54 protein-coding genes, 1 tRNA gene and 1 other RNA gene are annotated in these 57,671 nt (G+C 57.1%); 30 read left to right on the top strand and 26 right to left on the bottom strand.

The features are described 5' to 3' along the window. The first annotated feature begins 186 nt into the window (after nt 1-186). From Q0650_RS12580 to Q0650_RS12565, 4 genes are all read left to right on the top strand, one after another. The gene (locus Q0650_RS12580; RefSeq protein WP_298819463.1) at nt 187-744 is read left to right on the top strand and encodes a hypothetical protein; all 558 of its coding nucleotides are present in this window, start codon (nt 187-189) and stop codon (nt 742-744) included. A gap of 295 nt (nt 745-1,039) precedes the next feature. Further along, a complete protein-coding gene (locus Q0650_RS18850) occupies nt 1,040-2,620 on the top strand; it encodes an ATP-binding protein (RefSeq protein WP_333691783.1) in 1,581 nt (526 codons plus the stop codon). Then, nucleotides 2,617-3,315 carry a response regulator transcription factor gene (locus tag Q0650_RS12570; RefSeq protein WP_298819462.1) on the top strand — a complete coding sequence of 233 codons (699 nt, stop codon included), beginning with the start codon at nt 2,617-2,619 and terminating at the stop codon, nt 3,313-3,315. The genes Q0650_RS18850 and Q0650_RS12570 overlap by 4 nt, the downstream gene beginning before the upstream one ends. Nucleotides 3,316-3,801: 486 nt before the next feature. Further along, a complete protein-coding gene (locus tag Q0650_RS12565) occupies nt 3,802-4,374 on the top strand; it encodes a hypothetical protein (RefSeq protein WP_298819460.1) in 573 nt (190 codons plus the stop codon). A 236-nt stretch (nt 4,375-4,610) separates the two neighbouring features. Here the strand turns inward: Q0650_RS12565 and Q0650_RS12560 are convergent, their stop codons facing one another. From Q0650_RS12560 to Q0650_RS12545, 4 genes are all read right to left on the bottom strand, one after another. After that, nucleotides 4,611-5,690 carry a DICT sensory domain-containing protein gene (locus tag Q0650_RS12560; RefSeq protein ID WP_298819459.1) on the bottom strand — a complete coding sequence of 360 codons (1,080 nt, stop codon included), beginning with the start codon at nt 5,688-5,690 and terminating at the stop codon, nt 4,611-4,613. A gap of 176 nt (nt 5,691-5,866) precedes the next feature. Then, nucleotides 5,867-7,135 (bottom strand): glycosyltransferase family 4 protein, encoded by a 1,269-nt coding sequence (locus Q0650_RS12555; protein ID WP_298819458.1) that lies wholly within the window; start codon nt 7,133-7,135, stop codon nt 5,867-5,869. A 254-nt stretch (nt 7,136-7,389) separates the two neighbouring features. Further along, the gene (locus tag Q0650_RS12550; protein ID WP_298819457.1) at nt 7,390-8,742 is read right to left on the bottom strand and encodes a tetratricopeptide repeat protein; all 1,353 of its coding nucleotides are present in this window, start codon (nt 8,740-8,742) and stop codon (nt 7,390-7,392) included. 54 nt (nt 8,743-8,796) lie between these two features. Further along, nucleotides 8,797-9,819 carry a molybdopterin-binding protein gene (locus Q0650_RS12545; RefSeq protein ID WP_298819456.1) on the bottom strand — a complete coding sequence of 341 codons (1,023 nt, stop codon included), beginning with the start codon at nt 9,817-9,819 and terminating at the stop codon, nt 8,797-8,799. 111 nt (nt 9,820-9,930) lie between these two features. On the opposite strand from Q0650_RS12545, the gene Q0650_RS12540 reads away from it, so the two are divergent. After that, a complete protein-coding gene (locus tag Q0650_RS12540) occupies nt 9,931-10,716 on the top strand; it encodes a hypothetical protein (RefSeq protein ID WP_298819455.1) in 786 nt (261 codons plus the stop codon). 44 nt (nt 10,717-10,760) lie between these two features. On the opposite strand, the gene Q0650_RS12535 is transcribed toward Q0650_RS12540, so the two are convergent. Beyond that, a complete protein-coding gene (locus Q0650_RS12535) occupies nt 10,761-11,153 on the bottom strand; it encodes a hypothetical protein (protein WP_298819454.1) in 393 nt (130 codons plus the stop codon). 132 nt (nt 11,154-11,285) lie between these two features. Here Q0650_RS12535 and Q0650_RS12530 point away from each other — a divergent pair, with 132 nt between their 5' ends. Next, entirely contained in the window at nt 11,286-12,476 is a 1,191-nt protein-coding gene (locus Q0650_RS12530) for a methionine aminotransferase (RefSeq protein WP_298819453.1), read from the top strand. Between the two features lie 131 nt (nt 12,477-12,607). After that, entirely contained in the window at nt 12,608-14,119 is a 1,512-nt protein-coding gene (locus tag Q0650_RS12525) for a carboxypeptidase M32 (protein ID WP_298819452.1), read from the top strand. 118 nt (nt 14,120-14,237) lie between these two features. Here the strand turns inward: Q0650_RS12525 and Q0650_RS12520 are convergent, their stop codons facing one another. The 3 genes from Q0650_RS12520 to Q0650_RS12510 form a co-directional block, all read right to left on the bottom strand. Beyond that, the gene (locus Q0650_RS12520; protein ID WP_298819451.1) at nt 14,238-15,302 is read right to left on the bottom strand and encodes a hypothetical protein; all 1,065 of its coding nucleotides are present in this window, start codon (nt 15,300-15,302) and stop codon (nt 14,238-14,240) included. A 64-nt stretch (nt 15,303-15,366) separates the two neighbouring features. Continuing rightward, nucleotides 15,367-16,614, bottom strand: coding sequence for a glycosyl hydrolase family 18 protein (locus Q0650_RS12515; RefSeq protein WP_298819450.1), 1,248 nt, complete (start codon nt 16,612-16,614; stop codon nt 15,367-15,369). Between the two features lie 37 nt (nt 16,615-16,651). After that, nucleotides 16,652-17,017, bottom strand: a complete 366-nt coding sequence (locus Q0650_RS12510) for a metallopeptidase family protein (RefSeq protein WP_298819449.1) — start codon at nt 17,015-17,017, stop codon at nt 16,652-16,654. Between the two features lie 216 nt (nt 17,018-17,233). Between Q0650_RS12510 and Q0650_RS12505 the strand changes: the two genes are divergently transcribed. The 7 genes from Q0650_RS12505 (at nt 17,234) to Q0650_RS12475 (ending at nt 22,929) form a co-directional block, all read left to right on the top strand. Continuing rightward, a complete protein-coding gene (locus Q0650_RS12505; RefSeq protein WP_298819448.1) occupies nt 17,234-18,298 on the top strand; it encodes a M42 family metallopeptidase in 1,065 nt (354 codons plus the stop codon). A 120-nt stretch (nt 18,299-18,418) separates the two neighbouring features. Continuing rightward, complete coding sequence (locus tag Q0650_RS12500) at nt 18,419-19,702, top strand: Glu/Leu/Phe/Val dehydrogenase (RefSeq protein ID WP_333691772.1); 1,284 nt, start codon at nt 18,419-18,421, stop codon at nt 19,700-19,702. Nucleotides 19,703-19,744: 42 nt separating this feature from the next. Then, nucleotides 19,745-19,963 carry a YtxH domain-containing protein gene (locus Q0650_RS12495; RefSeq protein ID WP_298819444.1) on the top strand — a complete coding sequence of 73 codons (219 nt, stop codon included), beginning with the start codon at nt 19,745-19,747 and terminating at the stop codon, nt 19,961-19,963. Between the two features lie 165 nt (nt 19,964-20,128). After that, entirely contained in the window at nt 20,129-20,836 is a 708-nt protein-coding gene (locus Q0650_RS12490; RefSeq protein ID WP_298819443.1) for a zinc metallopeptidase, read from the top strand. Between the two features lie 3 nt (nt 20,837-20,839). Continuing rightward, the gene (locus Q0650_RS12485; protein WP_298819441.1) at nt 20,840-20,980 is read left to right on the top strand and encodes a hypothetical protein; all 141 of its coding nucleotides are present in this window, start codon (nt 20,840-20,842) and stop codon (nt 20,978-20,980) included. 214 nt (nt 20,981-21,194) lie between these two features. Further along, complete coding sequence (gene udk / locus Q0650_RS12480) at nt 21,195-21,821, top strand: uridine kinase (protein ID WP_298819508.1); 627 nt, start codon at nt 21,195-21,197, stop codon at nt 21,819-21,821. 196 nt (nt 21,822-22,017) lie between these two features. Then, the gene (locus tag Q0650_RS12475; RefSeq protein ID WP_298819439.1) at nt 22,018-22,929 is read left to right on the top strand and encodes a DUF2156 domain-containing protein; all 912 of its coding nucleotides are present in this window, start codon (nt 22,018-22,020) and stop codon (nt 22,927-22,929) included. Here Q0650_RS12475 and Q0650_RS12470 read toward each other — a convergent pair. Next, nucleotides 22,868-23,434 carry a dual specificity protein phosphatase gene (locus tag Q0650_RS12470; protein WP_298819438.1) on the bottom strand — a complete coding sequence of 189 codons (567 nt, stop codon included), beginning with the start codon at nt 23,432-23,434 and terminating at the stop codon, nt 22,868-22,870. The genes Q0650_RS12475 and Q0650_RS12470 overlap by 62 nt on opposite strands. A 54-nt stretch (nt 23,435-23,488) precedes the next feature. Here Q0650_RS12470 and Q0650_RS12465 point away from each other — a divergent pair, with 54 nt between their 5' ends. Continuing rightward, the gene (locus Q0650_RS12465; RefSeq protein WP_298819436.1) at nt 23,489-24,373 is read left to right on the top strand and encodes a GNAT family N-acetyltransferase; all 885 of its coding nucleotides are present in this window, start codon (nt 23,489-23,491) and stop codon (nt 24,371-24,373) included. 12 nt (nt 24,374-24,385) lie between these two features. After that, entirely contained in the window at nt 24,386-24,949 is a 564-nt protein-coding gene (locus Q0650_RS12460; RefSeq protein ID WP_298819434.1) for an SH3 domain-containing protein, read from the top strand. 114 nt (nt 24,950-25,063) lie between these two features. On the opposite strand, the gene Q0650_RS12455 is transcribed toward Q0650_RS12460, so the two are convergent. Together Q0650_RS12455 and Q0650_RS12450 are read right to left on the bottom strand one after the other, a co-directional pair. Next, nucleotides 25,064-26,185 (bottom strand): glycosyltransferase family 1 protein, encoded by a 1,122-nt coding sequence (locus tag Q0650_RS12455; protein ID WP_298819432.1) that lies wholly within the window; start codon nt 26,183-26,185, stop codon nt 25,064-25,066. Between the two features lie 92 nt (nt 26,186-26,277). Beyond that, the gene (locus tag Q0650_RS12450) at nt 26,278-26,847 is read right to left on the bottom strand and encodes a helix-turn-helix transcriptional regulator (protein ID WP_298819430.1); all 570 of its coding nucleotides are present in this window, start codon (nt 26,845-26,847) and stop codon (nt 26,278-26,280) included. 375 nt (nt 26,848-27,222) lie between these two features. On the opposite strand from Q0650_RS12450, the gene Q0650_RS12445 reads away from it, so the two are divergent. The 4 genes from Q0650_RS12445 (at nt 27,223) to Q0650_RS12430 (ending at nt 33,826) form a co-directional block, all read left to right on the top strand. Then, on the top strand, nt 27,223-29,259 hold the full coding sequence (locus tag Q0650_RS12445; RefSeq protein ID WP_298819428.1) for a S9 family peptidase: 2,037 nt from the start codon (nt 27,223-27,225) through the stop codon (nt 29,257-29,259). A 272-nt stretch (nt 29,260-29,531) separates the two neighbouring features. Continuing rightward, the gene (locus Q0650_RS12440; RefSeq protein ID WP_298819426.1) at nt 29,532-29,963 is read left to right on the top strand and encodes a MarR family winged helix-turn-helix transcriptional regulator; all 432 of its coding nucleotides are present in this window, start codon (nt 29,532-29,534) and stop codon (nt 29,961-29,963) included. Between the two features lie 63 nt (nt 29,964-30,026). Beyond that, nucleotides 30,027-31,952: an ABC transporter ATP-binding protein gene (locus tag Q0650_RS12435; protein ID WP_298819424.1), complete on the top strand. Its 1,926-nt coding sequence runs from the start codon at nt 30,027-30,029 to the stop codon at nt 31,950-31,952. Next, on the top strand, nt 31,949-33,826 hold the full coding sequence (locus tag Q0650_RS12430) for an ABC transporter ATP-binding protein (protein ID WP_298819422.1): 1,878 nt from the start codon (nt 31,949-31,951) through the stop codon (nt 33,824-33,826). The genes Q0650_RS12435 and Q0650_RS12430 overlap by 4 nt, the downstream gene beginning before the upstream one ends. A gap of 56 nt (nt 33,827-33,882) precedes the next feature. On the opposite strand, the gene Q0650_RS12425 is transcribed toward Q0650_RS12430, so the two are convergent. Then, the gene (locus tag Q0650_RS12425) at nt 33,883-36,621 is read right to left on the bottom strand and encodes a clostripain-related cysteine peptidase (RefSeq protein WP_298819420.1); all 2,739 of its coding nucleotides are present in this window, start codon (nt 36,619-36,621) and stop codon (nt 33,883-33,885) included. A 25-nt stretch (nt 36,622-36,646) separates the two neighbouring features. Between Q0650_RS12425 and gatA the strand changes: the two genes are divergently transcribed. From gatA to Q0650_RS12410, 3 genes are all read left to right on the top strand, one after another. Beyond that, the gene (gatA, locus tag Q0650_RS12420) at nt 36,647-38,110 is read left to right on the top strand and encodes an Asp-tRNA(Asn)/Glu-tRNA(Gln) amidotransferase subunit GatA (RefSeq protein WP_298819419.1); all 1,464 of its coding nucleotides are present in this window, start codon (nt 36,647-36,649) and stop codon (nt 38,108-38,110) included. A gap of 120 nt (nt 38,111-38,230) precedes the next feature. Next, nucleotides 38,231-38,476 (top strand): 30S ribosomal protein S18, encoded by a 246-nt coding sequence (rpsR, locus tag Q0650_RS12415; protein ID WP_298819417.1) that lies wholly within the window; start codon nt 38,231-38,233, stop codon nt 38,474-38,476. Between the two features lie 99 nt (nt 38,477-38,575). Continuing rightward, on the top strand, nt 38,576-39,052 hold the full coding sequence (locus Q0650_RS12410) for a Fur family transcriptional regulator (RefSeq protein WP_298819415.1): 477 nt from the start codon (nt 38,576-38,578) through the stop codon (nt 39,050-39,052). 5 nt (nt 39,053-39,057) lie between these two features. Here Q0650_RS12410 and Q0650_RS12405 read toward each other — a convergent pair whose 3' ends face one another. From Q0650_RS12405 to ettA, 5 genes are all read right to left on the bottom strand, one after another. Beyond that, the gene (locus tag Q0650_RS12405) at nt 39,058-39,624 is read right to left on the bottom strand and encodes a hypothetical protein (RefSeq protein WP_298819413.1); all 567 of its coding nucleotides are present in this window, start codon (nt 39,622-39,624) and stop codon (nt 39,058-39,060) included. A gap of 10 nt (nt 39,625-39,634) precedes the next feature. After that, nucleotides 39,635-40,252, bottom strand: a complete 618-nt coding sequence (locus tag Q0650_RS12400) for a GNAT family N-acetyltransferase (protein WP_298819411.1) — start codon at nt 40,250-40,252, stop codon at nt 39,635-39,637. A gap of 10 nt (nt 40,253-40,262) precedes the next feature. Then, a complete protein-coding gene (locus tag Q0650_RS12395; RefSeq protein ID WP_298819409.1) occupies nt 40,263-41,702 on the bottom strand; it encodes a serine/threonine protein kinase in 1,440 nt (479 codons plus the stop codon). Nucleotides 41,703-41,890: 188 nt separating this feature from the next. Then, entirely contained in the window at nt 41,891-43,234 is a 1,344-nt protein-coding gene (locus Q0650_RS12390) for an acetyl ornithine aminotransferase family protein (RefSeq protein ID WP_298819407.1), read from the bottom strand. A gap of 498 nt (nt 43,235-43,732) precedes the next feature. Next, entirely contained in the window at nt 43,733-45,412 is a 1,680-nt protein-coding gene (ettA, locus tag Q0650_RS12385; protein WP_298819405.1) for an energy-dependent translational throttle protein EttA, read from the bottom strand. Between the two features lie 107 nt (nt 45,413-45,519). On the opposite strand from ettA, the gene Q0650_RS12380 reads away from it, so the two are divergent. From Q0650_RS12380 to Q0650_RS12360, 5 genes are all read left to right on the top strand, one after another. Further along, a tRNA-Gln gene (locus Q0650_RS12380) sits at nt 45,520-45,593 on the top strand. Between the two features lie 150 nt (nt 45,594-45,743). Beyond that, a complete protein-coding gene (locus tag Q0650_RS12375) occupies nt 45,744-46,682 on the top strand; it encodes a ribose-phosphate pyrophosphokinase (protein WP_298819404.1) in 939 nt (312 codons plus the stop codon). Between the two features lie 81 nt (nt 46,683-46,763). Beyond that, nucleotides 46,764-48,116: a hemolysin family protein gene (locus Q0650_RS12370; RefSeq protein WP_298819403.1), complete on the top strand. Its 1,353-nt coding sequence runs from the start codon at nt 46,764-46,766 to the stop codon at nt 48,114-48,116. After that, nucleotides 48,097-48,513 carry a cytidine deaminase gene (cdd, locus tag Q0650_RS12365; protein ID WP_298819401.1) on the top strand — a complete coding sequence of 139 codons (417 nt, stop codon included), beginning with the start codon at nt 48,097-48,099 and terminating at the stop codon, nt 48,511-48,513. The genes Q0650_RS12370 and cdd overlap by 20 nt, the downstream gene beginning before the upstream one ends. After that, entirely contained in the window at nt 48,510-48,713 is a 204-nt protein-coding gene (locus Q0650_RS12360; protein WP_298819399.1) for a hypothetical protein, read from the top strand. Before cdd ends, Q0650_RS12360 begins: the two co-directional genes overlap by 4 nt. A 145-nt stretch (nt 48,714-48,858) precedes the next feature. Here Q0650_RS12360 and Q0650_RS12355 read toward each other — a convergent pair whose 3' ends face one another. Continuing rightward, the gene (locus Q0650_RS12355) at nt 48,859-49,506 is read right to left on the bottom strand and encodes a hypothetical protein (protein WP_298819397.1); all 648 of its coding nucleotides are present in this window, start codon (nt 49,504-49,506) and stop codon (nt 48,859-48,861) included. A gap of 91 nt (nt 49,507-49,597) precedes the next feature. Between Q0650_RS12355 and ffs the strand changes: the two genes are divergently transcribed. Then, nucleotides 49,598-49,694: signal recognition particle sRNA small type (ffs, locus tag Q0650_RS12350), an RNA gene on the top strand. A 46-nt stretch (nt 49,695-49,740) separates the two neighbouring features. Here ffs and Q0650_RS12345 read toward each other — a convergent pair. Continuing rightward, the gene (locus tag Q0650_RS12345) at nt 49,741-52,698 is read right to left on the bottom strand and encodes a hypothetical protein (protein WP_298819395.1); all 2,958 of its coding nucleotides are present in this window, start codon (nt 52,696-52,698) and stop codon (nt 49,741-49,743) included. 180 nt (nt 52,699-52,878) lie between these two features. Here Q0650_RS12345 and Q0650_RS12340 point away from each other — a divergent pair, with 180 nt between their 5' ends. Beyond that, nucleotides 52,879-54,033, top strand: coding sequence for a Yip1 family protein (locus Q0650_RS12340; RefSeq protein WP_298819393.1), 1,155 nt, complete (start codon nt 52,879-52,881; stop codon nt 54,031-54,033). A 142-nt stretch (nt 54,034-54,175) separates the two neighbouring features. On the opposite strand, the gene rplL is transcribed toward Q0650_RS12340, so the two are convergent. The 7 genes from rplL to Q0650_RS12305 form a co-directional block, all read right to left on the bottom strand. Continuing rightward, nucleotides 54,176-54,574, bottom strand: a complete 399-nt coding sequence (rplL, locus tag Q0650_RS12335; protein ID WP_298819391.1) for a 50S ribosomal protein L7/L12 — start codon at nt 54,572-54,574, stop codon at nt 54,176-54,178. 78 nt (nt 54,575-54,652) lie between these two features. Then, on the bottom strand, nt 54,653-55,201 hold the full coding sequence (gene rplJ, locus Q0650_RS12330; RefSeq protein ID WP_298819389.1) for a 50S ribosomal protein L10: 549 nt from the start codon (nt 55,199-55,201) through the stop codon (nt 54,653-54,655). Between the two features lie 229 nt (nt 55,202-55,430). Further along, nucleotides 55,431-56,144 (bottom strand): 50S ribosomal protein L1, encoded by a 714-nt coding sequence (gene rplA / locus Q0650_RS12325; protein WP_298819387.1) that lies wholly within the window; start codon nt 56,142-56,144, stop codon nt 55,431-55,433. 59 nt (nt 56,145-56,203) lie between these two features. Next, nucleotides 56,204-56,629, bottom strand: a complete 426-nt coding sequence (gene rplK / locus Q0650_RS12320) for a 50S ribosomal protein L11 (protein WP_298819385.1) — start codon at nt 56,627-56,629, stop codon at nt 56,204-56,206. Between the two features lie 85 nt (nt 56,630-56,714). After that, nucleotides 56,715-57,272, bottom strand: a complete 558-nt coding sequence (gene nusG, locus Q0650_RS12315) for a transcription termination/antitermination protein NusG (RefSeq protein WP_298819383.1) — start codon at nt 57,270-57,272, stop codon at nt 56,715-56,717. Nucleotides 57,273-57,296: 24 nt separating this feature from the next. Then, nucleotides 57,297-57,524: a preprotein translocase subunit SecE gene (gene secE / locus Q0650_RS12310; RefSeq protein ID WP_298819381.1), complete on the bottom strand. Its 228-nt coding sequence runs from the start codon at nt 57,522-57,524 to the stop codon at nt 57,297-57,299. Between the two features lie 69 nt (nt 57,525-57,593). Then, nucleotides 57,594-57,671 (bottom strand): hypothetical protein (locus Q0650_RS12305; RefSeq protein WP_156525324.1); only part of this gene is annotated, 78 nt, incomplete at its 5' end.

Raw genomic sequence — 57,671 nt, 5'->3', positions numbered from 1 at the left:
TGATAACCGACGCCGGTTGTATTGATCGCAGATGGGGTTGCCAGCATCGTAGCAGAAACTCACCCGATCGAGCGGTGAAAAACCGGTGAAAAATTGCCAGCAGCAGTAGACGCTACCGGTTAAGGTGTGGTATAACCTGATCATCCACCCAAAAACCTGAATAGATCGCTTGCGCAGGGAGGCGCTATGAGCGAGACGGTGCAACGCGCGATGACCACGACTGATCTGGATACGCTGGTCTGGCAGGTCGCCGCTTTGCGGGAAGCATTTCTCAGTTGCAATGCGGTCGATCTCTCGCCGGTACGATCGATCATTCGTGAATCGTGGCGACGTTGCCGTGAGCTGGCCGTCAATGCCGATTTGAATCTGGCCCAATTTGCGGCGCCTGATGACCATCAATTACGCGAATTGCGCGAGCTGAATGCGCCCTTCCTGCGCGCGGCGCATCCGGTGTTGTTACGCTTGCGCGCCACGCTGGGCAGTGTCGGATATGTGATTGCAGTCAGTGATGCGGAAGGAACGCTGCTTGACGTTGATGGCGACCTGACCTGTCGCCGCCGTCTGGCGCGCAAAGGATTGCTGCCGGGCAGCAACTGGAGCGAAGCGGTTGCCGGCACCAATGCGATTTGCGATTGGCGTGGCATTGACAACCAGGCAGGTCGTGCAACTGGTCGGCGCCGAGCACTATTGCAATGGCTGGCAAGATGTTACCTGCACGGCTGCGCCGGTAATTCATCCCGCTGATGGACGTTTGATCGGCGTGCTGGACATCACCGGCGACTACCGGCTGGCGCGTCCGTTTCTGGCCGGTGTGCTGGCTGCGGCTGCCGCCGAAGTGCAACGGCGCTACCGGCTGGAATGGGTCAAACAACCCGTTCGGCCCCGTATCTTCAACGGATGGACACCGCCATTCCCGGTTGAAGCGGCGCCGCCACAACCGGCGCCGCGACCGGATCGGTTCACGCGCCTCACCGCCGCCACGCGCGCGATCAGCAATATCTTCGATCCAGATCACGCGCCGCAGGTAATTGTAGAACACATGGGTCATTTGCTCGACGCCACCGCCGTCGCGCTGGTTGAAGGAACGCCGGTTGAGCGCCCATATACCCACTTCTGGGCAGTAGCAGACGCTAACGGTCAACGGGCGCTGAGCATCTTGCGCGCGGCTATCACCGAACCGGCCATCTTAGCCTGGCGATCGTGCCAGAGTCCGTTCATCACTACATCATTTCATCAGACAACCCTGGTAGGGTTTCCTCTGACCGACATCGGCAGCGTCATTCTGATGGTTCGCCTCCCGGAAACTCCCTGGACATCAATCGACCAGCAGTGTGGCGCAACCCTGGCGGCCCACAGCGCGGCAATGTTGCGGCATGCCCGCATGTACACCGATTTGCAGGCCTACGCCGCTCAGACCGAGGTGCTCAACACCCTGGCGCTCTTCCTGGGTGGATTGCTCGATCCGGCGCGACAACTCGATATGGTGTTGCAACGCATTCTTGCCCTCACCCACCTCGACGCTGGTCTCATCATGCTGAAAGACGAACCACAGGATACCGTTATCAGTGTGCCGGCACTGGCCATCGAACCGGCGCAAGTGACGGCAATGGTCGAAATGGTCATTGCCACCGGCCAACCGGTCTGGCTTTGCCGTCAACACGCCACAACCACCGAGACATTGCCGCGCGCGCTGGCCGGTTTTTGCGATCTGGTCATGTTACCGCTAGCGCTGCACGCTACCAACGCCGGCGCGCTCTTAATTGGCAGTCGCGCTCACCGTCACATCAGCGGGGAAGATTTGACCCTCTTGCTCACGATTGCGCAACAACTGGGTCTGACGCTGAGCAATGCGCGACTGCGTCGGGTGGCGAATGAGAATGAAGCTTTGCGGCAAGCCAATCATCTGAAAAGCGCGTTTCTCGCCAGCGTCTCGCACGATCTGCGCTCGCCGCTAACCGCAATTCGAGCCTCAGTCGAAGACCTCCTGGAACGCCAGCATGCCGTCTCGGCCAGCGAACATCGCGCCCTGCTCAGCAACATTGCGCGCGAAACAGCGCGCCTGAGCCGCTTCGTCGATCAATTACTCGATCTCTCGCGCATCGAGGCGGGATCACTGCCCATCGACCGCGAATGGATTGAGCTGAAAACCCTGATCGAGGATGTGGTGAGCAATTTCCGCCAGCACTGGCCAGACTGCCGGATTGAAACGCTGGTCTCGCCGACGCTGCCGCTGTTATATCTCGATCCAATGCTGATCGGCCAGGTATTGTGGAATGTGCTGGAAAACGGCCAAAAGTACGGACCGCCTGACGGGCCGATCACGATTGAAGCCTTCTGCACCAACAGCCACCTGGTCATGAGCATCAGCGATCGCGGGCCGGGGATTCCATTGGCGGAACGGCGCCGGATCTTCGACCGTTTCTACCGGCTCGAACGCGACCGCCACGGTCGTCAGCGCGGCAGCGGACTGGGGTTGGCGATTTGTCATGGCATCATCACTGCTCATAATGGCACAATCTGGGTTGATGAACGACCGGGAGGCGGAAGCATATTCCGAATTGCGATACCACTTACCCACGAGCGAACAGGTGGGTGGTTACCGGAGGAAGCGTTCGTATGAGCCAGCGTATTCTGGTTGTGGATGATGATCCGGGCATTGTCGCCGCGATCTCGCCAGCTTTGCGCGCGCAGGGATATGACGTTGCCATCGCCAGTGATGGCGAGGCTGCATTGCACCTGTTCCAGCAGTATGCGCCTGACCTGATTTTACTCGATCTGGTGATGCCGGCTCTGAACGGCATCGCCGTCTGCCAGCAAATTCGACAGCATAGCGCCACCCCAATCATCGTAGTCAGCGTCAAAGGGGCCGAAGCCGACATTGTGACCGCGCTTGACAATGGTGCCGATGACTACCTGGTGAAACCATTCCGGCTGAGCGAATTACTGGCGCGTATCCGGGCGGTGCTGCGCCGGGGCCAGACCACACAGGCGCGCATCTATTGCGCCGATCTGGTCATTGACACCAACCGCCGGGTGGTGCTGCGCGAAGGAAAGCTGGTCAATCTGACCCCAATCGAGTATGCGGTACTGGCCGAACTGGTGGCACATCGTGATGGCGTTGTCACTGCGCGCCAGATCGTGCAACGTGTCTGGGGGCCGCAATACCTTGACTCAACCGATTATGTCAAAGGCGTGATTCGGCGACTGCGCACAAAGTTAGAGCCCGACCCATCGCATCCGCGCTATATCATTACTGAGCCGTATGTTGGCTACCGATTCAATGACTCCGCCACAATTCAAGAATCGGCGGAATGAATGAGAAACCGTGAAAGAGCTGTGTCCAACAACGAATAAACGACAGAAATTGTGTCGAATACAATGTTTGCGAACAAAAAGCGAACTTTCAACATTTTAGCATCTACTGTTTTATACATTATTAAACAAAGGCTATCGATTTCTGCCGTTTCATGCACTCTCCACAGGCTAAAATTAAATCCCTCCCCTAAAAACACCTTGCGGTCATAGCTCAGGCATGCTAGAATAGCGAGTAAAATCCAATTCTCTAAAAATTACTAAATGCATATACGATTAGCTACTTCACCAGAGCAGAGGCAACGACGATGAAGACATCGAAACGGGCGCGGCGCATCCTGGCAAGAACTGCGCTTAAAGCGAACGTCAACAGCGCCACAGCAGGGGAGAAAGCGACAGTGAATCGGGCAGCAAACGTCAACAGCGGGCTAACATCCGACGATTCATCTCTCAGAAAACCTTGAGACAAACCTCGAAATTGTTGATTTTTTGCTGGCAGAATATGAGCAAATCAATGAAGACATCCGAACTATCAGGGCTGAAGGCTTAAACCGGCTCAATTTCTTTATCACAATAACTTCTGCAATTTTGGGAGCGCTCATTGTCTTCAGTGAAAGCAGTGTCGCTTCTGCGCTAACGGTTCAACTCGTCAGCATTGGCGCGTTGTCGTTTCTAACACTATTGGGCCTGAGCACCTTCCAGTTCACCATCAAGCGCGACAAGAATGTCGATTACAATCTGCGCGCCCTGGCTCGCATACGGCGCTACTTTGTTAGCAAACATCCATACATAAGAAAACATATATCATTGTCGCTGCGTGATGGGCCGACGCCGTTTGTAACCAAAAACGAGTCTGGCATCAGAGGGTTAGCGCAATCCATCATCTGCACGATCCATGCCCTCAATGTCGGCCTGATCACCTATCTTTACGTTGCAAATGCGGGGTGGTCTATTGGCGCAGGAGTGATTACTTTCCTGGTCACCTGGATGTTTTTGGAAATGCGCGCAAGGGCGAAGTACAGAGAAATAGAGGAAGAAGCGAAGAAATATCAACAATTTTAATTTTTCAGAGACTGCTTTTCAGAGACTACCAATCTGAGCAGGACAAGCAACAGATAACGTGGTAAATATCTCAAATTGTATTACATGCTTTTGCTATAGATTGGGTGTGTCCTAAACCAGCGACTTCAAAGATTGACAATATCTCACCTTTCTCAAACTGTTCCTGACCAGATCAATGCCGCAGAAAAGCAAATTTCCTAAACCGTTCACTCCATCTCGCGTTCCGCGCAGCGCGCCTATTTCTGCTCAAGCGGACGCAACTCGTAACCCATCCAGCGCCAGGCAGCTTCAATACCTTCACGCAGAGTATTGCGCGTGATGACCTGCCCGAGATCGATGCCGAGGTTGATCATCGTTTGCGCAACTGAAGCGCGAATGCCGGTGATGATAACCTGCGCACCGAGCAAACGCGCCGCGCGAATCGCCTGAAGCAGATAGTTTGCCACTGCTGTATCGACAACTGCCACCCCCGTAATATCGATAATGGCAACGTCGGCAGTGTGTTCGGCAATCCCGGTTAGCAGATGTTCCATAATTTGCTGCGCCCGCCGTGAGTCGATGCTACCGATCAGTGGCAAGAGGATGACCCCGGTCAACAGCGGCACTACCGGCGCGCCGAGGCGCGCTAGCTCGTCTTCTAACGACTGCTGTCGCTCGTTGAGTTCGCGCAGCTCGCTGACAAGTTGCCGTTGCTGATCGTAGCGACGCTGCATATGATTCACAACCGCGCAGACAATTTGTGAAAAGTACGGCCCATGCGGCGTTCGTGGCGGAAACTGGATGCGAGCGGCAGTCAGTTCGGCGGCGCGATCGGGCCGGTGCCGCATGACAACCGGAATCAAGACATCGAGCGCCTTTTCCACCGCTTCCGGTTGAAAGGTAAGCAGTGTTTCGAAACGACGATCAGCCTCGCGATCAACCGGTTCTTGCTGATCCAACCCGCAGAGAATGGCGCAAAACCATTCGGTCAAGACCAGCACAAACCATTCTTGCCGCAATGGATTGCCAGCCTCCAGGTTTACCGCAATGTGCCTTTCGTCGGGAAATGACGGCTGACCGCCGGCAAAGATGCAAATAGCGCTGGCAATCTGCGCCATTTCCAGGTAGCGTTGCGTCTCTTCGCGCCAGTGACTGCTCTCCTGGAAACCGGTGAAGATGACACTGGGTAAGCGATTGTTGATGATACAGTCTTCGAGGGTATGGCTTAAATCGACCAGCGTCGCCTTGCTGGCCATGAAGGGGGGATTGTCAGACGCCAGGAGATTGCGCATTAACTGGAAGAGAGAAGGTACCGGCGTCCCCGTCACATCGCTCATTGCATTCCCTGAGAAGTGGGTAAAAGCAAGTTTCGCAGACAATCACCAGGATATAACGCATAGTCAGTATTGTAACACGCTGATCGGCCATATATCAAGAAAAGCATTCGAGCGTTGATGGAATAAACATCGGCAACACGGTATGCCAGAATAGAACCGGCATAACAGCAATTTACTCAACTGGAGGGCAAGGTCGTAGCTGCAAGAAGTTCGCGGTAGAGGTCGAGCGTTTGCTGGGCCACAACCGGCCAATCAAAAGTCGCGCGCGCGATCCGCTCGCCCTCCGCTCCCCAACCCGACCACTGATCACGCGCAGCAAACGCAGCGCGCAGTTGCGCAGTGAGATCGTCAACATCACCCGGTTGCGCCAGCAACCCGTTGCGCCCGGGAAACACCTTATCGGGAATGCCGCCAATCGCGCTGGCTACCACCGGTCGGCGATGGATCATCGCTTCAAGCGTTACCAGAGAGCTGCCTTCGTACCGCGTTGGATGGACAAAGAGATCGATCTCTTCGTAGAGACTGTGCAGCTCTTCGTCACTTAAACGACCCACGAAGAGCGCATGCTCGCCCAATCCGGCATCGCGGGCTTGCTGCTCAAGCGCCGCGCGGGCCGAACCGCTGCCGACCAGCAACCAGCGCCAGTTGGCCGGCAACTCGTCACGCAAGCGCGCAAGGGCTGCGATCAAGATGTCGAAACCCTTGTTTGGCTCTAACCGGCCTACACTGAGCAAGATCGGCCCACCTCTGGTCAGGCCAAGCCGAAACCGCAGCGCCGTCCGCAAATCGCTCCGCACCTGTGACAAACATTCGTCCACATCAATCGCCGAGGGAATGACCACAACCCTGGCCGGATCAACGCCAAGATAGCGGGGGAGATCATCTTTGGTGCAGGCATCGGTTGCAATGACCCGGTCTGCCTGGCGATGGCCATAGGCGTAAAGCTGGCGAAATGGGGCATATGCCAGCCACTTGCGCCGGTCAGGGGTGCGGAATTCTTCCATCCCATGCGGATTGGCTATGAAGGGAATCACGCGCAAACGCGCGTCACGTTGGCGGGCAAGAGCGTATCCGAAGGCGCACAACCCCTGAGTATGCACAATATCAAAGTCGCCGTTGAGCGCGCGCTGCACCGCCTGCCGCCCAATCCGCCAGCTATAGATCGGAAAGTTGATCTGGCGTCCGATCACGCCATTTGGCGGCAAAAACGGTGAGGTATAGTCGTAACGCAACGTCTCAATAGCGCGTGGACGAAGATCACGTTGTTCCGCATTCGCCGGCGGGGTTTGTACATAGAGTGTCACTTCCACTCCCAATCGAGTCAGGTACTTGGTGAGATGATAGACGTGACGCTCGATCCCGCCGTAGCCATGCAAGGGGAAGACGGCGCGCGCCAGCATCGCCACCCGTATCGGGCGCGAGTAATCTGAATAATTGATGGTCATTGCCGCGCGATCCTCCCTCGCTGAAGATGATCAGGCGCAAGCGATGATACCACAAAATAGAGCCAGAGTAGCGAGGAGATGGCCTGACTCATGCGCCAACTCACCACTTTCAAGTTGAAAGTGGGTGAGCAGGAACCATACGGGTCTGTGTGACACCGGTTGATGTACCGGCAATTCCAGGACACTGTGCGGCAGCATAGAAGACACTATTGACTGACCGGCGCGCTTGCGCGCCGATCATGACTCGCCCATAGTCACATCTGACGAAAGAGCGAACCACGCTGCGCCCAGGCCCAGGCATTGTTGGGATCGATCTCAACTGCGCGGGTCAGGTCGATAAATGCCTCTTCGTAGATTTTGAGCGCCTGATAGGTAGCGCCGCGCCGGCTGAGGATCCACGAGTCGTCAGGACTGAGCTCGAGCGCCCGGTTGAAATCTTCGATGGCCTCGTTATAGCGCCGCAGCAGGCGGAGTGTTTCGCCACGCTCGGCCAGCATCCAGACCACATCGGGCTTGAGCGCAAGCGCGCGATTGAAATCGGCTAACGCCTCTTCATAGCGGCTCAGCACTCGATAGACCTGCCCGCGACTACCCAACACCCACGCATGATCCGGTTGCAACTCGAGCGCGCGATTGAAGTCAGCTAATGCTTCGTTGTAACGACGGCGCAACCGCCAGAGTTCGCCGCGCTCTGCGAGCGCGCTCACGTGATTGGGATCTAGTTCAAGCACGCGGCTAAAATCAGCCAGCGCTTCATCGGTTCGGTCAGCGTTGCGATGCAAGAGACCGCGCTGCATGTAGACCCACGTATAATCGGGATCGAGTTCGAGCGCCCGGTTGAAATCGGCCAATGCTGCCTCAACGTCACCGATAGCGCGGAACGTGGCGCCGCGGCTGCCAAAAGCCCAGGCATATTCGGGATCAAGTTCAATCGCGCGCGACAAGTCGGCGAGGGCGCCATCATAATCATCGGCGAGGCGACGCGCCTCGCCACGCTCGGCGTAGAGCCATGGCATATTATTTTGCAAAGCAATGGCAGCGTCGAAATCGGCAATCGCTGCCGGATAGTCCTGCATTTCACGATAGGTAATGCCGCGATGTCCCCGCGCCCAGACATAATCGGGATCGATGGCCAGCGCATGACTGAATGCCTCAATCGCCTCGGGATAGCGCCGGAGCGCGCGCAGGGTCTCGCCACGTTCGGCATGCACCCACGCCAGCGTGGGGTTGAACTCTAATGCGGCATCGAAATCGGACAGCGCTTCGTGATGGCGTCGCAGCGCGCGCCACACCTGCCCGCGACTGCCAAGCGCCCAGGGATATTCGGGTCGTAGCGTGATTGCGCGCGAGAAAGCGGCCAACGCCTCTTCGTAACGGCGTAGCATGCGCAATGTCTCACCACGCTCGGCGTGATAGGCAGCGTCTTCCGGTTCCAGTTCGCAAGCGCGGGTCAAATCAGCCAGAGCTTCCTCCATTCGCCCCAATTCACGCAATACCTGACCACGCTGAAAGTAAGCCCACGCATAGGCTTCATCAATCGCAATTGCTCGATTGAAATCGGCCAGCGCCGCCTCGCGCCGGTCGTGGTATAGACTTTCAAGATTCATTGCCGCCTTCCCCCTTCAGTATCATGTCTTGTGCCAATCGTTCTTATTCTTCTTTCAAGCCCGGTTATCTCGATGGCTCCTCGCTTCCTGTCGCACTGCACCGAGCAATCCCCCCAGTCCAAGCGCGGCAATTTCCCGTCGCCCCAACCGTTCACCAGCCATCAGACGCGGAAGAATCAGGTCAACAATGTTTTGGTCGCGCGATCGCACACAGCCAGGCGCGCCGATGACCGGTATATCTCCATCTGCGCCGGGCAAGTATGCAAGTAACAACAGATTCCCCGGCTCCACCGGCGCGCCGTAATGAGCGATTTCACCGCCAAGTCTCCGCACAGCGCGCGGAATGACATCGTCACGATCAACGACCGAGGTTTCGCCAGCAGCAATGATCAGATCGGCCCCTGACTCGATCAGCTCTACCAGGCCGGCAGCAACTTCGGCTTCGTCGGGCAATACTTCGCGCTGCGCCACCATAGTTGCGCCTAGATCGGCGATCCGTCCGCTGATAGCGGGTAACATCACGCGCGCAACTCGCGCTCGCCCAGCCAGGCTGCTGACCAACGCCACGCCGATCCGCTGCCGCGTTAACATTGTGACCCGCATAACTCCGCCGGAGCTAGTCGTTGCGGCCTGCGATAGATCGGCTGCCGGGACTGCAAACGGAATAATCTTGATCGTTGCCAGCATTTGACCGGCAGTAACCAGGGTGTAAGAAGGCAGAGTGGCGACGGTCAGCCCATCAATTAAATTGATCGACAACAATCCCTCAGCGTCAATCAAAAGCAGGCCATCAACAGTAGCGCGCAGATTGACCCTACCGGCATGCGGCTCGCCGATTGCCACCCCCGGACCGGCCACGATTTGCGCTAAACGCACTGCCGCTTCGTCTTCGTGGACATCATCCGGCGCCAGCACGGCCACTCGCACCGCCGCGATGCCTAGCTCGGCTAACCGCGCCAGATCTTCAGTCTGTAATCGCCGACCTTTGCTAAAGGCTTTACGTCCCTGCGCATCGGCCAGATTGTGGCAGAGAATATGCCCAACCGCCGCTACCGGCGGTAAGGTTTCGATCCGCATACCAGCATGCCTATCACTACCCTTCAGTTCGGCTGTCACTGTAAAGTATGGTACCATGCTGATAGGAAAAGTGGCTAGTCAATTGATAAAATGATGATTCATACTTCAACCATGCCCCGTGAAAGAGGTCTGGGTTACGCCTTTGCCGGAGGGCTGGCAATCACCCTGTTTGCTGCCCTGGTCGGCGCGATCTTCATTTACTGGTTTACCACTGTCCAACGCGGGCCAACGCCGGCGGAATTGTTGCCGGCTGATGTCCAGCTATACGCCAGTCTCGCGCCTACGCTGAGCGATGTGCCTGAGCAGCCGCGGATCGAACGAGCCTTAAACGAAATCTTTGGTTTGCCATTGCCAGCCGATGCAGCGACGAATGTGGCCTCATTGCTGGGGGTGAAGCTCGACAGCGATGTGATTACCTGGATCGGCAGCAACATTGCGGTAGTGGTGCGCGATTTCACGCCTGTGACCAGCGATGTCGCCGCTGACCTGATCACAAACGGCGAAGTGATGGTCTTCCTCGCCTCGCGCAACGATCCTCAGGCCCGCATGTTTCTGGAAAAGCATCTTGCCGTTCGTCGCAATCGCGGCGAGACCTTCACCGAACAACGAGTGGGAGAGACGACTATCTTTGTCAGCGACACCACCGGCCCGTTGCGCGCCGTGAGCCTGATTGAGCATCATATCGTCTTTTCTAACCGTCCAGAAGCGCTGATCGACCTGGCCGGTGGCCCAGATCGTCCTGATCGGCTGGCCGGAGTGACGGCATTTCAAGATTTCCAGGAGACAATCGCCACTGTGCAGTCGGGAGCAATTTACACCGATGGATCACCCACTGCCGAAGCGGCGCGAGCGGCAGTGAGAGTCTGGCTGGCTCGCCTGTTGGGGTCGCTACCGTAGAAACAGAGCAGGCGTTACCGGATCGATAACGCCTGCCGCCTGAGCTATTCGTTGTCGCGCTCGACGATCTGGACTTTGTTGCTTGCCGGTGGCGTTGTGGGGCGGCGATTCCAGTTTAACACCTGCCCAATTAATGCCCACATGCGCTGCTCAACAACCGCTTCACGCCCGATCATTAACAGGCTGATGCCACCAAGGACTAAAATGCCCGGCCAGACCAGATTGAACAGCGAGAGCAATGCCAGCCCTACCCCCCACAGCAACGCCTGCACTGCCTCGGCGGTGCGACCAAGGTCGCGCTGGCGGCGGTAGATGGCAATACCGCCACCGACCAGCAACGCAATCGGAACCAGCCACCATAACTTGAAGAGCGCAACGATACCGAGCGCGATGAGCAAGAAACCGATCAAACGAGCCTGATCGTGTTGGAATGACATTGATTGCCTCCTCAGGTGCGATAGACGTGCCACATTTACTGCCGGTATGACGCCGTGACCAGCGCCAAAGTTGCAGCAGTCTGTGGTACCATAACAAAAGCCGGTTCTTCAGCCAGACATTAGAGGTTCGCGATGACCACACCACACAGCGCCGAGCGCGTTCGTCACTTTGGCACCACCATCTTTGCCGAAATTAGCGCCCTCGCCGTGCAGTGCGGCGCAGTCAATCTGGGTCAGGGATTCCCTGATTTCGCCGGACCGGAGTGGGTCAAGCAGGCTGCCGCTGAAGCTATTGCCGCTGACGCTAACCAGTATGCGCCTTACATTGGCGTTCCCCGTTTGCGCGAAGCAATCGCGGCCACCTGGCAGGCGCAAGGCTGGCGAACAATTGATCCACAGCGTGAAGTCACTGTGACCAGTGGCGCAACCGAAGCGCTCTTCGGCGCCGTGCAGGCATTGGTTGATCCCGGCGATGAGGTGATCCTGTTCGAGCCGTTCTACGATGCCTATCTGCCCGATGTGACTATGGCCGGCGGCGTTCCTCGCTTTGTGCGTCTCCATCCGCCGACAGCCAATCACGCCGGCTGGTGGTTCGATCCGGCAGAATTGCAGGCAGCCTTCTCGCCACGCACTCGCCTGCTGATACTGAACACGCCGCACAACCCAACCGGAAAGGTCTTTCGCCGCGCCGAACTGGAACAGATTGCCGATCTCTGTCAAACCTATGACGTGATCGTCGTTGCTGATGAGGTCTACGATCAGCTTGTGTTTGCCGGCGCTGAGCATATTCCTATCGCGACGTTGCCCGGCATGTGGGAACGCGCGCTGACAATCAATAGCATTGGGAAGACCTTTAGCCTGACCGGTTGGAAGATCGGGTATGCAGTCGGTCCGGCCCACCTGAATGATGCCCTGCGCGCTGCCCACCAGTGGATCACCTTCGCTACCGCCACACCGTTGCAGTTTGCCGCTGCTGCGGCGCTCGAAGGCGCGCTTCACAACGGGTATTACCGGCAATTTCGCGCCGAGTACACGGCGCGTTATCGGCTCTTAGAAGAGATTCTGTCTAGCGTTGGTTTGCCGGTGTTACCGACTGAAGGCAGCTATTTCCTGATGGCCGACATTACCGCTACCGGCTTTCGCGACGATGTTGCGTTCTGCCGTTATCTCACCCGGGAAGTCGGCGTGGCGGCAATTCCACCCTCAGTTTTTTACGCTCGCCGGCATGATCTGCCACTATTGGCCCGATTTTGCTTTGCCAAACGCGACGAAACTCTGCGCGCTGCCGAACAGCGGTTGCTCGCCTGGCGGCAGCGGAGCTAAACCGGTATCATCGCGAGTACATCGCGACGCGCGTAGTGATGTGACCTCAGGCTCATCAACGTTTAGGCTAAACTGACAGCAATAGCATCCACACAGAAGTGGTTTGCGCAGAGAGAAAGTGAGTGACAATAATGGAAACCCGTCTCCAGGAACTTCGCGCCCGGCTGCAAGAGATTGACGATCTGAACAGCGCCGCAGCCGTGCTTAACTGGGATCAGAGCACCTATATGCCTCCCGGCGGCGCAGCAGCGCGCGCTCGCCAACTGGCAACACTCTCGCGGCTCGCCCATGCCCGCAGCACCGATCCCGAACTGGGTCGCCTGCTGAAAGAGCTATTGCCCTACGCTGAACAGCTACCCTACGAGCACCCGGACGCTGCGCTGATCCGGGTTGCGCATCGCGATTACGAACGAATGACTCGCATTCCGGTTGAGCTGGCCGGCGAGATTGCTGCGCATACGGCAGCCAGTTATCACGCCTGGACGCAGGCCCGTCCGGCGAATGATTTTGCGACGATGCTGCCCTATCTTGAACGCACGCTGGAGTTGAGTCGCCGGGTAGCCGACTGCTTTCCCGGTTACGAACATCCCGCCGATCCGTTGATCGACTTCAGCGACTATGGCATGCGCGCAGCGAAGATTCGCGATCTCTTTGCCCGCCTGCGCGCCGGCCTGACCCCTATCATTCGCGCCATCGTCGCCCAACCGCCGATTGATGACTCATGCCTGCGCAAATATTACCCGCGCCAGGATCAGCTTGCGTTTGGCGAGTCGATCATCCGCCGCTTCGGCTACGACTTCGAGCGCGGTCGCCAGGATCTGACCCATCATCCGTTTGCCACCAAATTCTCGGTAGGTGATGTGCGGATCACCACCCGGATCAACGAACACGATCTGGCAGATGGTCTCTTCAGCACCCTGCACGAGTCGGGGCATGCCATGTACGAGCAGGGGGTAGATCCCGCCTTTGAGGGCACCCCACTCTGTGGCGGCGTCTCTGCCGGCGTACATGAAAGTCAATCCCGCTTGTGGGAAAATCTGATCGGTCGCTCATTGCCTTTCTGGGAACGCTTTTACCCGGAATTGCAAGAGACCTTTCCGCAACAATTGGGGAAAGTATCGCTTGATGAATTCTACCGCGCCATCAACCGTGTGCAACCCTCATTGATTCGCACCGACGCCGATGAAGTAACTTACAATCTTCACGTGATGATCCGGTTTGATCTGGAGCTGGCCTTGCTTGAAGGTAGTCTCCAGTTGCGCGAACTGCCTGAAGCGTGGAATGCCCGCTACGCCGAGGATCTGGGGGTCACCGTGCCGGACTATCGCGACGGTGTGTTGCAAGATGTCCACTGGTTTGGCGGCCTGATCGGCGGCGCATTTCAGGGATATACCCTGGGCAACATTCTCAGCGCGCAATTTCTGGCCGCAGCGCGCGCTGCGCATCCCGTTATCGATGATGAGATCCGCGAAGGAGAATTTGCCACGTTGCACGGTTGGTTGCGCGAACACATTTATCGCCATGGCAGCGTATTTACGCCAAACGAACTGATCGAGCGGGCGGCTGGCGGGCCGTTACAGATCGAACCATACCTCACCTATCTGCGCCAAAAGTATTCGGCTATCTATGGAGTAGCGCTGTAGACTGAGTGGCACAGCAACGAGGGAGGGGATTGGGCCGCGTCTGTGGGACTTGTGCCACATAGACGCGGTTCATTTCACCAAGTGCCGCGCCTTCGCGCACGGTAGTTGTACAGGGTGTTTAACGAATGGTATACGCACTTATCAGGCTCATCTCTCCCAGAAGCTGACGTTGAACCTGAAAGCTGGTCTGCGCGCGCTCGATAAAAGCGCGCGCTTCCTGAAAACGAAGCGCAGCGCGATTGGCATGGGCAACATCATAGGTGCTATAAAAGTCGAGAATTGCGTCAAGGCCGGCCAGTTCCAGTTCGAGACCCTGCCGATAATCTTCATGAGCCGGCAACAGCACACCCGGCGCGCGCAGTTCGCCAAGGTTAGCCAGAGCCTGCGCTACGTTCGCGCGCAGCCGTTGCGTAGCCGCAACATGATTAATCGAAGCGCCGCCAGGCTGACTGGTCTCTTGACGATACGTAGCTGTTGCCGCGCGCAAATCAGCACGGATCGCATCGATAGCGGTGAGATACGAGACGGTGAGACTCTCGACAACGGCCAGTGGCTCAGCTTCGAGTGCCGGAACAGGCGTTGGGGTAGCCAACAGAGTCACCAATGGTTCGACGAGCAGCTCTTGCGTTTGCGCCGTGGTCAGCGCAGCCAGCGCCTGCTCGCGCGCCGCGCTCACACTCTGATGCAAGAACAACGCGACGGTCAACAACACAATCGGCAAGAACCAGAGCACTACCCGCGCGCGCGACGTTTCCTGCCGCTGCCAGCGCCAGCGAAACCACCAGTCATGGGCCGGCGTTGCCCCCGCTACGGTAGTGTTCGCAGGTGTTGATGGTGTTTCGGCAACCGATTCTGCGACCGGCTGCTCGAGGTTGGCAACCGGTTGCGCTGCCACCGCACCCTGCCGCTCGAGCATAGCCAGTCCGCGACGAGCATGCGGATTATTGGGATTGATCCGCAACACGGCCTGCAAACAAAACATGCGCTGGGCCGGATCATCCACTACACCGCTTAACCACAACCAGGCGCGTTCATCACGGGGATCAAGCTTCAACGCGCGGGCCAGCAGGCCTGCCGCCACGCGACGTTGGCCACCGCGCGCTGCGGCAATGCCGCGTTCGACCAGATCGCGCGCTTCAGTTGGATTAGCCTGCACTCCGCGTTCGCTTGCAGTGGTCGTCATAATATCAGCTCAGCGACACTCTGGATCGAGTTGTTGACACCGACACATCGCCGCGCGTCACCCCTCAATGTTCCGGTAACAATGCATTCAACGCCCGTTGAATCAACGTCGAATCCTGCACTAAATTGGCCCGCACCGTCTGCCAGTATTCAGGTCGCTCATACCCTAATTGCCAGATCGCAATCCCGGCCAGATCGAGCTTCTGCACGGTTGCAATCTTGTCGGCCAGACCGGTATCGGTCATAAACCAGACCGTGCGCGTGCCGGCGCTGGTGCGATAGGTAAACGTGCTCTCACCGACCCGACCACGAGCATTGCGCTCGATAAAACTCACTGTTGGCTGGTACTCGTTGATAATCTCTTCGATAATTCGCCATGGGCGCGCGGTGGCGTTACCTTCAGGAGGCCAATCGTAACCGTAAAAATGAACACCGATCAAGACTTTCGCCGGATCAACCACCTCGCGGGCATAACCGGCTACCGCTTCGATCCAGTAGGCCGGCGCAACCGGCCCTGGCCCCGATCCACGCCAGTGGTAATCGTAGGTCATGATACGCAATTGATCCACATGGGTCCCGATGGCTCGCCAGTCTTGAAACGCACCCAACCCGCCATCATCGCGATCTTTAGCATGCACAGCAACCGTAAGCAACTTATTGTGCGCGCGCAGCGCAGCGGACAGCTCGATGATAAAGGCGGTAAAATCATCACGCACCGACGGCGCTAACGATTCGTAGTCAATGTCGATACCATCGTATCCGCGAGCCAAAACCTCATCTACAATATTTTGAATGTGACGCGCGCGCAACTGGGGGTTCGTTAACACCGGCACAACAGCGCCTGGATTGCCCACATTGTGAATAGAAGGAATGATACGAACATTGTTATCGTGGGCAATGCGCACCAACTCATCATCGCGTCGTCCGTAAAGCCGGCCACTGGCATCAGTCGTGTACCAGAATGGACTGATGTCATCGATAATGTCAACATTGGCGAAAAACGACTCGCGAGCTTCACCCTCGAAGACTGGCGGCAACCAAACTGCGATATAGCGTCCACTCTTCGGATGATAGCCCACCAACTCTGTCGGTGGCGGCGCTACGGTTGGCGCCGGAGTAGGCGGAACCGGAGTAGGCAATATCAACAAGGGCGCCGCAGTGGCGGTAGGCGCTGCGACTGTAGCGGTTGCAGGAACCCTGGTGGTGAGTGAGATCAATGCACTCGACATCTGAAGTGTCTGCCAGAGTAGCAGGGCAGCTACAGCCAGCGCCCCGATATAGATGACTCCGGTGATGATCGCACTAATCCGCACGCGCTCCCTCACTCAACAAACAGTCGCGATTGAACCGCTAATAGGCATTCAAATCGCGCAACCGTTCATCGCTAATGCCGAAATGGTGGGCAATCTCGTGCAATACGGTGCGGCGCACCTGCTCGCGCAGCGCCGTCGTAGTGCGAAAATCGCGTTCGAGCGGCTCCTGGAAGATGGTGATAGTCGCCGGGGAGACTATATCACCACTATGCTGCTCGGTGATCGGGATGCCCTCGTATAGCCCGTAAATGGTCTGCCACGGTCGCAAGCCAAGCGCGCGGCGCTGTTCTCGACTGGGGCGCGGCGCAATCAGCACCTCAACCGTCTCGAGATAACGGGCAAAGGCAGGGGGCAGACTTTCAAGCACTTCAGCAACCAGATCGGCAAATTCCGGCTTTTTCATCTTTGTTATGCTTGCGTACCGCATAATGTCTGCTTCATTATAAGGGGCAGATTTGAACGGCGTCAAGCATTTTATCCGACAGAATACGGTCAAAAGCGCATATTATTCTGATCGAAGCTTTCCAAAACAGACAACATCTGTCTTGGGATATACTAAAATACGGAGTGCCAGAGGCGACACCGCTGTCGCACTGATACAAGGTAAGGATCAAGAATCATGCACGATGATCAAATTGCGTTTCTGAAACGTCTGCTGGCTGCGCCGGGACCATCAGGCGACGAAGATCAGGCGGCGCGGGTTTGGCGCGCCGAGGCGCGCGCGTTTGCCGACCAGGTCTATAGCGACGTGCTCGGCAACAGTTTTGCCGTGCTGGAAGGTAGCGGCCCTCGCATTTTGCTTGCCGGCCACATTGACGAAATCGGGCTGATGATCAGTCACATCGATGACAATGGCTTTCTCTTCTTCAGCCCAATTGGCGGCTGGGACGCGCAGGTATTGATCGGGCAACGGGTGCGTCTGCTTGGGCGACATGGCGAAGTCATTGGGGTGATCGGCAAAAAGCCCATCCATCTGCTCAAACCCGACGAGCGCAACCAGGTGACCAAAATCGAACAAATGTGGATCGACATTGGCGTGTCGAGTCGCGCCGAAGCCGTCGAGCTGGTTCAGGTCGGCGATGTGGGTGTAATCGACGCTCCCGTCTATGAATTGCGCGGCCACCGGATCGTCAGCCGTTCGATTGACAATCGCATCGGCGCATTCACCGTGCTAGAGGCATTGCGCTTGCTTAGTCAGCATCGACCAAACGCCTGTGTTGCGGCAGTGGCTACAACCCAGGAAGAGATTACCTTTGGCGGAGCTACAACCGCTGCCTTCAGTTTCGATCCGCAGGTAGCGATTGTGGTTGATGTCACCTTCGCGACTGATCACCCTGATTCCGATCAGCGCCAGTGGAATACAGTGAAACTTGGCGGTGGCCCGGTGCTCTCACGCGGTTCGGCTAATAGCGGGCGCGTCTTCCGCCGCCTGGTCGAACTGGCTGAACGCGAGGCGATTCCTTACAGTGTGCAGATTTCTCCACGCTATACCGGCACCGATGCTGACGCCATTCACCACGCGCGCGGAGGCGTGGCCAGCGCGGTGATTTCGATCCCCAATCGCTATATGCATTCACCGAATGAAATGATCGAATTGAGCGATGTGGATCACGCTATCCGGTTAATCGCCGCATTTGTGCATTCGGTGGTGAGTGTCAATGAATTCATTCCAGTTGATGACTAATTTCATTCCATTTCAACATGATCAGCCGCTGTGGCGTGGTACAATACCGTATGTCGCGCCGCCGTTGTCGCGACCGGCCAGCGCTGGCCGTCTCCACTCATCGTTGAGGGGTAAAGCGTTATGGTTATGACTGATGTAAAACGAACCGCCGCGCCCCTGGAGGGCGCAAACCTGCTGAGCACTGTTCAGCAACAGTTTGACGAAGCTGCCGATCTGCTCGATCTACCGGCAAATTTACGTCGCATTTTGCGCGTGCCCCAGCGTGAACTCACCGTCAATTTCCCCGTCAAACGTGATGATGGGCGCATTGAAGTCTTTCAGGGTTTTCGCGTTCAGCACAATCTGGCGCGTGGCCCAACGAAGGGCGGGATTCGCTATCACCCTGATGTGACCCTTGACGAAACACGGGCGCTGGCGATGCTGATGACCTGGAAGTGTGCCCTGGCCGGTTTGCCTTACGGTGGCGCCAAGGGAGCCGTGATTGTTGACCCGAAACAGCTTTCGGCTGGCGAGATTGAGCGCCTGACCCGGCGGTTTGCCACCGAGATTAGCGTTGTGATCGGTCCTGAGCGTGACATCCCTGCGCCCGACATCGGCACCAATCCGCAGGTGATGGCGTGGATCATGGATACGATTTCGATGCATCAAGGCTATACCGTACCGGCGGTCGTCACCGGCAAGCCAATCAACATTGGCGGCTCGGAAGGCCGACTCGAAGCTACCGGTCGCGGCTTGACCTACGTCTTGACCACTGCTGCGCAACATCTGAGCCTGAATCTGGCTGAGACACGATTGGCAATTCAGGGTTGCGGCAATGTTGGCTCAACGGTTGCGCGTGAAGCGGTAGCACTGGGGATGAAGGTGATCGCGCTGAGTGATAGTCAGGGTGGCGTTTACAATCCCCATGGGCTTGATGTGGAAGCAGTGCTGTCGCATAAAGCCCACACCGGCAGCGTGATCGGCGTCGCTAACGCCGATACGCTCCCTAACGAAGAACTCCTCGAACTTGAGTGTGATGTGCTGGTGCCGGCAGCTTTGAGCGGTGTGATCACCTCACGGAATGCCGACCGGATCAAAGCGCAGATAATTGCCGAAGCTGCCAATGGCCCTACTACGAAAGATGCCGATGCCATCCTGTACGATCGTGGCTGTCTCGTTATTCCTGATATTCTGGCTAACGCTGGCGGGGTGACTGTAAGCTACTTCGAATGGGTGCAGGGCCTGCAAGAATTCTTCTGGAGCGAACGAGAAGTTAATGCCCAATTGCGCCGGGTGATGACCAACGCCTTCCAGCAGGTGTTGCGCGTCTCAGCCGAGCGGCAGGTTGACCTGCGGACGGCAGCCTATATGCTGGCGGTGCAGCGGGTGGCTGAAGCGGTGACGACCCGCGGAATTTATCCGTAAACACTGACTGACCGCAATCAGAATGTTGACCAGGATCGGGCTATGGATGAACTCGACACAATGATCGACAGTCTCATTCCCCGTCGCACTGGCGGTCGGCGTTTCATCGCCGGCTTCCTCATCGGTCTGGCCGGCGGCGCCATAGTCGCGGCCCTGTTCAGCCCACGCAGTGGCCCGGCCTTGCGCGCGCTGGTAGCCGAACGCGGGCAGGTCTGGCTTGGGCAATTCCGGCAAACGCTGACCGGCGAGCAGCGATTGTAAGGCCGGGGCTGTTATTGTCCTGATCTGGGGCGACGCAAGAGTCGCCCCAGATTTTTTGCAAAACTCAAATACTTCGTCAATAGTTCACTGAGGTCTGAGAGTGGTATACTGAACGCAGCAGCGGTTTCAATCCGCATCTCATCTTAAAGCTTGAGGGAGGCGTCTATGCCATTCTTCTTCGATCCAACGTACCTGATCTTTGCTGTGCCAGCAATGCTCTTCGCGCTCTGGGCCCAGTTTCAGGTCCAGTCGGCATTCAATAAATGGTCACAGGTTGCCAATATGCGGCGGCTCAACGGCTTTGATGTCGCCCGCATCCTGATTCGGAATGAAGGTCTTGACCATGTTGGGATCGAGACGATCCCCGGTATGTTGACCGACCACTACGATCCATCCAGCAAGGTCATCCGCCTGTCAGAGGGATCGGTGCAACCGTCGGTGGCAGCGATGGCTATTGTGGCCCACGAGCTGGGTCATGCCGCCCAGGACAAAGAAGGGTATGCCTGGCTGCGGGTGCGGTCGGGCATTGTTGGCTTCGCCAATATTGGTTCGCAGCTCGGCACCTGGCTCTTCTTCATCGGTATGCTGCTTAGCGCCACCGGTGGTCGCAGCTTCGGTTTCCAGTTGGCCGTCATTGGTGTCATCCTGTTCAGTGCGGCAGTGGCATTTACCCTGGTGACGCTGCCGGTTGAGTTTAATGCCAGCGCTCGCGCCCGCGAGATGTTGCAACGCGCCGGACTGGTGACCGTGCAGGAAGCCGCCGGCGTGAATGCGGTGCTAAACGCCGCCGCCCTGACCTACGTGGCCGCAGCAGCGCAGGCGATTGCGCAGTTGCTCTACTTTGTGACGATTTTGATGCGACGGAGGGAATAACGCATGACTGATGAAGAGTTGCGCCGCAAGCTGGTACACGGTTTGATTAGTCTGGTGTTGAGCCTGGCGGCAGCGTGGCTGGCGACCTACCTCACCAATAAAATTCTTGGTGAGCCATCAAAGCCAGAGTCGCAGACAGTCTGATAGACGACATTGTCGCTACGCCGATCAGACTGAAACAGGTAAGCTATCGCCACCGCGGCTGGTAGCGTCGAAAGTCGAATGACGTATGAAGCATAAAGGGTTGCGCTGAATTACGGTACTCCATACCCGTCTGACGCGCAACAACAGAGAGTGCAAGTCGTCAAGAGGCGCGCCTGTGGCGCGCCTCCGTTTGTGAGAGAGTAGCGCGCTTATGATGAACATCTCGCCGATTATTATTGGCGTCGCCGGTGGTAGCGCCAGCGGTAAAACCAGCGTAGCCCAGGCGATACTACAACGGGTTGGCGCCGACCGGATCGCTCACATCGACCATGATCGCTACTACAAAGACCTCAGCCATCTGCCGTTTGAAGAGCGAACCAGATTCAACTTTGATCACCCCGACGCATTAGACAACGACCTGCTGGTCGCCCATCTCGACGCACTGTGCGCTGGTCAAGCCGTGGATCTACCGGTGTACGATTACGCCACCTATGCGCGCCTGCCGCAAACTGAACGGGTTGAGCCGCGCCCGGTGATTCTGGTCGAAGGCATTTTGATCTTCTACGAACCGGTGTTGCGCCGCCGGATGCAGATTAAGCTGTTTGTTGACGCCGATCCCGATTTGCGCTTTATCCGCCGGCTACGCCGCGACATCGCTGAACGTGGACGTTCAGTTGAGTCGGTGATCGAACAATATCTCACCACGGTGCGCCCAATGCATCTTGAGTTTGTTGAACCGACCAAACGCTATGCCGACGTGATCTTCCCCGGCGGGGGGCGCAACCCTATCGCTATCGATATGGTGGTGGCCAGGATCGAGGCGGCTTTGCAGGGAGCCTGAGCAAGTAGGCAGCGCCATCAGACAGGCATACATCGCAACAACCTCAGATGTGCTTGACGAGGCACGCAATCGGGAGCAAACTACATACGATATCAATTGCGCGCCTTTTCGGTAAAACGATGTCTCTCCTGCAACCTATTTGACCGTCAATCTCGAGATGAGTCTCGGAGCGCGCCTCGACAGGTTGGAAACCGCTATGATGTTACCTGTTCCCGGTGATGACGAATTGCCTTTGAGCTGGACACGAGCCAATCTTGCGCGACCACGCATGCAGCAGGTCAGGCTACCGCTATCTGGTCTGACCTGGATAGCATATGCTACCCTGCCGCCAGGGTATGATCTACTTCAGGTGCATCGCGAGCAATCAGGCCATCGCCTGTTGTTGCGCGGATGCGCGGCAGGGGTCGCGCAACGGCTAGCGCGCGTCGGCTGGGAGACAATACGGGTTGGCATTGAAGGTATCATCGATCTCACTGGTGACGGGCTATGCCGTCGTTCAGTGCGGAAAATGGCGCGCGCCGCAGCCCGTTTCGGCAAGGTCAGCGAAATTCCCTGGAGTCCGACTGCTGTTACCCGGCTACGCCGACTGGCGAGCGAAGCCCGTTACGGTCAACGACCGCAGCTTCGCTACCTCTTTCGCACCACTTTTGAGCCTGAAACTCGTTTATTCGTCTACGCCGATCCAACCGATTGCTGGCAGGGAGCGCTGTTACTTACCCGACCATCGGCGACGACTGCTGTGACCGAATTGATGCTGCGCCGACCGCAAGCGCCGGCAGGGGTTATGGAAGCCTTGTTTGCTACAGCCGGCGCCCAGTTGCAGGCTGAAGGCTGCCAAACCCTCAGTCTCAATGAAGTACCGTTCCACCACCTTGACCAGGATCTTCGTCCACTTGAACGCTTGATCACGCTGGTTGGCCGCCGGATGGTTACCGTCTACAATGCTGAAGGTCTATATCGCTTCAAGGCTAAATTCGCCCCTTCGTGGCGGCCCGTCTACCTCTGCGCCCAATCGCGTCTACCATTACTGGCACTGGTCGATCTCTTTACGGTATCGGGGTGTCTGGAACTGGCGGCAACCGGTTTTCAGCGCCGGCAGGCGGCATAGCGCGCTGCGTTTGGCGACGACGGCGCAAGAGCTGCTCATACTCGCGCAGGCGACCGATCTGGCGGCGATTCGGGCGAATGATTGGACGGGCAAGGCGCAAGGTGGTCAGCGCGGCCTGGTGTTCCAATCCATGCCGTGCCATCAAATACGCGGCAGCCATTAATGGCGCCCGCCCTACTCCGGCATGACAATGGACGAAAACTGGCAAGCCGTCACTGATAGCTTGCGCAATAAAATGCACTCCTTCATCAAGCTGCTCGATGGTGGGAGGGTGAAAATCCGGCACCAATAATCGTAAATTGCGCGCCGGCAGCGGCCCGTGGAACGTATCGGCCCGTTCGGCCTGTAACGAAAGGACGGCCCGCACCCCTAGCGTATAGATGATCGGCCATTGGCGGGGATGGAATTGACCACCCACGAAGAGCATCGGTGTGATAGCCGTGATATTGAGACCGAAAAATCGTTGCCACTGACTGGAAAGATAGCGATGCAACCGGCTTATCATAACCCTTCTCTGGTACAATACAGCTTCAGACTCTAAATGTATGGTAGCACAGGTATGTGGCCATTTCGCAAACTTATTGACCCAGAAGAAACGGTGGTTCGCGCAAGTCAGGCGGCTGATGTCACTGCTGTCAGTCACCTTTTGCGCGCTGCCGGACGACGATTCGTGGCGATGAGCGGCAATGAACTGTACACTGCGGTGGAAGCAGGGCGAGCAGTAGTGCTCGAACATCGGCGCGATCTGGTTGCGGTAGCCGCGCTCAGTCGTCCAATCACGCGCGTTGCCTGGCTGCGTGCCTTCGCTTGCAGTGATCGGATTCAGATCCAGCTAGCATTTAACCAGATCGCGCCAGCGCTGGAAGAACTGGCCCGTAGTCAGGCAATTACCCAACTCTACTACGCTGGCGACGATCAGTCTGATCAGTGGTTTCGCCCATTACTCGAAGGGACCGGCTACTATCACCACACCGATGTGATTGTCTATGAAAAACGCGGGTGGGAAATTCCAGCCGACGGTAACCCTGATGTGCAAGTTCGCCCTGCCCATTCCGTTGATTTAGCCGAAGTGTTGCAACTCGACGCGCGCTGCTTCGAGCCGCAATGGGTAAAAGACGAAACGGTATTAGCGCCGGCAATTGTTGATGGTTCATTTTTTGTGACTGCCGAACTCGACGGACGGATTGTAGGATACAGTTACGCCACCAGCCATTTTGGCGGTCGGCTGGCGCATCTGGTGCGTATTGCCGTTGATCCTGAACATCGCGGTCGCGGCATTGGCGCGCGCCTGTTAGCCGAATTCGTCACCTATGCGGCTGAAATTGGCGCCGGGTTGCTCACTCTCAACACCCAGGCATATAACCACCATGCCCAGCGGCTTTACCGCTGGTTTGGCTTTACGCCAACCGGCGAGCGTCAGCCGGTGTTATGCCGCTGGTTGTAGAGAGGGAGAACTGTGCAACGTAAACATGATCCACGTGATTGGGATCGGCTATTTGCGCGCCGACGCCGTCGTGGACCGCTCGCTGTGTTGACGATCGCCGTGATCGGCGGCGTGCTGGTGTTGGGATTAATTGGCCTCACCCCCTTTTTGATCGAGCAGATTGAAGTGAGTCGGGTGGTTGCCAACCAGACACAGATTGCGATACAAACTCGTGAAGCGCGCGCGACTGCTCAGCAAGCGGCAACCCAGAGCGCAATCCCCACTGCAACCGCCACTCCTACCCTTACTGCCACTCCACCTCCGCCAACCAACACTCCGGAACCGATCATTGGACGCGCGCAGGTGATACAGGGTGGAAACATTCGCAGCGAACCACGGATAGCCCAGGAAACAGTGATCGGTCAGGTGTGTGTTGGCGACCGGGTAGAGTTGCTCGCCGAGCGTGCCATCGATGGCAATAACCGCTGGTACAGGTTGCGCGTGATCGAAATCAGTGGCAACTGCGTGCCGCAACGAGTCAGCGTCGGCACGGAGGGATGGGTGAGTGCCACCTTGCTCAGTCAACCTGAACGATAGCAGGAGCTAACGGAGCCGCGACTACGATGGCGAGATAGAGGCTGAAATCCGCCAGCGAAGTTCATCTGCCCCCATTCCAGACTTGCGCCGCGCTTACGGATGCGCGCCAACGCGCTACCTGATCTGTTCGTATACAGCCAGAGTCGCCTGCGCAGTAGCCTGCCACGAAAAGCGCGCAGCCTGACGCAGACCTCGGCGGGACAACAGCTCGTACAGATCGGGCGAACGCAACACGCGCAAGATACCTTCGGCGATCTCATGCATACTGTGCGGATCAACCGTCAATGCCGCTTCATCCACTACTTCCGGCAGACTACCGGCATAGGCGCAAACCACCGGTGTGCCACAAGCCATGGCCTCGAGTGGCGGCAGGCCAAACCCTTCATACGAAGAGGGGAAGACGAACAGCAATGCGCCACTGTAGAGCGCCGGTAAATCAGCGTCGGCCACATTGGATAACACCTTTACCCGCGCGCTCAACCCTCGCTCGGCTGCAATCGCTGCCGGCAGCGGATACTGCGGATCAAACTTACCGGCGATAACCAGCATCGTATCAGCATAGCGCGCTGGTAAAGCGGGAATGACTCGTTCCCAGGCCCGAATCAGGCGATCGATATTTTTGTGCGGCTTATTTGAACCAACGTACAATACGTAACGTCGCGGCAAACCGTACCGCAATCGCACATCGGTAATCTCGTCAATCGGCTGAGGGGCAAATGTCGGCGCTGCGGCCAGCGGTGTCACGGCAATGTGTTCACGGGGAATACGCAGATGGAAGGCAAGATCATCACGCGAGACGGTAGAAATGGTGATCAGGCGCTGCGCACTCTGAACTGCAAGGCGTAAAGACCATCGATAGAATCGCCGTCCGCGTGGACTGAGCGTTTGCGGATACCGCAATGGCAAGACATCATAAATAGTTACCACCGAGTGACAAGGCAAAAGGTACGGTTTAACAATATAAGGCGAATGGAGCAGATCAAGACGCCAGCGTCGAGCCAATAATGGAACTTCAAACTGTTGACCAAGGGCGAAGGGACCACTGCGCACCGGAACATATTCGACTGCATCATTGGCGAGAGACGGGAGCGATTGGCCGGCATTGACCAGGACGAACAGACGATGCGAGCGGCAAAGATCGCTCAGCGCCGGCAAGAGCGAGGTGATATAGCGACCAATTCCAGGAAAGTGATCGGTGGCGTAACGAGCATCGAAGCCGATGCGAAGTGGCGACATACCTTTCAAGTTTCAAATCCAACAGCTCGCAACGAGACAGTAAGGGCGGGTTAGTCACCCGCCCACCACCACACAGACTATTGCGCGACTGTCTACAACTCCTCGGCGAGCAGCGAAGCGATGTAGGTCAACGTCGCGCGCCGCCCCTGCGGATGCAGCCGTCGCCACAGATTGAGCAACCGCTGTTCAGTATAGGCCGTAATCACCGCTTCATCGTGAGCTGCATTCAGCGCAGGCATCGGCGCCGGCGTCGCTTCGACAGTCGTCTCAAGCGCCGGGGCAGCGGCTGGAGCAGGCGCCAATTTGGCAGCGACAGGCGCTTCGCGCTGCGGCACTTGTGGCAACGTAGTGCCACGTTGCTGCAACTCAGAGGCAACGATCATGTGAGCGACGGCGAGCGTATCGGCGTTCAGTGCCTCGGCCAGTTTCATCGCATTTTCAGGATCGGGTGTGGTTTGGCCATTCAGATAATTCTTCATCGCGCTATCGCTGATCTTGGTTGCCGCACACAAACTGGCGCGCGTGAAGCGACCCTGCATCTGGTTCTTCAGCCACTCACCGAACGGCTCAGTTGCATAAGGCAATAATTCAGCTCGTTCGCGCACTTCCTCTTCCGAGAGATTTAATACTTTTGCTATTTGCTCAACAGTTTTGGAGCGCATACGCGAGCACGATCCGGCATCAAACAGATACGAGCGAAGCGTGGCGACACTAAGCCCTAACGTGTCTGTGAAATCGGCTAATGACATATGCTGTTGCATCGCCGCGTGGAAGAGAAGCACAGAAAGTGGCAGTTTTGATTCAGACGGGCTCACCAGAGACAATCCTTTCTTTGTCAGAAGTTCTGATCCAATGATTACACAAGAAATAGTGAAAATTATCCTTGCTAATGTTGGATTATAATGGAATATACCTAAAGTGTCAAGGTTTATCGGTACACTCTTACTTTATCTTGCAAAAACCTCAAGCAACATCGACCGGGAAGTATGTTACAATAGCAACTAATCAACATCGGTTTTATAATCGTAGGACTGCCCATGACAAACTCAACCCCCGATCGCTTCACGATTGATGATCTTTATGAATTGGGCTGGCTGGAAGATCCCCGCCTTAGCCCTGATGGACGAACAGTAGCAGTCGTGTGGGTGACCGTGGATCGCCTGAGCAACGGCTATCGCCGCCAGATTGCCCTCGTACCGGTCGATGGCGGTTCGGTGCGACGGTTTACTCGCGGCAAGAATGACCGTCAACCACGTTGGAGTCCTGATGGCAAATGGCTGGCTTTTGTGTCGAGTCGCGATGATGAGCGCGGGCAGATTTATCTCATTCCGGTTGATGGTGGCGAAGCGCGCCAGCTTACCACGATGGCGAATGGCGCCAGCGATCCGGCCTGGAGTCCGGATGGGCGGCAGATAGCATTTCTGTCACCGGTAAACCTGGCAGAACAGGCGCGTGAAGACGCTGGCGAACTGCCGCCACCGCCAGCCGATGCCTGGGAAGCGCGCCGCGCCCGTGAGCAACGCCAGCACGAAGAAGAGATGCGCTTTGATCCTCGCGTCGTGACCAGATTGCCGTACCGTAGCGGCACCAGCTACTTCGATGATCGGCGACGCCACGTGTATGTGGTCGAGATTACAGACGATGAGACACCGGCAAAGCCGCGTCGCCTCACATCGGGCGATCTGCACTACAGCGCACCGGTCTGGATGCCTGCCGGCGATGCTTTGCTGAGCACCGCTACCCGTGATCCCGAAGCCGACTCGCTCTTTGCCTATTATGATGTCATGCGCATTCCACTCGATGGATCGCTGCCTCAGGCTCTGACCAATCCCGGTTTTTCATACTTCGACCCACAACCTTCGCCCGACGGTAGTCAAATTGCCTTTTTACGACTTAACGAAACCCGCCTACTCGGCGAAGGCCGTCGGATTGCAATTATCCCGGCGATCGGCGGCGAGCCTCACGATCTCACTGCGCATACCGATCTGAATGTTGAACAATTCCACTGGCAACCTGATGGGCAAGGGGTGTTCTTTAGCGCCGGCTGGCGTGGAGATGCCCATATCTACCAGATTGGGTTGCCAGGCACGCCAACCTACCGCAATGGCGCCATTCTGGTCGGGGGACCGCGTATTGTGAGCGAATTTGATGTTGGCCGTGACGGTAGCGTTGCTTTTGTTGCCGGCAGCGCCACCAATCCGTGCGATCTCTTCTACCGCAGCGCTGATGGTCAAGAGCGTCAACTGACGGCAATTAATGAGCGGTTGCTCAAGCAGCGGATCATTGTGCCGATTGAAGAGCTGGTTTACCTTGCCCCTGATGGCAGTGAAGTGCAAGGCTGGACGTTGCATCCGCCTGATTTCGACCCGACAAATCGCTACCCCCTTGCAGTCTACATTCACGGCGGGCCACATATCATGTGGGGGCCGGGGTTCCGCTCAATGTGGCACGAATGGCAGGTAGCGGCAGCTCGTGGCTATGTAGTCTTCTTTTGTAATCCGCGCGGGAGCGAGGGTTACGGCGAACTCTGGCGCGACGCTATCCGCGGCAATTGGGGCGAAGCCGATGCCCCCGATATTCTGGCCGGGATTGATACGCTCGTGGCTCGCGGCTACATCGATCCCAATTGCATCGCTGTCACCGGTGGCTCGTATGGCGGTTATATGACGGCATGGTTGATCGGGCACGACGATCGTTTTGCCTGCGCCGTTGCTGCCCGCGGCGTCTATAACCTGCTCACCCAGCATAGTACCAGTGATGCCCACGAATTGATTGAGATTGAGTTCGGCGGATTTCCATGGGAATTGTACGAGGAATTGTGGGACCATTCACCGCTGGCCCACGCCCATAAGATCAAAACGCCATTACTGCTCTTGCATAGCGAGCTTGATTATCGAGTACCGATTAGCGAAGCCGAACAGCTCTTCGCCATCCTCCGTCGCCAGAAAAAAGTGGTTGAGCTGGTGCGCTACCCTCGCGAAGGGCATGAACTGACGCGCAGCGGCGAACCTCGCCACCGCGCTGACCATATGCGGCGAACGCTCGAATGGTTTGACCGCTATTGCAAGGGTTGACAACCAACGATCGCATCGGTAGAGCCGCAATACCACGCGGCTCTATTAGTGTTGATGGCAAGGTATCGCGCCATCACACTCGCCTGGACTGACCATCTCGCTCTAACATACCTGCGTGTGTCACGCCGTGCTCTCTCAGGATGCAACCATCCCGCCTCTTGCTCAATTCTCATTTGACAAATCAAATAATATCGCGGTACGATACTCTTAGTTTGTCTAACTAATGTTTTGAGACAAACCCGGTACGCTCGCAACGAAAGCAACGATGTGTTATGGATGCGGTCACTCTGGTCAATGCTCACCGCCTCTTGCGCTTGATCGACTGGATGCGAGCCAACCAGCCGCGCAGCCCGCTCATGCAGAAACTCAATGAGTGGGGTTTGTCGATGTCGCACCTGCGCCTGCTCAGTCTGCTGGCGCCCGATCACGAGCAATCGATGCGTGAGCTGGCCGATGCACTCGGAATCACGCCACCATCATTGACTGCGCTCACTCGTCGATTAGTACAGAATGGCCTGGTTGCCCGTCGTCCACATCCGGCTGACAGTCGGATTATGTTGCTCTCGTTAACTGAAGCTGGCAGGCAACTGCATCGCGATCTGGAGACCGAGCGGGTTAACCGTATCGGACGGTTGCTGGCCGGCTTGCCGCACGCTGAGCAACAGATGTTTCTCGATCTTTTGGAGCGAGCTATTCGCGCCTGACAAACCGGGAAAACCGCGCCCCTGGAAGCGTAACTCTGGCATCTTGATAACTGGAACGTTGCCATGCAAGCCAATCGTGTCGCCTCATCACCGGTCAATCGACCGACTCCTGGCGCGTTGATACGCGCCATTCGCTACCTCAGCAAACAACGCCGCACTGTAACCATCGCCTACGGCGCGCTGGTGATTGCTACCCTGACCCAACTGGCTGTGCCACAACTCGTGCAGAATATGATCGATGCAGTGACCCGCAGCGTGATCGCAACTCGCATCCTCACCGAGGTACCGGCGGCATTTCAAGCTGCCGCTGCCGCTCAGGCCGGTCTCACGGTTGATCAGTTACAGCGCGACGCGGCCAATGCCGAAAGTATTGTGATCAATGCTGCCTTGCTGATCCTGGTCTTTGCCGTCATGCGTGGGGTCTTCTCGTTCTTGCAATCGTTTATGGCCGAACGCACGTCGCATGGACTGGCGTTTGATTTGCGCAATGCGATTTTCAGCAAAATTCAACGCATGTCTTTCAGCTTTTACGACCGCAACCAGACTGGTCAGTTAATGGTGCGCGCAACCGATGATGTCGAGCGAGTGCGCACGTTTGTCGCTCAGGGTTTGGTGCTGGCTGCTCAGTCGCTGCTGTTGTTAACCGGTGCGCTCATCGTGCTTGCCTTCACCAACTGGCAATTAACACTGGTTATTGTGCCACTCCTGCCGATTGCGCTGGCCATCTTTTTTGTCTTTGGCCGAATCAGCCAGCCTCTGTTCGCCGAAGTGCAGGCCCGGCTGGCCCGTCTTAACACGATTTTGCAAGAGAATATCGCCGGTATCAAGGTGGTCAAAGCATTTACCCGCGAGCCTTACGAAGAGCAACGGTTCGATCAGGCAGCAACGGCATTAATGGCGCAGCAGATCAAGGTCAATCGAATCTTTGCCTTTCTCTTCCCGCTTATTTTTCTAATTGCCCAGCTCGGTCAAGCCGCAATCCTCTACTTCGGCGGTCAGCAGATTCTCAACGGTACCCTCGCTTTAGGTGAGTACCAGAAGTTTAGCCTTTATCTGGTTTATGTCTTCTTCCCACTTGGCCAGCTTGGTTTCATCATTGCGTTGCTGGCTCAGGCCGGCGCTTCAGCAGCGCGTATTTTTGAGGTGCTCGACGCCCAAAGCGAGATTGTGGAACGCCCAAATGCGATTGTCTTGCCACCGGTGCAGGGCCGGGTTGAGTTTCGTAATGTCACGTTTCGCTACTTCAACAGCAGCGCCCCGGTCTTGCAAGATGTCAGTTTCGTGGTCGAACCAGGCCAAACTGTCGCCCTGCTCGGCGCGACCGGCAGCGGTAAAACATCGATTATCAACCTGATTCCACGATTCTACGACGTGAGCGAAGGGGCAGTCTTGATCGATGGCTATGATGTGCGCGATGTTACGATTGATAGTCTGCGCAGCCAGATCGGGATTGTGCTGCAAGAGACCAATCTGTTTAGCGGCACCATCCGTGAAAACATTGCTTTCGGTCGTCCCGATGCCAGTGATGAGGAGGTGATTGCCGCAGCGAAAGCGGCAGCGGCGCATGATTTCATCGTCAGTTTTCCCGACGGTTACAACACTCGCGTCGGCGAGCGCGGCATGACCCTCTCTGGCGGCCAAAAGCAGCGCATTGCCATCGCTCGCGCGCTCTTGCTGAATCCGCGCCTGTTGATTCTTGACGATAGCACCAGCAATGTTGATGTCGCGACCGAAGCCTTGATCCAGCGCGCGCTCGACCGACTGATGCGCGGACGCACGAGCTTTGTCATTGCCCAACGGATCAGCACTGTGCGCAACGCCGATCTGATCCTCGTGCTCGATAAAGGTCGGCTGGTTGCCAGTGGCACGCACCATGAGCTGCTGGAAAACAGCCCGATCTACGCTGAAATCTACGCTTCACAGTTGTTTGAAGATGCGCCACTACCGTCATCCAATGGTCAGTCTAACGAAGGAGCACCCGCGCTATGATGGGAGGATTAGGCGGCCCTGGCCGTATGCTCAATACTGAAGTGCAAAAGCCAAAGCATGTGTGGGCAACTATTGCGCGCTTCTGGCCCTATTTTCGCCCTTACTGGTTTGCTGTGGCGCTGACACTCATCTTGATTACGGCCAGCGCGCAACTGCAAGTCACTGCGCCTGAGCTGATCGGGCAGGCAGTGGATTGCTACCTCTTCCCACGAGCTGACGCTTGCTGGTTTACGGTTGTCGATCCCGCTGCAACCGGCGCTGATCGCATGAGTGGACTGGCCACGCTGACCGGCTTGCTGCTGGTTGTGTTTATCGGTGGCGCCTTCCTGCAAGGACTGGCGTTCTTTAGCATGAACTGGGTCGGTCAACATGCCCTGCGCCAGATTCGGGAAGATGTCTTTTCCCACATCCATCGCCTTTCGCTCGGCTATTTTGCCCGCAATGAAGCCGGAAATGTGATGAGCCGCATTACCAGCGATACTGACACAATCCAGCAGGCGCTCAGCTTTGCCCTGTTGAGCGTCGTAAACGGCATCTTGCAAATCGGGTTGACGATCAATGCAATGCTGCAAAGCAACTGGATCTATGCACTGATCAGCCTGAGTGTGGTTCCGTTTATGGCGCTGGCGACCGTTTACTTCTCAACTCAGGCCCGCCGCGCTTTCCGCGCCAGTCGCCAGCAGATGGGTAACGTCAATGCCGGTTTGCAAGAGAGTATCGCCGGCGCGCGCGAGGTGCAGGCCTTCAACCGTGAAACTGAGAGTATCGCTCAATTCGAGCGGGCAAACGCCGCCAATCGCGACGCCAACATTCGCGCTGCCAGTTTCACCAGTGCGCTCAATCCGGTTCTGGAAGCATTGGGGTTTGTCGCTATTGCGATTGTTGTCGTGGTTGGCGCGCTGAGTATGTTGCGCAATGCCCCACTCTTCGGCACCGCCATGATCTCGCTCGGCACAATATTTGCCTTCATCCAATATGTGCAACGGTTTAACCAGCCTATTCAACAGATCGCCTCGCTCTGGACGAACGTGCAAAATGCGATTGCCGGGGGCGAACGAATCTTTGGCCTGCTTGATGTCCGACCCGATCTGGTTGACGCTCCTGATGCCCGACCATTGCCGCCGATTAAAGGCCGGGTCGCTTTTGATCGGGTCTGGGCCGAATATAAGCCGGGCCAGCCGGTGCTGCGTGACATCAGCTTCGTGGCTGAACCCGGACAGACGATTGCCATTGTCGGGCCAACCGGCGCCGGCAAAACGACCCTGGTCAACCTTATCCCACGCTTTTACGACGTAAGCGCAGGGAGCGTTACGATTGACGGTTTTGATGTGCGCGAGGTAACGGCGGCCAGCCTGCGCTCCCAAATCGGCATTGTGTTGCAAGACACCTTTTTGTTTGCCGATACAGTGATGAACAATATTCGCTATGGGCGCCTCGATGCCAGCGACGAAGAGGTGATTGCGGCAGCCAGGCTTGTCGGGGCAAACGAATTTATTGAGCGGTTACCCGATGGCTACCAGACCATCCTCGGTGAACGCGGCACCGGTCTGAGCCAGGGACAACGGCAATTGATTGCAATTGCCCGCGCAGCGTTAGCTAACCCGCGCATCCTGATACTCGATGAGGCGACCAGCAGTGTCGATACCCGCACCGAGCGCGTCATTCAACGCGCCTTCGATCAGATGCTTACCGGTCGCACCAGCTTCGTCATCGCTCACCGGCTGAGCACGATACGCAACGCCGATCTGGTGTTGATGGTACAAAACGGACAGATTGTCGAACGCGGCACACACCAAGAACTGCTGGCGCAGCGAGGCCCGTATTACGAGCTGTACCGGCAACAATTCGCTGCCGGCGTAGAAGTGAGTGGGTAACGCGGTATGAAGGAGCAGTTGCTCATTACCCGCGCAACCGACGCGCAACTGCCCCTTCATTCGTCATTCACCTGCCGACTGACAATCGGCAAATACCGCTCATAGGCAATCGGCCTGCCGACAATCAACGGTAAACCTGTGCCACCAGATGGCGCCGCAGTAACGCCGCCAATCCCAAACAGACGATCAGCGGCCAGATAGCGCCGCAGAAACGCGCTCCAGCTATCGGTTTGGCCCCGGTAAAGCAGGCGCTCTACCAGTAGCGGCTGCGCACCCAGCAACGATCGATGGGGGAAGAATTCGGCCAGACCGGCGCCGGGCGGCAACGAAGGTATGCCAATCCCTCCTTCCGCTTGCCGACGAGCGGCGATCACGAAGGGTGACGAACCACCCATAGCCGCAGCCAGAGCTTCAGTTGCTGCGCGCGCAGCGGCTAGCTCGCTTGCCTGTAGCGCAGGCGCCGCCGCCAGGAGCGCAGTAAAATCTCCCAGATCGATGAATGCATCTTCTGGCGCGTCATATCGGTCGCCAGCCAGATCTCGCATCTCATCGCCTAAACCATTCCCTGAAGTATCGTAGATCACACTGTTCGCGCGCACTTCAACGAACAACAATTCCATTGTTGCGCGACGCTCGTTCCAGACCTCAGACAGCTCGGCAGCCAGTGTATCGCGCGCGGAACGCACTGCATTGACTCGAGCAAGATCAAACGCAGCCATCGCATATTCGCGCAACACACCATCAGCGCGAACGGCAGATCCGTATAGCGCTGGTAAATCGATGGCAACTGCGCGTGGATCATTACTACCGGTCGTTGTCAACCGATTGAGAACGCGATTGAGCCAGGCAACGCGCCAGAGTTGACCGGGTGGCGCAACTAGGTAGCTGGCAGCGGGAGCCAGCGCCGTAGCCATCGTGAGATTGGCGGTCAAAGGCGCTTGCATCAAAACCAGATCGATCCGTTTGCCCACAGCAGTCGTTGCCTCGGTCAAAGCCGTGCCCAGCGCAGCAATACTCATAGCTGGCGCGCTGGCAGTTGTTTCATCACTCCCAAAGCCCAGCGCCGGATGCGCCGGCCCCACCAATACTAACATGACGCGGTTGGCCGGAAATGCTGTCAAACCGTATTCAACAAACGCGCGCAGCGTGGCCGGATCGGCACTATTCGGCTCGAGCTGGCGGCGGCAATCCACCGCACTGCCGCGCAACGCACAAATCTGGCCGCCGGTATCGCCATAGCCATCAAACCAGGTCACGAGAGAGATGTTTGGATAGGATGGCGCCAGCGCGCGCAGGCGCTCTAATTCGACAACAGGTTGCGCCACAGCGCTCAGGCGCATCTGATCGCCCAGCGCATTGTCAGCCGCAACGTAGATGAGCACTGTCCAGTTCGCAGAGGCGGCGCCAGGCAGCAGCCCTTCATCGCTTGAGAATTGCGCAGGCGGGGAAGATGGCGCAACGGTAAAGGTGATGGTGTGTTCGGCAAAGCTGTAGCCAAATGCCGGATATGCCGCCGTGCCACGATTATCGCGCGCGACCGCGTACCAGCGGTATGGATAGTTGTAGCGGAGCGGCATTGCAGTAAAATTGGCCGGCGTGAGATCGAAGAATGGCGCCGTGGATAGTAGTGGTGGACTGCACACTTGCGGCGGCATACCGGTTACCGAATCGATCAATCCCGGATCGTAGAGACAGATCTGATACTCTTCATCGTCGATACCGCGCGGCTCAATCCAGAATCGCACCGGATTCTCATCATTCAAGACCCGCTGCACACCCGGTGGCGGATCGAGCAATTTTACCGTGCTTACTTCAAGATCGAGATCGGTTACTTCCTGACCAGCGGCAAGCGAGGTTATCACCGGCCCGGCCAGCACTCCCAACCGCTGATCATCACGACCGGCAGTAAGCGGTTGATTGGCAAACCAGACCTGATACAATGCGCCAGCAGACAACGGTGGCACATCAAATCGATAGCGAAAACCATCATCGGTCAACGCGACCTGAGCTGTTGCCACTACCTGTTTGCCACTGCTATCATAACGGAGCAACAAGACTTGCGCGTTACTGAGATCAGGCGCCGCGCGATTCTGCTGCGTCACCCGTCCGCCAAGGGTCGCTGTAGCGCGACGGCAAACCTGCGCTTCGATCTCATCGAACGAAATACTGAGCGCAGCGCTATCATTCACTCCGCGCAGCGTGATCATGAACAGCGCGGAGCCGGCCTCAACCAGCGGCCCGACATCGGTTGCCGCCCAGGTAAAACTGCGCCAATTGCCATCAGCTCGCCCACTAAGGGGCAGATCAACAGCAAAAATCCTTCCCGATGGCGTCGGATTGTCGGGCAAATTGAGCGATACGGTAACCGTATCGCCTGGCCCTAAGGCGCCAGGCGCGATGCGATATTGCAGTGACCCGATCACCTGTTCGGTATTTGCCGGCGCGGTAAAGGCCTGCCCGAAGGCGTCAACATCAACACTGCCATCGCTCACTCCATCGTCATCCTCACGGAGCAGGATGGCCTGCGGCGGCGAGAAGACTTGCGCGCTGGCACTGGTAAAGACAACTTGTGGCAGAATGGTTTGCCAGGGCGAGGTAGCCGACGGACGACTAATAGAGGAATCAAGCAGGGCGTCGGTACATATCAAACTGGTCGGTTCAGGTGGCGTATCGACGGCTGCCTCGAGACGTGATGGTAGCCCTGCTATCAACAAAACCACGCAAAGCAATAGAGCGAGCAAGCGACTGCCAACAGCAATACATCGCGTTGAAGTCTGGTACAATACAGAAACCATGCGCCACAACTCCGCTGGAGGCGATATGACCGAATTACACACTCTCACCGTCAGCGCTGCCCGAGCTGCGCTTGCCGCGGGCGATATGACGGCGGTTGAATTAACTGAAGCCTGTCTGGCCCGAATCAACGCAACTGACCCACTGATTCGTGCCTTCCTGCATCTCACGCCCGAGACTTCATTAGCAGCAGCGCGGACTGCCGACGAACGACGACAACGTGGACAATCACTCGGCCCGCTCGACGGTATTCCCATCGGTATCAAAGATGTCATCTGCACCGAGGGAGTGCCCACAACTGCCGGATCGCGGATTCTGGCCGGGTTTCGCCCGCCCTACAATGCGACCGTCATTGAACGATTACTGGCCAGCGGCGCAGTCGTGATCGGCAAGCTCAACTGTGACGAATTTGCCATGGGTTCGAGTACTGAGAATAGCGCCTACCAGATCACCACCAACCCCTGGGACACCAGTCGGGTGCCGGGTGGTAGCAGTGGCGGTAGCGCCGCTGCGGTGGCAGCCGGGCAAACCCCGGCCACTCTCGGCACCGACACTGGCGGTTCGATCCGGCAGCCGGCGGCGCTCTGCGGCATCAGCGGTCTCAAACCGACCTACGGGCGCGTGAGCCGATACGGCCTGATCGCGTATGGTTCATCGCTTGACCAGATCGGGCCAATGGCCTGGACAGTCGCCGATCTGGCGTTGATCATGAATGTCATTGCCGGCCATGATCCACGTGACGGTACCAGTGCGCCCATTCCCACCCCTGATTACACTGCCGCCCTGACCGGCGATCTGCGCGGGTTGCGAATCGGGATTCCGCGAGAGTACTTCGTCGAGGGTATGGAACCCGGTGTCGAAGCCGCTACCCGCGCAGCCATTGAGGTGTTGCGTGAACAGGGAGCCACCTTAGTCGATGTCTCGCTACCGCACACCAAATATGCTTTGCCTACATATTACATCATCGCTCCGGCTGAAGCCAGCGCAAATTTGGCCCGTTTCGACGGCGTGCGCTACGGCTTTCGCGCCGAGGGCGAGACGATGTGGGAACAGATCGAGCAGACGCGCGGGAAGGGGTTTGGGCCAGAGGTGCGCCGACGAATTATGCTCGGCACCTACGCACTCTCGGCGGGCTATTACGACGCCTACTACCGACGCGCTCAACAGGTGCGCACGTTGATCAAACGCGACTTCGATCAGGTTTTTGCGCAGGTCGATCTGCTGGCTACGCCAACCTCGCCGACTGTTGCCTTCCCGATCGGCCAGAAGATGAACGATCCCCTGGCGATGTACCTGAGTGATGTCTGCACGTTACCGATCAACCTGGCTGGCGTGCCGGCACTGGTCGTACCCTGCGGTTTCAGCGAAGGTCTGCCGATTGGCCTGCAACTGATCGGGCGTCCGTTCGACGAAGCAACGTTGTTGCGGGTTGGCGATGCCTATCAGCGTCTCACCGATTGGCACACCCGCCGACCACAGCTTCCCGTATGAACACTCTCGGGAAACACCGAACAAACGGTCTGTTTCAAGCATTAGCAACTTGTGGTATACTATTGAACGGTTTTTGAAACATTGACCGATCAGACAAAGAGGCAAGGAGAGAGAGTATCAATGAGCCGTTCGCGAGGAGTAGGGCGGCCTCGTTCACGCCGCCGCGAGTGTGAGTTTACCAAGCTTGGGATTGTGCCGGATTATAAAGATGTAAAGCGTCTGCAAAAGTATCTGACCGCGCAGGGCAAAATCCTGCCTCGTCGCCGCACCGGTGTGTCGGCCAAGATGCAGCGCCGCCTGGCTGTTGCCATCAAGCGCGCCCGCCATCTGGCATTGCTGCCGGCTGCCCCGGCACACACCCGTTAACGACCACACAAACAGTATCGGTACGACGCGACGCGCGAGGGTCGGTCAGCTTATTGCTGCCTCGACCCTCGCGTATTGATCACTTAGAGGAAACCATATATGGCGACCAATACTGCTGCATCACTCCAGCCACCCCTCGACACCCAGGCCTGGCTTAACGGTGTGCGCTCAGCGTGGCAACGAAGCGGATTGCGGATTACCGGCCCTCGCTTGCGCGTCATCGAAACGATTGTCTCGTATCACGCACCATTCAGCGCCGAACAGCTCTACACCGATCTTTGCGCGCACAACGAAGCGCCGGGAAGGGCGACCGTCTACCGTACTATTGATCAATTGCATGAAAGTGGCTGGCTGGCCCGCATTCACGGCGCAACCGGCGAAGAGGGCTACGTACCCTGTCATCCCGGTCATCTCCACCATCTGGTTTGCACGAAGTGCGGGCAGGTGATGAGTTTTGAAGGTTGCAATCTCGAAGAACTGCTGGCTCGCATTGCCGCCGAAACCGGCTTTAGCGTTGAAGGACATTTACTGCAACTGTTCGGGCGCTGCGCCAATTGCCAGAACACGCTGCCGTAACCGGTTTAGATCACTGTTGCTGGTAACACGATCCCAAAATCATTCAGTCGCGAGCGTACCTTGTCGAGTTCGAGCGCTCCCATACTACGCAGGCGCACGCTGAGGTATTGTACATCAAGCTGGTGGCGGCGAACGATACCGGCGACATCGGTGACATCGTGCTTACCCTGCTCGGGACCACGCTGCAATAAGAGCTTGTGCGCCACGATGTCCTCTGGCGCAGCCACGAAGACCTGCGTGCCAAGCAGCGGCATGCGTCGGCGGTGTTGTCGCATTGGCTCATCGAGCCAGAACGGATAACTCACACTGCCGAAACGCGCGGTCAAATCCTCAAACAGCTTGATCCCACGCCAGATCACTCGTCCACTATCAGCCTGCACCGCTTTATGCGATTGCTGCAAGAGATGGATCACACGGGGCAACGCACCACGCTCGACCAGAATATCCACGTCGTTAATCGGACGTCGGTCACCATACAGGTGCGCAGCCGCGCCACCAATAACTGCCCATGCCATCTGATCGCCGTCGAGCAGGCGTTGGACGATAGCAAGATTGCCGGCGATAAGCGACATTATATTCTCCCTAAATCAGTGCGCCGCCAGCAGCCAGCCAGGCGTCGCGTGTCAATTCCATCTCGTAAAATTCTACCTGCGCGTCAAATCGATTGCGGCGAAAATAGGGCGCCAGGTGTTGATATTGCTGTTCGTCTAGCAATTTTAACACAGGCTCATTACCGATATGTCGCCATTCGCTGCCAATACCCACAAAACCGAGGCGCTGATAGCAACGCACCGCGCGCAGATTGAAAGCCGCCACATCGAGAACCATCCGCTGATAGCCGAGCGAACCGAAGTAGTAAGCGAGAAACAGACGCAGCGACTCGCCACCCAGTCCCTGCCCGACGTAGGGCTGAGCCAGGGAAATCCCCAGCCGGGCCGATTGCCAGCGGCGGTCAATCTCACGCAACGAGATACGACCGATGAGCGGACCCGACCGCAGATCCACAGCCCATGCTTCGTTTGTTCCCGTCCACTGATGGTCATCCTGACCGGGCTGATACGGGCGCGGAATGTTCCAGAGCGAGCTAAACGGTTCGCTATAACGCGGCCAGCGCTCTTGCATCAGCGTATCGGCTCGTTGCCATGGGCGAATGCGAACCCGCTCGCCGAGCAATTCGCGCATTTCCGCTTTCTGTGTCACAGGCCCTCTCCTACTGTTGCGGACGTAAATAGTTTAACGACATCCAGCCCTCGATAAGCTGGCCATTCTGCTCAAATTGGACCTTCAACCATGGGATATTATCGGCCATGACCGGTCCTTCCATCTTGCGCACGATCGTTCCATTAGGAACGACCATGAGAATATTACCAGGATTGGTGCCCGGTTCAGCGCGCAGGTTCAGCCCTTCAGCAATATTGACCACATATTGCTCTGTCGTGGTATTGCCGGGCAAACCTACAGCCGGCGGCAACCACTCCGGCAAGGGAGTCAATTGCAGAGCACTCGCGATCCCTAATCGTTCGATCGCCCACGTCACGGCCCAGAACGAACCACCGGCCACGACCAGCAAGAGCAGCATCATTACCAGCCAGCCCTTCAAGCTGCGGCCCCAGTTTTGCCGACGAAACTGGTCTACATCAAAAGAACCGGTCAGCGCGCGACTCACCCGACTGCGCAGATCGCGCCGCGCTATCGCCGGCGCGTTCGCGCGATCTGCGACACGCGAAGCCGGCGCGCCGGTTGCAGATTGAGGAGGAGCTACAGGAGGAACAACCGGTCGAGGTTGAGCAACCGGGATAACTGGCAACCGGCGCGTTTGCACCGTCAACTCATGCCAAAGGCTGTCGATGGCCACGACCAACGCCTGGGCGTCGGGAAACCGCCGGGATGGATCGCGCGCCGTCGCCTGAGCAATCAATCGATCAACTGAAGGCAGATAGATGGCTGGACGCGCGCGAGCCAGCGGAGGCACCGGTTTGCTTAGATGAGCCAGCGCGGTCGATTGGGGATCATCGCCATGGATGGGGCGTTGACCGGTGATCAGCTCGAACAACAAGATACCCAGCGCATATACAACACTGGCCAGTTGAGGCGCCTGGCCCGCGCTGAGTTCGGGCGCTCGATAGTGAGCCAGATCTGCCGGAATCATTGCTGAAGCGAAGAACCAGCCATCAACCAGCTTCACCTGATCATTGCCCACCAGTAAGAGATTGGCGCTGCTAATCGGGGGGTGGAAGAGACCGAGGGGCAATTCAGCCGAACGATGACGCTGACAGAGCGCCACTGCATCGGCAACCTGACGCGCGACGGTGAGCGCCTGCGCTACGCTTAACGCCCCCATACCAAATAATGGCCGACCTTCCACCGCTTCGGTAATGAGAAATGGACGATTATTGCTCTCGCCGCTATCAAACACTTCGAGCAATACCGGATGCGAACGGCGCGCGCTCTGCGCCGCTTCTTGCAGAAATTGCTCGCGTTTGCGCTGGTTTCCCCATAACTCCTTGCGCAATAAATGGATCAAGACAGGGCGTTGTAAGCGCAAATCGGTGGCTTTGTACACGGTGGCCAGACGTGTCTCGCCAAGCGCTTCATGCACTCGATAGCGGCCAAAAAGGACCGGTTCCTTTGTCGCTTCAGGGGAAGTCATGCGCTGATTCCATCAACCCATTCCACCAACCACCAGCCGATGGATCTCTTCATATATTATCATGAGCTTACCACACCTGGCGGTGCTGTTGGGCAGCTTTCACCAAAACAACGTCGCAGCGATCCCGATATTATCGGTTGACGCTGCGACTCGTCACATCCATAGTATTCCGCTCACGCAAGCCCTGATTACAGACACGCTTCAATTGCCAGCGCAAAGCGCTCGACCGCTTCATCAGCCTGCGCCTTCGTCAAGGTCAACGGCGGACAAAACCGGATGGTAGAAGCGCCACAGGTGAGCACAAGTAACCCTTTACGGAAACTCTCTTCCATGACCGCATCGGCGAGAGCGCCAGCCGGTTGACCCTGCTCGTCAACAAATTCAACCCCGATCATCAACCCTCGACCACGAACGGCTCCGATCTGGGGAAAGCGGGCCTGCAATGCGCGCAGTCGGTCGAGGAGATACTCACCCACCGTAGCCGCATTGACCATCAGTTCCTCTTCGACCATACAGAGCAGTTCGTAGGCCACTGCGCAGGTCAGGCCATTACCGCCGTAGGTGTTACCGTGCGAACCAGGCTGCCATTGGCGCGCCAGTTCGGCGCGGGCAATCATCGCGCCGAGCGGCAGACCGCCACCCAACCCCTTAGCCGATGCCACAATGTCGGGCACAACCCCTTCGTGCTCGAACGCCCACATCTTGCCGGTACGGCCAACGCCACTCTGCACTTCATCAACGATCAGTAATATGCCATAACGATCACAGATCGAGCGGAGGCGCGACAGCGCACCTGGCGGCGGCACCACATAGCCACCTTCACCCTGGATTGGCTCGATCACAATTGCCGCTACCTCTTCAGGTGGAGTGGTTGTCTTGAATAGAGTGCGCTCGATCAGATCGAGACAGGCAATATTGCATGTCGGGAACTGGAGATTGATTGGGCAGCGGTAACAATTGGGATAGTAGGTATGGCTCACCCCCGACAGCAACGGAAAGAAGCCACGACGCTGTCGCGGTTTCGATGCGGTCAGCGAAAGGCTACCATAACTGCGCCCATGAAACGCGCCGTAAAAGGCGATAATATTCTGGCGACCGGTGACATAGCGCGCCAGTTTGATACTGGCCTCAATTGCCTCAGTGCCGCTATTGGTGAAAAAGACCTGCCATCCCTGGCCACCTGGCATCAGCGAGACGATCTTCTCGGCGGCGCGCACCATCGGCTCGTTGTAGAAGTCAGTGCCGGCCATATGGGTGAAGCGCTGCAACTGCTCCTGGGCAACTTTGACCAGACGCGGATGACAGTGACCGGCGGCAAGGACGGCAATCCCTGCATTCATGTCGAGAAACCGGTTTCCGTCTACGTCCCAAACTTCGCATCCCTGCGCATGATCGATCACGAGGGGGTAGACGCGGCCAAGCGGCGCAATCACTTCGTGATCGCGGGCCACCAGCGCCTGCGCGCGCGGGCCGGGTACCGGTTCGGGCATGTAGTCGGCAGGCGAGCGTGCTGTATCGGTATAGGCCGTCATAAGATGCTCCTTTGCAGATCGGCATTGTATATAGTTGCAGGCTGAATATTGTAGCCGAACTGCAAGAGTGGCGTCAAGACAATGCCCAATGCATCACCTGCCACAGAGCGACTCGCTGCTATTACCACAACCAGCCTGCTCCTGACGTTCATTCAGCATTGACTGCAACGACAAAGTAGCCCCATTGGAAGAGCTGCTTCCGGCGGGTTGTATTATATCCTCACCGAACACTTACCCGCACTTGATAGCGTAGCGCGCCAAGCAAGAGGGTAATGATGAAGCGCATACATACTCACTTACTGGAAGTAAAAAAATTTGTTGGTCAATATGGTAACAGGTTTAGCAGAAAAGAACAGTAAACAGGCATTTACCGGCAATAACAAGAAAACTACCCGGTGGCTATGCGGTGAATCACCACCGGGCGGCTCTCCATACAAAGCAACAAGCTGCCTGACTACGCGGATCATCGCGCCATCAGGCAGCTCAGGGTCACACCGGTCACTGGCGCGTTAATTTACGGTAAACGATCCGATGCGGATGATCGGCCTCAGCACCCTTGCGCTGTCGATAATCGGCAGCGTATTCTGAATAGGTACCGGGGAACCAGACCACCTGGCTGTTACCTTCAAAGGCGAGGATGTGCGTGGCGACACGATCGAGGAACCAGCGGTCGTGCGAAATGATCAACGCGCAGCCGGCAAAATTCTCCAGACCCTCTTCAAGCGCGCGCAGCGTATGCACATCGAGATCGTTGGTTGGCTCGTCGAGCAATAGCACATTCGCCCCCGATTTGAGGATACGGGCCAGATGCACCCGGTTGCGCTCACCACCGGAGAGACTGCCAACCAGTTTCTGCTGATCGCTACCGCTGAAATTGAAGCGGGCACAGTAGGCGCGTGAATTGACCTGTCGTCCACCAAGCACGATCTGGTCGTTTCCTTCGGTAATAGCTTCCCAGACCGTTTGCCGCGGATCGAGCACGTCGCGGCTCTGATCGACGTAGCCGAGCTTCACCGAAGCGCCAATTTCCAGCGTGCCACCATCGGGCTGTTCCTGGCCGACGATCATGCGGAAGAGAGTCGTCTTGCCGGCTCCGTTGGGGCCAACAATGCCAACGATTGCGCCCGGCGGCACCTCAAAGCTGAGATTTTCGTAGAGGAGCCTGTCACCGTATGCTTTGGTAACGCTGGTTGCCCGAATGACCAGATCGCCGAGGCGAGGGCCGGGTGGGATGTAGATCTCAAGCTCACGGTCGCGCTGATCCTGACTCTCATTCAGCAGACGTTCATAAGCGGCAATTCTGGCCTTCGATTTCGCATGGCGACCCTTCGGCGCCATATTGATCCATTCCAGCTCACGCTGAAGCGCCTTCTGACGCTGCGACTCGGCTTTTTCGGTTTCGGCCAGCTTCTGCCGTTTCTGTTCAAGCCAGCTCGAATAGTTCCCGCGCCAGGGAATGCCATGCCCGCGTTCGAGTTCGAGGATCCAGCCGGCGACATTGTTGAGGAAATGGCGGTCGTGGGTGACGGCGATCACGGTGCCTTTGTACTCTTGCAGATGGCGTTCGAGCCAGGCGACCGACTCGGCATCGAGGTGGTTGGTTGGTTCATCGAGCAACAGAATATCGGGCTGTTGCAAGAGTAACCGGCACAACGCAACCCGACGGCGCTCACCGCCTGATAGAACTGCTACCGGCGTATCACCCGGCGGGCAACGCAACGCATCCATTGCCAGCTCCAGCCGGCTATCAAGATTCCAGCCATCAACGTGATCGATCTTGTCTTGCAATTCAGCCTGCTCGGCGATCAGCGCATCGTAATCGGCATCGGGGTGATTAAACTGCTCGGTAATCTCGTCGTAGCGACGGAGCAGAGCAACAATCTCGGCCATGCCCTCTTCGACCACTTCACGCACCGTCTTGGCATCGTCGAGATGTGGCTCCTGTTCGAGCAACCCGATGGTGTAACCGGGTGAGCGCGTAATCTCGCCAGTGTAATCCTGATCGAGACCGGCCATGATCCGCAGCAGTGAACTCTTGCCCGATCCATTCGCGCCGATCACGCCAATCTTGGCGCCATAGAAGAACGACAGGCTAATATCTTTGAGAATTTCACGGTTGGGCGGCACCACTTTGCCTACCCGGTACATCGAAAAGATCACCTTCTGTGTATCGGTCATACGGAAACTCCTCGGGTAAATCAGTACCGACCTCTAGTGTAGCACAGGCGATCGGTAGCAGTTGTTGACAATGCGCGTTCAGGCTTATGGTATAATACCCAACGTGATGCCGGGTGGTGTAATGGTAGCACAGCGGACTTTGGATCCGTTAGTCTAGGTTCGAGTCCTAGCCCGGCAGCCACATTCAGCACTGTGCCACAGGCAATGAAACGACTGAACCCGTATAATCTATTTTCAGCCATGGCGGTCAGAGTAATTGGCTCGACCAATTGACAGGTGCGCAGTGAGCATGCTCGCTGCGCGTTTCTATTCAGGAAAGAATGATTGAGACATGGACGGTCGCCTGCTTATCTTCACCGGCAACGCCAACCCGGCGTTAGCGCAAGAGATTGCCCGCAACCTGCGCATCAATTTGGGGCGGGCGCTAGTCGGCACCTTCAAAAACGGCGAAACGCGGGTCAAGATCCACGACAATGTGCGCGGCTGTGATGTATTTGTCATTCAGCCAACCTGCACGCCGGTAGATCACCATCTGATGGAATTGCTGATCATGATTGACGCCTTCCGGCGAGCTTCGGCGGCCCGGGTCACGGCAGTCATTCCCTATTACGGCTATGCCAAGCAAGAGAAAAAGACCTCAGGGCGCGAACCGATTACCGCCAAGCTGGTGGCGAATCTTATCCGCACCGCCGGCGCTGACCGCGTGCTGACGATGGATCTGCATGCCCCGGCAATTGAAGGCTTTTTCGACATTCCGGTTGATCACCTGCAAGCATCGCCATTGCTGGCCGACTATATTCGTGAACTCAACCTGCCCAATCCGGTAGTGGTTTCGCCGGATGCCGGTGGCGTTGGGCGAGCCAACCGTTTCCGTGAGCGGATCGGCGCCGGTCTGGCTATCATCGCCAAACAGCGGCTTGAACCCGATACTGCCGAAGTGATTGAGATGGTTGGCGAAGTTGAAGGGAAGACAGCGATCATCGTTGATGATATGATCTCAACCGGCGGCACGCTGATCGAAGCGGCGCAGACGTTGCTGGCCCGCGGCGCGCGAGCAGTGTATGCCTGCGCAACCCACGGAATCTTTGCCGATAATGCCTTGCAACTGATCGCCAACTCAGATCTGGTCGAAACAATTGTGACCAATACGATTCCCCAGCCGCCTGATGCTGCAGCCGCTCGTGTGCGCGCGATCAGCGTCGCGCCACTGTTTGCCGAAGCAATTATGCGCATCCACAAAGATCTTTCGCTCAGCGCACTCTTTTCGTGACAAAGCGGGATCGCGCGCCCGATCGATTCTCTTCGGGCGCATTCCAGACCCGACGCGCTGCGCTTTCCCACGGAAAGGAGGATGATTCGCTTGGAAGACCCCGGCCCTAGTTCGCTAGTGATCGGCATTGGCCTCTGCCTCTTCTTTCTCGGTATTACCTCGGCTGCCGATACGGTCTTGATGACCATCAGCCGTCCGCGTCTGAGCGCCCTGCTCGGCTCGGCTGGCCTTGGCACGCGCCGTTTCACTGCGCACTTTTTCGACGAGCCGTACCGGATCAAGTCAGCCATCATCTTTTTGAATGCCACGCTTACCATTACAGTCACGGCACTGACAATTCAGCTTACTGCGCCGCATGGCTTCAATGCACTGTTTATCGGCCTCGCAACACTGTTATTCGCAATCCTGCTGTTGAGTGAAGTGATCGCCAAGGCGCTGGCCTACCGCAACCCAGAAGCCACAGTACTCATACTCGCGCGCCCGCTCGTGATTGTGGCGACAATCCTGTGGCCTTTGATGGCAATTATCAATGCGATCACTCGCCCGATCTTCACGCTGCTGAGTGGAAAGCCAGCTCCCCCTGCGCCGCTCGTCACCGAAGAAGAATTGCGCCTGATGATGAGCGCCGGTGAAGAAGCCGGCTGGATTGAGCACGAAGAGCGGGAGATGATCGAGGGGGTGATGGATTTTGGCGATACACTGGTGCGCGAGATTATGATCCCGCGGGTAGACGTGGCTGCGCTCGAAGTGAACAGCTCACTCGATCGCGCGCTTGATCTGGCCATCACCCGCGGTCACTCACGTATTCCGGTCTACGAAGAGACGATCGATAACGTGATCGGCATTCTGTATGTCAAAGATCTGATCCCGGTCTTACGCGACGGACGACGCGATACGCCGCTCCGCGTTCTGTTGCGCCCGGCCTATTTTGTGCCGGTGACGATGAAGGTATCGGCGCTGCTAGAAGATTTGCAACGGCGCCGCGTTCATATGGCAATTGTCGTCGATGAGTATGGCGGCACAGCGGGAATCGTCACGCTTGAAGACCTGATCGAGCAGATCGTTGGCGAAATCCGTGATGAGTACGACACCGAAGAGCCGGCAATCGTCGAGGTCGGGCCAGGAGAGTTGATCGTTGATGCCCGCGTTCCTATTGACGATGTGGCCGAGCTGCTTGAAATGGAATTTCCGGAAACCACCGCCGACCGCATTGGCGGCCTGGTCTACGAGCAGTTGGGTCGCATTCCGCGCGTCGGTGATGAAGTGACCTGTGGTGACGTAACGATTACTGTGCTATCATTGAAAGGTATTCGCGCCGAACGGCTGCGCATCGTTCGCCAGCCACCGGAGGAAGCGGAAGCGGCGCAACCGGCGGAAACTGCAAGACCTGTGTTGCCGATCACCCAGGAAGCGCATGGATCCAGTAGCTCTTGACCAGCTTATCAATGCCGCGCTGGCAGCCCAACGGCGCGCATATGCGCCCTACTCACGCTTTGCAGTCGGCGCAGCAGCCATGGTTGCCGATGGCCACATCTTTAGCGGCGCCAACATCGAAAATGCCTCGTATCCATTGACAATTTGCGCCGAGCGAGTGGCGCTCTTCTGCGCTCATATGGCTGCCGCCGGCCCGGTGACGGCTCTGGCCATTGTGACGCCAACTCCGACTGTAGCCAGTCCATGCGGCGCATGTCGGCAAGTCATTTTTGAACTGGCGCCGCGCGCGCAGATCATTCTGCTTAACGCTGATGGCAGTGAACGCCGCTTCACCACTCCGGCAGAACTCTTACCCTACGGTTTCGGCCCCGATCAACTTGAGGCACAGGGAAGGTGAGCAGGGCGTTCAGCCCTACCACCTCTGCGCAATCTGTCAGCAACAAGCTGCGAGTGACCGGTTTTACTCAGGTCACTCGCGGTCGCATTCAGCAGATCATTCTGCTCAACGCCGATAGCAGTGAACGCCGCTTCACCACCCCAGCGGAACGCTTACCCTACGGTTTCAGCCCCGATCAACTCGACTCCGAGGGCAGGTAAACAGCGCATTCAGCGCTACCACCTCTGCGCAATCTGCCAGCAACAAGCTGCGAGTAACCGGTTTTACTCAGGTCACTCGCGGGCGCATTCAAGATAAAACCCTTAAGACACAGCAGTCGCTTACCAACGGTAGAAGCAATTGAGGTTATTGCGGCTGGCTGCTATCCGGCGGCGTCGCTGGCATTGGCAACAGCGGCGCAACTGGCGCAACCAGCCGGTCTACAATCGCGCCGAGGCGGGTAAATTGTGGCCCTAACTCGGTTTCGGCCAGAGGGATATTGACCGGCACGTCAAGCTCTACCGGAATCGAAGTGACCAGTTTTACGTTCATGTTCAGATCGACCGGTAATTCAAGGCCAGCAGGCAAGACAATAGCGACACTGGCATTGAGATTCCCACCACCGCCGGGAAACGCGATCTGCGCGGGCGCTTGCAACGACACCGGTTCGGTGAGCTTCACCACGTTTCGTTCAGTCATAATCGTGGCGCCATTGATCGGAACATCCAGTTCAATTGGCAGGCGTGTGCTCAGCGGTACGGTGTAGACAATCGTAGCCGATTCGAGGTGATCAACCACATCTTGCAGCTCAGCCAGATTGTTGGCGGCAAAGACCGGCAGGCTTTCAGCAAGCTGGGACACCTGACGCTGGTTCATAACCAGAATACCGATCACAATTCCTAACACAACCAGCAGCACGGCATTCATGATGAACGATGTCCAGATCATTGCCTTGTAGAGGGGGGCAATGCGCGCGTAACGCTTTTGGGGGCGGGTGGTGGTTTCGTTGCTCATGTATCCTCCTGCGACTACTTGTTGTCAGGAATAATACCACGCCTGTTCGTAGACGCAAGGGTTGCGCAATTGCTGTTTTGAGGTATAATGTCTAAGTGCCGCGAACGGCAGATACTTGCGGAACCCCGCCAGGACCGAAAGGTAGCAACGGTACGCGAGTTCCTCTGGGTGTTCGCGGCGCTTTATTTGCGGGTGAGCAGGCTGCGCGCAGAGCAAGCGCTGCGCCTGACCTTATCAAGCGCGATCATCAGCGACAATGGTGGCTGCCAGATCAGCCAGGAGTGGCGCGCCCCCAATGCGCAACAAAATCGGCGCTGCCAGTTCGAGCGCGCGAAACATCTCTTCGCGACCAATTGCGGCGCGAGTCAATGTCGCCGCCAACCGGCTAAGCGTGGTTGGATGTTTTGCGTCGAGCGCAGCCACAATCGCCAGTTCAGCCCGCACCCGTTCATTGCGACGACGAATACGACGCGCAATCGTCGCAGCCGCGGCCAGTTCACCCTGACCGGCCAGCGCTACCGCGAGCGCAGCGCGGTAGCGACTTCTGGCTTCACCGGTCAACAATTCATTGGCCAGTTGATCAGCCTGTGTCGGGCCAACCGCCACCAGCAGCGGCGCCGCCATCACCAACGCCCGCGCCCGTTCAGCCGCCACTTCAATCGAACGAATCATTGTCACAGCCATGGCTACATCGCCAGCCCGCGCGCGCGCAATCGCCAGATCAGCGCTCGTGCGCGCCCGTTGATCATCGGCCACGATGGCCGCTGCCTGGGCAATCGCCGCTTCCCAATCACCAAGGCCGGCCAGTATCCGGGCAATCTCGTCGCGCGCCCAATCGCGTTCATCATCATCGGTCATCCTGGACAGCACTTCCTGCGCGCCTTCATAATCACCTGCCTGCACGCACGCCACCGCCACCCGTGAGAGCGCGCGCTCCAGCTCTTCGCCGCTCAGTTGATGAGCGATCGCCAAAGCGCGATCTTTGCGCCCAATGGCGGCATGCGCCGACGCTAACGCTGCCAACAAGATTGGGCGATCTTCACCCTGGAGCGCATCGATCTCGCGCGTAGCGCGCTCGGTAGCCAGATTAGCGACTAATCCCTGGAGGAGAATTCGCAACTCAAGCAGCGTAGTCACGCGCAATTCCCGGCTAGAGATGCGTTCGGCAGCGGCCAGTGCATCGCCATCCTTTGCGGCCTGGGCGAAGACCCGGGCAAGACGGGCCAGGCCCCGATCGCGCTGATGCTGACTGGGCAGCGCCGCGATCCGTTGCAACGCCGCATCTTCGTTGCGCAACGCCAGATCGCATGCCAGCTCGATTTCAGCCCATGCCCGTGCCGTCTCAACTGTCAACTCTTCGAGCAACATTTCACCCCGCGAATCGCCAATCCGCGCCAGCGCCACTGCCACTTCAGCCTGCGCCCAGGCTGCCCGATTTTCGTGCAAAATGGAGCGTGACAACCGCCAGGCCTGATCGTACTGCCCATCGCTCAGCAACCGGCGCACTACCAGCGTCTGCACCTGCGCGCGCCGCTCGAGCAGATCGATCAGTTCAGCGCAGGCCAATGCCCGCTCAATATCGCCAACCTCAAGACATGCCGTAGCCAACGCTTCAATCGTCTGATCGCGCGCGTCACGCCAGGCCCGCGAGACCGGTTGCGCCTCGAGATCGAGCGCGCGCGAGAGCAGGCGCATCGCAGCGCTACGCATATTGACGCTATAACAGGCTTCACCGAGCTGGCGCAAAACCGCCGCCTTAGGCACGCCATCGGGCAACTGCTCGACAATGGTATTGACGCGGCGCAGACTCCCCTCACGCCCACCGGTCTTGACTGCGGTCAAGAAGGCTGCCGTCACCAGTTCGCCACTGAGCTGACGCGCGCGGCTGGCCAAAGTGCCGGTAATCGCCGCAATCCGACCAAGAGTCAGTGGCGGGCCGGCAGCGGCATCATGCAGCATCCAACCGGCATCGCGCAACGCGCCGACCAGTCCTTCACGCAACTCGCGTTCTCGCAGCCAGGCCACCGGCTGAGCCGTGGGCAAGTTGGGAGGACGACGGGCAGGCGGGCACAACACCGTATGGCGCGCTAACTGGCGTCCCATGTATCGTTGCGCCGGGTCAAGCAAGTTATTCCGTAACCGTGCAGCGCACCATTCAGCCAGCTCTCCGTGGGCAGCATCAACCTCGTGAGTGGCGTAACGGGACAGGAACAGACGGACGGCGCGATGAGCGTAGCGCACCAGGAGCAAGGCGTCTTCATCGCTGACGCGCCGAAGGTTGATATGCACCAGGCCCTGCTCTTCCCAGCGATCAAGAATCAACTGTGGATGTCCGGAAACCACCTGCGATAGCACTGATACCGGCAACGGTTCACCGGCAGCCGCCAGAAGCGTGGCCAGCCGTCGCTCAACCGGACTAAGACTCTGCCACCAATACTGAAGCAGATGATCGAGATCGCGTGGAAGATGAGCGATGTCCAGCAGACCGAGATGCAACCAGCGTTCAGCCCAACTCAGGTAGAGCAGATTACCTTGCGCTGCATCGATCAATGGCGCGCGCCAGACGGGAGGACAATTACGCCGTTCGAGCACGGCGAGTTGGGTTTGGGTTACTGCGCTATCGGCAGCAAGCAGAGAAAGTTTTGCATCAGGCTCGACCGGCAGCGAGCCGTGGATCAGCAAAGAGACACCGGCAGGCAGATCGAAAGGCAGGGGAAGCGGCAGCGATCGCAACGGCTGCCGATCACGATCAGGGGCGCTGACCAGCAAGACAAGCGGTTGTTCAGGATCGGCAATTTCAGCCAGTAACCGTTCACAGGCAGCGGGATCGGTGAGAGCTGCCGGATCGATCAATGGCAATGAAGGGCGGCGCAGAGCGGCAATCTGGGCATAAAAAGCGAGTGCGCCGTTGCCATCATCATCATCCACCAGCCAGAGCGGCCAATCAGCGCGCGTGGCGAGCTGACAAAGCAGCGTCGTTGCTCCCGTACCAAGAGGCGCATCAAGCGCAACGATTCCAGGTCGGGCGCGCAGCGTCGCCAAAACTTGCTCAACTAAGGCTGAACGATCAATTGCCGAACGAAGACACGCCTGAACTCGTTCTTGCTGCGCGCGCAACGCTGGCGCAACCGCAGCATAGAGTTCGCTAAATTGCTCGACAGCGCGAAAGGCACGTGGTGTTGCTGGTTTCATCGGTTGTGTACTATACCACATTCTGGCCAGTGTGCTATAGTATACAACTATAAAGCGTGTAGACTCTAAATCGGGAAATCAGACCTAAACAGGAATTTTCCGATAAACGTTCTGGATTTCCGGTAGATAAGGGTCTCTTCGCATTCTTACCCGATACTATCACATATTCAAATTGCCATAATGCCACCATTTCGTGACACAGCCTTCGATCACTTCCTGCACATACATCAGGCGGTGAAGGATTCTTTCGACGAGCAGATTCGCCAGACAGAACAGAAGCTGCGACAACCGGGGACTTCAGCAACCGCTCATTTCTTCATAAGTTTCTTCTTCGTGATGGTAAGCTGGTTTTTCATCGTTAACGAACCTCTTAAATCATTACTGGCAGATTTAAAGATCGATGTAACCGGAACATCACCGATCATCTTATTAATACTCGGCTTTGGTATCTGGGCACTCATCCTTTCGCTTATCAACAGATTCGTTTATCGAAAACTTAGCATGAAGGGTTCTTTAGCAATTTATAATATTGTCGTGTTGCCATTATTCCCTGCTTTGCTGATCTTGAGTGTAGCAGAAAGAAGTATAGCGTTAACCGTTTATGTGGTATGGGCAGTTCTGTCACTGGCAGGCTGGTTGTTCATCTTTGGCATTTTTTGGATGATTAGTGGTAACATACCACGCTTCTTGTTTATGGTGCTTTCTTCGATCGGTCGCGATCGTCCTGAGAGTGCATTGATCCCCGGCTATACCGCCATGACCCGGCACGCTGCCCGGCGGATTGCGAACAACCAGCAGCTTGCTGACCTGACAGCCCAACAGTGGCAGGATATTGAGGCAATTGCGCGCTGGAAGCTCGATGGAATCAACGGACGAATCCAGTCGTTTTCGTTTGGCCTTGCTGCGATCGGGATCTTGAGCCTGGCAACGCTCGTATTCTCAGAAAACGATCTTCGCGCAATCTGGGAAGGACTCTGGCGCAGCCTGTTGCAAATCCTGGGATTGGAAACCAGTAACGAAGGCTTGCTGATAACGCTACTACTTCTGGTCAGCCTGGCGCTGCTATCAGTATTCTACTTTGCTCGCTCATACAGCGAGCTGCGCACCCTGGAAGCGATTGGAATCATTTGCGCGCTGGCGGCAAACAATGGCTCAGCCGCATCTTCCAGTGAGGTTGACAGAGGAAAGCCAGATAAAGGTGCGGGAGTGACGAAAGCAACTGTTACCTCTGAAAGCGCAGTCACAGATCCGCTCGCATCGCCTGATCCGTCTCCTCATCAGAAAATAACTGCTGAGCCGACAGACAATCCTGACCACTCTGACTCACGCAGATGATCAAGCCTTAAGCACCGGAGGCAAACCAGTCTCTGCGAATGCCTTCTACCACCCACCGATAAGCTTTTGAAAGACGCAATAAAGCGTGGCGCACCAATAACGATACGCCACGCTCTCAACTCAGATCAAGCTGAAACCGGTCTTACTTAATCTCGACCACGGCGCCGACCTCGGTCAACTTGGCCTTCGCCGCCTCAGCCTCTTCCTTGCTTACACCCTCGCGCACCGGCTTCGGCGCACCCTCAACCAGATCCTTCGCCTCCTTGAGGCCGAGGCTGGTCAACTCGCGCACCACCTTAATAACCTGAATCTTGTTGGGGCCAGCCTCCTTGAGGATGACATCAAACTCAGTCTTCTCCTCAACCGGAGCGGCAGCGGCAGCGCCATCACCGGCGGCAGCAACCGGCATCGCCGCGCCCATCGCCATCACCGGCGCCGCTGCGGTCACGCCCCACTTCTCTTCCATCTTCTTCTTCAGTTCAACCAGCTCGAGGACGTTGAGACCCTCGATCATTTCGATAATCGTATCAATCTTCGACATGGCGTTTATACTCCTTCGTGATGAGAATAACCAGAACCCAAAAATCTACAACTGTTACGCAAGCGATATTAAGTACACTTACGCCGCCTCGCCCTGCGGCTGCAACTGATCGATCCGCGCCTGCAAGACGTAGAGCACGTTGGAAATAGCGGCATTCAAGACACCGACCACACCCGAAACCGGCGCCGCGATACCACCGACCACCTGGGCCAGCGCCTGCTCGCGCGAAGGCAGCTTCGTCACCTGCTCGAGCGCATCAGCCGGCAACAAGGTCTTGCCGAGCAGAGCGCCACGGACGGTAAAGCTCTTGTTGCCCGACTTGAGATAATCGAGCAGAGCCTTTGCTACCTTAGAAACGTCGTCATAGGCGAAGGTCACCGCAGTCGGGCCGGCAAGCAACGGATCGAGCGCCTCGCGACCGGTATGATTGGCGGCAATTTTCAGGAGCGTGTTCTTTGCTACCACGACCTCCCCGCCATGCTCGCGCAACTTGCGGCGCAACTCGGTCATATCAGCCACGCTCATACCGCGACCATTACCGCGATAATCGGCAACGACCACAAGCTGGGCGCGGCTCAGTCTATCGGTTAGCTCCTTAACCGTTTCAACTTTGCGCTGTGTTGGCATCGTATTTCACCTCCTCTCCGTTGAAACTCAGACAAAAAGCAAGGCCGCCCGTGTCCTGAGACCGGGCGACCGAGAGCGGCGCAGTCATTGACTGCGCGTGTATAGCTAGAGCGAACGAATCGCTTACTACTATCACACCTCAGACGCCACCTCGGCTGGCGGCCCGGCGGGGGCCATTAAGAGCGCTGCTCACCGGCTGTCTCAGGCAGCAAATGGCGAGATTCAGTTGTTACGGCTTAAAGTTTTGCGCCGCAAGTGGGTCAACCGGCACACCAGGCCCCATCGTGCTGGTGAGGGTGACACTGCGAATATAGGTCCCCTTCGCGCCACTCGGCTTTGCCGCTTTTACTGCGTCCATCAAGGCAACGAAGTTTTCGGCGAGCTGTTGTGGCGAGAAGCTTACTTTCCCGATCGCAACGTGCAAAATACCGGTCTTGTCGTTACGGAACTCGACACGACCGCCCTTCACTTCACGGATCGTGCGAGGCAGATCGGCAGCCGGGACGATTGTACCACTCTTGGGGTTTGGCATCAAGCCACGTGGACCGAGTTTGCGACCGATGCGACCGACCTTACCCATCATATCGGGGGTGGCGATGGCTACATCAAAATCGAAGAAATTCTCGCGGTCGATCCGGGCGATCAGGTCATCGCTACCGGCATAATCGGCTCCGGCGTCAAGCGCAACCTGCACTGCTTCACCTTGCGCGAAGACAAGCACGCGCACCGTTTTGCCGGTGCCGTGAGGCAAAGCAACAGTGGTACGGATATTTTGATCGGCGTGGCGCGGATCGATACCCAGGCGCAGGTGCGCTTCGACGGTAGCATCAAACTTCGCGTATGAGGTCTCTTTAACCAACGCCAGCGCCTCAGCAGGCGAATACAGACGTGAACGGTCAACTTTCGCCAGCGCAGCGAGATACTTTTTTCCGTGTTTCGGCATAGTAACTACTCCGGGTGGTGATGGCGGATCGCGACAATCCTCCCACCAGCTTATAACGCTTATTCAACGATCTTGATGCCCATACTGCGCGCAGTGCCGGCAATAATCCGTTCGGCTGCCTCAATATCATTTGCATTCATATCAGGCAGCTTTTGCTGGGCAATCTGGCGCAACTGAGCGCGGGTGATCGAACCAACCGTTGTGCGCTTGGGGGTGCTGGCACCTTTCTGAATACCAGCCGCCTTGCGCAACAAATCGGCGGCAGGCGGAGTCAACAGACGCGCTGTGAAGGAGCGATCGCTGTAGATCATAATCTCAACCGGGACAATGCTGCCGGCCTGCGCTGCCGACTTCTCATTGTACTCCTTCACGAACGCCATAATATTGATGCCGTACTGACCGAGCGCCGGACCAACAGGCGGCGCTGGCGTTGCCTTACCAGCCGGCAATTGCAGTTTTACGACTGCGACAAGTTTCTTTGCCACGACACAACTCCTTCGATAGCGGGAGGCAACATCTCATCCTCCCTCCCTCGCGCAACCGGCGAGGTCACGGACAGAAGAACCAGTGTTATTCAACCAGGCGGGTCACTTGCAGGAAGTCAAGCTCGACCGGCGCTTCACGACCGAAGAACGAGACCAGCACGCGCACCCGACCACGCTCGTGGTCGATCGCATCGACAATGCCTTCGAAATCGGTAAAGGGGCCATCGATAATCTTGACAGCCTGTCCCTTTTGATAGCTGACGCGCACTTTGGGAGTTTCGCCTTCCATCTGGCGCAAAATAGCCTTCACCTCTTCATCCTCGAGCGGTGTCGGCTTATTGCCATTCCCGACGAAGCTGGTTACTCCCGGTGTATTGCGCACCACATACCACGAGTCGTCGGTGAGACGCATCTGCACCAGCACATAACCGGGATAGATCTTCTTGTTGACCGTGCGGCGCTGTCCGTTTTTGATCTCAATCTCCTCTTCAGTTGGCACGATGACGCGGAAAATCTGGTCTTGCATCTCCATCGAAGCGATGCGATGCTCCAGATTTTGCTTTACTTTATTTTCGTAACCCGAATAGGTATGGATCACGTACCAGCGCCGATCATCAGTCTCTTTATCTTTTTCCTCAGACATGGGCAGCCCCCATTTGCGAACCCGCTACTGGACGAGGCTCACAAGGCTCGTGTAGAGGAACGTGAAGATCGTATCACCAATGAAAAGCAGCAACCCGATCACAAGTGACACCGCAATCACGAGCACCGTAAGACGAATCGTCTCTTCGCGGCTTGGCCAAACAACTTGCCGTAACTCGCTGCGCGTTTCACGAAATGTGCGCGCGAGAATGTTTTCTTGAATGTCACGCTCTGTATCTTTGGCCACGGCCATTGCATACCCTTCACTTTGAAGCTGCCGGCGGTAATACCACCGGCAGCTTAGCGAATCCGGCCTCAGGCATTAATCAAGGATCTTGGTCACAACACCGGCGCCGACGGTGCGACCACCCTCGCGGATGGCGAAGCGCAAGCCTTCTTC

The organism is uncultured Chloroflexus sp. (assembly GCF_937129525.1).
Classification (GTDB): Bacteria; Chloroflexota; Chloroflexia; order Chloroflexales; family Chloroflexaceae; genus Chloroflexus.
Note: the sequence above shows the minus strand (reverse complement) of the source record. Positions and strands in the feature narration are given on the sequence as shown.

Excerpts from the sequence above, each read along its gene's own strand:
- Q0650_RS12410 (WP_298819415.1), top strand. The coding sequence starts at position 38,576 with ATGGCGACCAATACTGCTGCATCACTCCAGCCACCCCTCGACACCCAG.
- gatA (WP_298819419.1), top strand. The coding sequence starts at position 36,647 with ATGACCGAATTACACACTCTCACCGTCAGCGCTGCCCGAGCTGCGCTT.
- Q0650_RS12375 (WP_298819404.1), top strand. The coding sequence starts at position 45,744 with ATGGACGGTCGCCTGCTTATCTTCACCGGCAACGCCAACCCGGCGTTA.
- Q0650_RS12530 (WP_298819453.1), top strand. The coding sequence starts at position 11,286 with ATGACCACACCACACAGCGCCGAGCGCGTTCGTCACTTTGGCACCACC.
- rplA (WP_298819387.1), bottom strand. The coding sequence starts at position 56,144 with ATGCCGAAACACGGAAAAAAGTATCTCGCTGCGCTGGCGAAAGTTGAC.
- Q0650_RS12560 (WP_298819459.1), bottom strand. The coding sequence starts at position 5,690 with ATGAGCGATGTGACGGGGACGCCGGTACCTTCTCTCTTCCAGTTAATG.
- Q0650_RS12355 (WP_298819397.1), bottom strand. The coding sequence starts at position 49,506 with ATGAGCAACGAAACCACCACCCGCCCCCAAAAGCGTTACGCGCGCATT.
- Q0650_RS12340 (WP_298819393.1), top strand. The coding sequence starts at position 52,879 with ATGCCACCATTTCGTGACACAGCCTTCGATCACTTCCTGCACATACAT.
- Q0650_RS12580 (WP_298819463.1), top strand. The coding sequence starts at position 187 with ATGAGCGAGACGGTGCAACGCGCGATGACCACGACTGATCTGGATACG.
- Q0650_RS12540 (WP_298819455.1), top strand. The coding sequence starts at position 9,931 with ATGCCCCGTGAAAGAGGTCTGGGTTACGCCTTTGCCGGAGGGCTGGCA.
- Q0650_RS12390 (WP_298819407.1), bottom strand. The coding sequence starts at position 43,234 with ATGACGGCCTATACCGATACAGCACGCTCGCCTGCCGACTACATGCCC.
- Q0650_RS12435 (WP_298819424.1), top strand. The coding sequence starts at position 30,027 with ATGCAAGCCAATCGTGTCGCCTCATCACCGGTCAATCGACCGACTCCT.
- Q0650_RS12445 (WP_298819428.1), top strand. The coding sequence starts at position 27,223 with ATGACAAACTCAACCCCCGATCGCTTCACGATTGATGATCTTTATGAA.
- ettA (WP_298819405.1), bottom strand. The coding sequence starts at position 45,412 with ATGACCGATACACAGAAGGTGATCTTTTCGATGTACCGGGTAGGCAAA.
- Q0650_RS12345 (WP_298819395.1), bottom strand. The coding sequence starts at position 52,698 with ATGAAACCAGCAACACCACGTGCCTTTCGCGCTGTCGAGCAATTTAGC.
- Q0650_RS12535 (WP_298819454.1), bottom strand. The coding sequence starts at position 11,153 with ATGTCATTCCAACACGATCAGGCTCGTTTGATCGGTTTCTTGCTCATC.
- Q0650_RS12475 (WP_298819439.1), top strand. The coding sequence starts at position 22,018 with ATGATGTTACCTGTTCCCGGTGATGACGAATTGCCTTTGAGCTGGACA.
- Q0650_RS12545 (WP_298819456.1), bottom strand. The coding sequence starts at position 9,819 with ATGCGGATCGAAACCTTACCGCCGGTAGCGGCGGTTGGGCATATTCTC.
- Q0650_RS12570 (WP_298819462.1), top strand. The coding sequence starts at position 2,617 with ATGAGCCAGCGTATTCTGGTTGTGGATGATGATCCGGGCATTGTCGCC.
- rplJ (WP_298819389.1), bottom strand. The coding sequence starts at position 55,201 with ATGCCAACACAGCGCAAAGTTGAAACGGTTAAGGAGCTAACCGATAGA.
- Q0650_RS12455 (WP_298819432.1), bottom strand. The coding sequence starts at position 26,185 with ATGTCGCCACTTCGCATCGGCTTCGATGCTCGTTACGCCACCGATCAC.
- Q0650_RS12505 (WP_298819448.1), top strand. The coding sequence starts at position 17,234 with ATGCACGATGATCAAATTGCGTTTCTGAAACGTCTGCTGGCTGCGCCG.
- Q0650_RS12495 (WP_298819444.1), top strand. The coding sequence starts at position 19,745 with ATGGATGAACTCGACACAATGATCGACAGTCTCATTCCCCGTCGCACT.
- Q0650_RS12395 (WP_298819409.1), bottom strand. The coding sequence starts at position 41,702 with ATGACTTCCCCTGAAGCGACAAAGGAACCGGTCCTTTTTGGCCGCTAT.
- Q0650_RS12510 (WP_298819449.1), bottom strand. The coding sequence starts at position 17,017 with ATGAAAAAGCCGGAATTTGCCGATCTGGTTGCTGAAGTGCTTGAAAGT.
- Q0650_RS12555 (WP_298819458.1), bottom strand. The coding sequence starts at position 7,135 with ATGACCATCAATTATTCAGATTACTCGCGCCCGATACGGGTGGCGATG.
- rplL (WP_298819391.1), bottom strand. The coding sequence starts at position 54,574 with ATGTCGAAGATTGATACGATTATCGAAATGATCGAGGGTCTCAACGTC.
- Q0650_RS12425 (WP_298819420.1), bottom strand. The coding sequence starts at position 36,621 with ATGGTTTCTGTATTGTACCAGACTTCAACGCGATGTATTGCTGTTGGC.
- Q0650_RS12525 (WP_298819452.1), top strand. The coding sequence starts at position 12,608 with ATGGAAACCCGTCTCCAGGAACTTCGCGCCCGGCTGCAAGAGATTGAC.
- Q0650_RS12550 (WP_298819457.1), bottom strand. The coding sequence starts at position 8,742 with ATGAATCTTGAAAGTCTATACCACGACCGGCGCGAGGCGGCGCTGGCC.
- Q0650_RS12440 (WP_298819426.1), top strand. The coding sequence starts at position 29,532 with ATGGATGCGGTCACTCTGGTCAATGCTCACCGCCTCTTGCGCTTGATC.
- Q0650_RS12520 (WP_298819451.1), bottom strand. The coding sequence starts at position 15,302 with ATGACGACCACTGCAAGCGAACGCGGAGTGCAGGCTAATCCAACTGAA.
- secE (WP_298819381.1), bottom strand. The coding sequence starts at position 57,524 with ATGGCCGTGGCCAAAGATACAGAGCGTGACATTCAAGAAAACATTCTC.
- udk (WP_298819508.1), top strand. The coding sequence starts at position 21,195 with ATGAACATCTCGCCGATTATTATTGGCGTCGCCGGTGGTAGCGCCAGC.
- Q0650_RS12465 (WP_298819436.1), top strand. The coding sequence starts at position 23,489 with ATGTGGCCATTTCGCAAACTTATTGACCCAGAAGAAACGGTGGTTCGC.
- cdd (WP_298819401.1), top strand. The coding sequence starts at position 48,097 with ATGGATCCAGTAGCTCTTGACCAGCTTATCAATGCCGCGCTGGCAGCC.
- Q0650_RS18850 (WP_333691783.1), top strand. The coding sequence starts at position 1,040 with ATGGGTCATTTGCTCGACGCCACCGCCGTCGCGCTGGTTGAAGGAACG.
- Q0650_RS12470 (WP_298819438.1), bottom strand. The coding sequence starts at position 23,434 with ATGATAAGCCGGTTGCATCGCTATCTTTCCAGTCAGTGGCAACGATTT.
- Q0650_RS12430 (WP_298819422.1), top strand. The coding sequence starts at position 31,949 with ATGATGGGAGGATTAGGCGGCCCTGGCCGTATGCTCAATACTGAAGTG.
- nusG (WP_298819383.1), bottom strand. The coding sequence starts at position 57,272 with ATGTCTGAGGAAAAAGATAAAGAGACTGATGATCGGCGCTGGTACGTG.
- Q0650_RS12450 (WP_298819430.1), bottom strand. The coding sequence starts at position 26,847 with ATGCGCTCCAAAACTGTTGAGCAAATAGCAAAAGTATTAAATCTCTCG.
- rpsR (WP_298819417.1), top strand. The coding sequence starts at position 38,231 with ATGAGCCGTTCGCGAGGAGTAGGGCGGCCTCGTTCACGCCGCCGCGAG.
- Q0650_RS12405 (WP_298819413.1), bottom strand. The coding sequence starts at position 39,624 with ATGTCGCTTATCGCCGGCAATCTTGCTATCGTCCAACGCCTGCTCGAC.
- Q0650_RS12370 (WP_298819403.1), top strand. The coding sequence starts at position 46,764 with ATGATTCGCTTGGAAGACCCCGGCCCTAGTTCGCTAGTGATCGGCATT.
- Q0650_RS12490 (WP_298819443.1), top strand. The coding sequence starts at position 20,129 with ATGCCATTCTTCTTCGATCCAACGTACCTGATCTTTGCTGTGCCAGCA.
- Q0650_RS12500 (WP_333691772.1), top strand. The coding sequence starts at position 18,419 with ATGGTTATGACTGATGTAAAACGAACCGCCGCGCCCCTGGAGGGCGCA.
- Q0650_RS12485 (WP_298819441.1), top strand. The coding sequence starts at position 20,840 with ATGACTGATGAAGAGTTGCGCCGCAAGCTGGTACACGGTTTGATTAGT.